The 57671-nt window shown below is 71.4% G+C and carries 53 protein-coding genes (1 of these 53 running past the window's edge); 38 read left to right on the top strand and 15 right to left on the bottom strand.

Features of this window, described 5'->3' with window-relative positions:
* The 3 genes from C6N31_RS35930 to C6N31_RS35920 form a co-directional block, all read left to right on the top strand.
* Positions 1-597: the 3' portion of a response regulator gene (locus C6N31_RS35930; protein ID WP_138356561.1), read on the top strand. The gene continues 87 nt to the left of window position 1, outside the view; 597 of the gene's 684 nt are visible here — the last part of the coding sequence; the start codon falls outside the window, past its left edge; its stop codon occupies positions 595-597.
* Between the two features lie 96 nt (positions 598-693).
* Positions 694-1092, top strand: a complete 399-nt coding sequence (locus tag C6N31_RS35925) for an OB-fold nucleic acid binding domain-containing protein (protein WP_138356513.1) — start codon at positions 694-696, stop codon at positions 1090-1092.
* A gap of 3 nt (positions 1093-1095) precedes the next feature.
* A complete protein-coding gene (locus tag C6N31_RS35920) occupies positions 1096-1818 on the top strand; it encodes a DUF3159 domain-containing protein (protein ID WP_138356514.1) in 723 nt (240 codons plus the stop codon).
* 101 nt (positions 1819-1919) lie between these two features.
* Here the strand turns inward: C6N31_RS35920 and C6N31_RS35915 are convergent, their stop codons facing one another.
* Positions 1920-2588 (bottom strand): potassium channel family protein, encoded by a 669-nt coding sequence (locus tag C6N31_RS35915; protein ID WP_138356515.1) that lies wholly within the window; start codon positions 2586-2588, stop codon positions 1920-1922.
* Positions 2588-3253, bottom strand: coding sequence for a potassium channel family protein (locus C6N31_RS35910; RefSeq protein ID WP_138356516.1), 666 nt, complete (start codon positions 3251-3253; stop codon positions 2588-2590). Before C6N31_RS35910 ends, C6N31_RS35915 begins: the two co-directional genes overlap by 1 nt.
* A gap of 180 nt (positions 3254-3433) precedes the next feature.
* Between C6N31_RS35910 and C6N31_RS35905 the strand changes: the two genes are divergently transcribed.
* Positions 3434-5485 (top strand): APC family permease, encoded by a 2052-nt coding sequence (locus tag C6N31_RS35905; protein ID WP_138356517.1) that lies wholly within the window; start codon positions 3434-3436, stop codon positions 5483-5485.
* A 104-nt stretch (positions 5486-5589) separates the two neighbouring features.
* Positions 5590-6921, top strand: a complete 1332-nt coding sequence (locus C6N31_RS35900) for a class I SAM-dependent RNA methyltransferase (RefSeq protein ID WP_138356518.1) — start codon at positions 5590-5592, stop codon at positions 6919-6921.
* Between the two features lie 40 nt (positions 6922-6961).
* On the opposite strand, the gene C6N31_RS35895 is transcribed toward C6N31_RS35900, so the two are convergent.
* Positions 6962-7513: a DUF1697 domain-containing protein gene (locus C6N31_RS35895; RefSeq protein WP_198359092.1), complete on the bottom strand. Its 552-nt coding sequence runs from the start codon at positions 7511-7513 to the stop codon at positions 6962-6964.
* Between the two features lie 83 nt (positions 7514-7596).
* Entirely contained in the window at positions 7597-7998 is a 402-nt protein-coding gene (locus C6N31_RS35890) for a hypothetical protein (protein ID WP_138356520.1), read from the bottom strand.
* 89 nt (positions 7999-8087) lie between these two features.
* On the opposite strand from C6N31_RS35890, the gene C6N31_RS35885 reads away from it, so the two are divergent.
* From C6N31_RS35885 to C6N31_RS35840, 10 genes are all read left to right on the top strand, one after another.
* The gene (locus C6N31_RS35885; protein ID WP_232486069.1) at positions 8088-9452 is read left to right on the top strand and encodes an AAA family ATPase; all 1365 of its coding nucleotides are present in this window, start codon (positions 8088-8090) and stop codon (positions 9450-9452) included.
* Positions 9453-9462: 10 nt separating this feature from the next.
* Entirely contained in the window at positions 9463-9822 is a 360-nt protein-coding gene (locus tag C6N31_RS35880) for a nucleotide pyrophosphohydrolase (RefSeq protein ID WP_138356521.1), read from the top strand.
* A gap of 119 nt (positions 9823-9941) precedes the next feature.
* Entirely contained in the window at positions 9942-10391 is a 450-nt protein-coding gene (locus C6N31_RS35875; protein ID WP_138356522.1) for a DUF6099 family protein, read from the top strand.
* 153 nt (positions 10392-10544) lie between these two features.
* Positions 10545-11468: an LLM class F420-dependent oxidoreductase gene (locus C6N31_RS35870; protein ID WP_138356523.1), complete on the top strand. Its 924-nt coding sequence runs from the start codon at positions 10545-10547 to the stop codon at positions 11466-11468.
* A gap of 122 nt (positions 11469-11590) precedes the next feature.
* The gene (gene mmuM / locus C6N31_RS35865) at positions 11591-12481 is read left to right on the top strand and encodes a homocysteine S-methyltransferase (RefSeq protein ID WP_138356524.1); all 891 of its coding nucleotides are present in this window, start codon (positions 11591-11593) and stop codon (positions 12479-12481) included.
* A gap of 145 nt (positions 12482-12626) precedes the next feature.
* A complete protein-coding gene (locus C6N31_RS35860) occupies positions 12627-13850 on the top strand; it encodes an arginine deiminase (protein WP_138356525.1) in 1224 nt (407 codons plus the stop codon).
* A gap of 85 nt (positions 13851-13935) precedes the next feature.
* Positions 13936-14934: an ornithine carbamoyltransferase gene (gene argF, locus C6N31_RS35855; RefSeq protein WP_138356526.1), complete on the top strand. Its 999-nt coding sequence runs from the start codon at positions 13936-13938 to the stop codon at positions 14932-14934.
* A gap of 189 nt (positions 14935-15123) precedes the next feature.
* Positions 15124-15951, top strand: coding sequence for an enoyl-CoA hydratase family protein (locus tag C6N31_RS35850; RefSeq protein WP_138356527.1), 828 nt, complete (start codon positions 15124-15126; stop codon positions 15949-15951).
* 2 nt (positions 15952-15953) lie between these two features.
* Entirely contained in the window at positions 15954-18215 is a 2262-nt protein-coding gene (locus C6N31_RS35845; RefSeq protein WP_198359091.1) for a bifunctional salicylyl-CoA 5-hydroxylase/oxidoreductase, read from the top strand.
* A 118-nt stretch (positions 18216-18333) separates the two neighbouring features.
* The gene (locus C6N31_RS35840) at positions 18334-19647 is read left to right on the top strand and encodes a serine hydrolase domain-containing protein (protein ID WP_438817436.1); all 1314 of its coding nucleotides are present in this window, start codon (positions 18334-18336) and stop codon (positions 19645-19647) included.
* A gap of 90 nt (positions 19648-19737) precedes the next feature.
* On the opposite strand, the gene C6N31_RS35835 is transcribed toward C6N31_RS35840, so the two are convergent.
* The 4 genes from C6N31_RS35835 to C6N31_RS35820 form a co-directional block, all read right to left on the bottom strand.
* Positions 19738-20136: a nuclear transport factor 2 family protein gene (locus tag C6N31_RS35835; protein WP_198359090.1), complete on the bottom strand. Its 399-nt coding sequence runs from the start codon at positions 20134-20136 to the stop codon at positions 19738-19740.
* 107 nt (positions 20137-20243) lie between these two features.
* Positions 20244-20624, bottom strand: a complete 381-nt coding sequence (locus tag C6N31_RS35830; protein WP_138356531.1) for a hypothetical protein — start codon at positions 20622-20624, stop codon at positions 20244-20246.
* Between the two features lie 98 nt (positions 20625-20722).
* Positions 20723-21562 (bottom strand): PaaX family transcriptional regulator, encoded by an 840-nt coding sequence (locus C6N31_RS35825; RefSeq protein WP_138356532.1) that lies wholly within the window; start codon positions 21560-21562, stop codon positions 20723-20725.
* Between the two features lie 4 nt (positions 21563-21566).
* On the bottom strand, positions 21567-23186 hold the full coding sequence (locus tag C6N31_RS35820) for an AMP-binding protein (RefSeq protein ID WP_198359089.1): 1620 nt from the start codon (positions 23184-23186) through the stop codon (positions 21567-21569).
* A gap of 98 nt (positions 23187-23284) precedes the next feature.
* On the opposite strand from C6N31_RS35820, the gene C6N31_RS35815 reads away from it, so the two are divergent.
* The 9 genes from C6N31_RS35815 (at position 23285) to C6N31_RS35775 (ending at position 31768) form a co-directional block, all read left to right on the top strand.
* Positions 23285-24400 (top strand): acyl-CoA dehydrogenase family protein, encoded by a 1116-nt coding sequence (locus C6N31_RS35815; protein WP_164294552.1) that lies wholly within the window; start codon positions 23285-23287, stop codon positions 24398-24400.
* Positions 24397-24795, top strand: a complete 399-nt coding sequence (locus tag C6N31_RS35810; protein ID WP_138356535.1) for a RidA family protein — start codon at positions 24397-24399, stop codon at positions 24793-24795. Before C6N31_RS35815 ends, C6N31_RS35810 begins: the two co-directional genes overlap by 4 nt.
* A 73-nt stretch (positions 24796-24868) precedes the next feature.
* Positions 24869-26074, top strand: coding sequence for an NAD(P)/FAD-dependent oxidoreductase (locus tag C6N31_RS35805; protein WP_198359088.1), 1206 nt, complete (start codon positions 24869-24871; stop codon positions 26072-26074).
* A gap of 2 nt (positions 26075-26076) precedes the next feature.
* Entirely contained in the window at positions 26077-26391 is a 315-nt protein-coding gene (locus C6N31_RS35800) for a (2Fe-2S)-binding protein (RefSeq protein WP_138356537.1), read from the top strand.
* Positions 26372-27889 (top strand): NAD(P)/FAD-dependent oxidoreductase, encoded by a 1518-nt coding sequence (locus C6N31_RS35795; RefSeq protein WP_138356538.1) that lies wholly within the window; start codon positions 26372-26374, stop codon positions 27887-27889. Before C6N31_RS35800 ends, C6N31_RS35795 begins: the two co-directional genes overlap by 20 nt.
* Before the next feature lie 139 nt (positions 27890-28028).
* On the top strand, positions 28029-28892 hold the full coding sequence (locus C6N31_RS35790; protein ID WP_138356562.1) for a dihydrodipicolinate synthase family protein: 864 nt from the start codon (positions 28029-28031) through the stop codon (positions 28890-28892).
* 92 nt (positions 28893-28984) lie between these two features.
* Complete coding sequence (locus C6N31_RS35785) at positions 28985-29986, top strand: proline racemase family protein (protein WP_198359087.1); 1002 nt, start codon at positions 28985-28987, stop codon at positions 29984-29986.
* Between the two features lie 88 nt (positions 29987-30074).
* The gene (locus C6N31_RS35780) at positions 30075-31004 is read left to right on the top strand and encodes an ornithine cyclodeaminase family protein (RefSeq protein ID WP_244809474.1); all 930 of its coding nucleotides are present in this window, start codon (positions 30075-30077) and stop codon (positions 31002-31004) included.
* Between the two features lie 41 nt (positions 31005-31045).
* Positions 31046-31768, top strand: a complete 723-nt coding sequence (locus C6N31_RS35775; RefSeq protein WP_138356540.1) for a GntR family transcriptional regulator — start codon at positions 31046-31048, stop codon at positions 31766-31768.
* 48 nt (positions 31769-31816) lie between these two features.
* On the opposite strand, the gene C6N31_RS35770 is transcribed toward C6N31_RS35775, so the two are convergent.
* On the bottom strand, positions 31817-33202 hold the full coding sequence (locus C6N31_RS35770) for an aminopeptidase P family protein (RefSeq protein WP_198359086.1): 1386 nt from the start codon (positions 33200-33202) through the stop codon (positions 31817-31819).
* A gap of 121 nt (positions 33203-33323) precedes the next feature.
* Between C6N31_RS35770 and C6N31_RS35765 the strand changes: the two genes are divergently transcribed.
* The 6 genes from C6N31_RS35765 to C6N31_RS35740 all read left to right on the top strand — a co-directional run bounded on the left by C6N31_RS35765 (position 33324) and on the right by C6N31_RS35740 (position 41722).
* Entirely contained in the window at positions 33324-35069 is a 1746-nt protein-coding gene (locus tag C6N31_RS35765; RefSeq protein ID WP_138356542.1) for an ABC transporter substrate-binding protein, read from the top strand.
* Between the two features lie 13 nt (positions 35070-35082).
* A complete protein-coding gene (locus C6N31_RS35760) occupies positions 35083-36054 on the top strand; it encodes an ABC transporter permease (protein WP_198359085.1) in 972 nt (323 codons plus the stop codon).
* Positions 36051-37037 carry an ABC transporter permease gene (locus C6N31_RS35755; RefSeq protein ID WP_138356544.1) on the top strand — a complete coding sequence of 329 codons (987 nt, stop codon included), beginning with the start codon at positions 36051-36053 and terminating at the stop codon, positions 37035-37037. Before C6N31_RS35760 ends, C6N31_RS35755 begins: the two co-directional genes overlap by 4 nt.
* Positions 37037-38128, top strand: coding sequence for an ABC transporter ATP-binding protein (locus C6N31_RS35750; protein WP_198359084.1), 1092 nt, complete (start codon positions 37037-37039; stop codon positions 38126-38128). The genes C6N31_RS35755 and C6N31_RS35750 overlap by 1 nt, the downstream gene beginning before the upstream one ends.
* Positions 38125-39174: an ABC transporter ATP-binding protein gene (locus C6N31_RS35745; protein ID WP_138356546.1), complete on the top strand. Its 1050-nt coding sequence runs from the start codon at positions 38125-38127 to the stop codon at positions 39172-39174. Before C6N31_RS35750 ends, C6N31_RS35745 begins: the two co-directional genes overlap by 4 nt.
* Before the next feature lie 211 nt (positions 39175-39385).
* Positions 39386-41722, top strand: coding sequence for a collagenase (locus C6N31_RS35740; RefSeq protein ID WP_138356564.1), 2337 nt, complete (start codon positions 39386-39388; stop codon positions 41720-41722).
* Positions 41723-41947: 225 nt separating this feature from the next.
* Here the strand turns inward: C6N31_RS35740 and C6N31_RS35735 are convergent, their stop codons facing one another.
* The gene (locus tag C6N31_RS35735; protein ID WP_232486068.1) at positions 41948-44323 is read right to left on the bottom strand and encodes an immune inhibitor A domain-containing protein; all 2376 of its coding nucleotides are present in this window, start codon (positions 44321-44323) and stop codon (positions 41948-41950) included.
* 180 nt (positions 44324-44503) lie between these two features.
* On the opposite strand from C6N31_RS35735, the gene C6N31_RS35730 reads away from it, so the two are divergent.
* Entirely contained in the window at positions 44504-45337 is an 834-nt protein-coding gene (locus C6N31_RS35730) for an alpha/beta fold hydrolase (RefSeq protein WP_138356548.1), read from the top strand.
* A gap of 136 nt (positions 45338-45473) precedes the next feature.
* Here the strand turns inward: C6N31_RS35730 and C6N31_RS35725 are convergent, their stop codons facing one another.
* Positions 45474-45899, bottom strand: coding sequence for a hypothetical protein (locus C6N31_RS35725; protein ID WP_198359083.1), 426 nt, complete (start codon positions 45897-45899; stop codon positions 45474-45476).
* 124 nt (positions 45900-46023) lie between these two features.
* Here C6N31_RS35725 and C6N31_RS35720 point away from each other — a divergent pair, with 124 nt between their 5' ends.
* Positions 46024-49182, top strand: coding sequence for an AfsR/SARP family transcriptional regulator (locus tag C6N31_RS35720; protein ID WP_307811582.1), 3159 nt, complete (start codon positions 46024-46026; stop codon positions 49180-49182).
* Between the two features lie 100 nt (positions 49183-49282).
* Here C6N31_RS35720 and C6N31_RS35715 read toward each other — a convergent pair whose 3' ends face one another.
* The 3 genes from C6N31_RS35715 to C6N31_RS35705 form a co-directional block, all read right to left on the bottom strand.
* Positions 49283-50098, bottom strand: coding sequence for an ABC transporter permease (locus tag C6N31_RS35715; RefSeq protein ID WP_138356550.1), 816 nt, complete (start codon positions 50096-50098; stop codon positions 49283-49285).
* A 42-nt stretch (positions 50099-50140) separates the two neighbouring features.
* Positions 50141-51100, bottom strand: coding sequence for an ATP-binding cassette domain-containing protein (locus C6N31_RS35710; protein ID WP_138356551.1), 960 nt, complete (start codon positions 51098-51100; stop codon positions 50141-50143).
* A gap of 276 nt (positions 51101-51376) precedes the next feature.
* Positions 51377-52063 carry a type III effector protein gene (locus tag C6N31_RS35705; protein ID WP_198359082.1) on the bottom strand — a complete coding sequence of 229 codons (687 nt, stop codon included), beginning with the start codon at positions 52061-52063 and terminating at the stop codon, positions 51377-51379.
* A gap of 128 nt (positions 52064-52191) precedes the next feature.
* Here C6N31_RS35705 and C6N31_RS35700 point away from each other — a divergent pair, with 128 nt between their 5' ends.
* From C6N31_RS35700 to C6N31_RS35675, 6 genes are all read left to right on the top strand, one after another.
* Entirely contained in the window at positions 52192-52623 is a 432-nt protein-coding gene (locus tag C6N31_RS35700) for an Hsp20/alpha crystallin family protein (protein WP_138356553.1), read from the top strand.
* A gap of 92 nt (positions 52624-52715) precedes the next feature.
* Positions 52716-53111 (top strand): DUF2267 domain-containing protein, encoded by a 396-nt coding sequence (locus C6N31_RS35695; RefSeq protein ID WP_198359081.1) that lies wholly within the window; start codon positions 52716-52718, stop codon positions 53109-53111.
* Positions 53112-53169: 58 nt separating this feature from the next.
* A complete protein-coding gene (locus tag C6N31_RS35690) occupies positions 53170-53607 on the top strand; it encodes a DUF2267 domain-containing protein (RefSeq protein WP_381586037.1) in 438 nt (145 codons plus the stop codon).
* 1200 nt (positions 53608-54807) lie between these two features.
* The gene (locus C6N31_RS35685) at positions 54808-55152 is read left to right on the top strand and encodes a MerR family transcriptional regulator (protein ID WP_138356556.1); all 345 of its coding nucleotides are present in this window, start codon (positions 54808-54810) and stop codon (positions 55150-55152) included.
* A 525-nt stretch (positions 55153-55677) separates the two neighbouring features.
* The gene (locus tag C6N31_RS35680; protein ID WP_138356557.1) at positions 55678-55878 is read left to right on the top strand and encodes a hypothetical protein; all 201 of its coding nucleotides are present in this window, start codon (positions 55678-55680) and stop codon (positions 55876-55878) included.
* A 681-nt stretch (positions 55879-56559) separates the two neighbouring features.
* Complete coding sequence (locus C6N31_RS35675; protein WP_244809478.1) at positions 56560-56988, top strand: ATP-binding protein; 429 nt, start codon at positions 56560-56562, stop codon at positions 56986-56988.
* A 189-nt stretch (positions 56989-57177) separates the two neighbouring features.
* On the opposite strand, the gene C6N31_RS35670 is transcribed toward C6N31_RS35675, so the two are convergent.
* Positions 57178-57495 carry an SCO5918 family protein gene (locus C6N31_RS35670; protein ID WP_138356559.1) on the bottom strand — a complete coding sequence of 106 codons (318 nt, stop codon included), beginning with the start codon at positions 57493-57495 and terminating at the stop codon, positions 57178-57180.
* Between the last annotated feature and the right edge of the window lie 176 nt (positions 57496-57671).

The following is a 57671-nucleotide window of genomic DNA, read 5'->3' as shown; positions in this document are numbered from 1 at the left end:
GCCGCCCACGACGGCGCGAGCGCGCTGCAGCTGGCCGCCGCCCGCCACCCCGATGTGATCGTCCTGGACCTCGGCCTGCCGGACATGGACGGCGTCGAGGTGATCCGGGGGCTGCGCGGCTGGACCCGGGTGCCGATCATCGTCCTGTCGGCCCGCCAGACGTCCGACGAGAAGGTCGAGGCGCTCGACGCCGGAGCGGACGACTACGTCACCAAGCCGTTCGGCATGGACGAGCTGCTGGCCCGGCTGCGGGCCGCCGTCCGCCGGGCGGCGCCCGGCGGGCCCGAGGACGACGCCGCGACGGTCGAGACCGAGACCTTCACCGTCGACCTGGCGGCCAAGAAGGTCAACCGGGGTGGCGCCGACGTCCGGCTCACCCCGACCGAGTGGCATCTGCTGGAGGTCCTGGTCCGCAACACCGGGCGGCTGGTCAGCCAGAAGCAGCTCCTGCAGGAGGTGTGGGGGCCCTCGTACGGCACCGAGACCAACTACCTGCGGGTCTACATGGCGCAGCTGCGCCGCAAGCTGGAGGCGGATCCCGCGCATCCGCGGCATTTCATCACGGAGCCGGGCATGGGCTACCGCTTCGAGCACTGAAAAGCCCCTTCGGGCACTGAACGGACATCCGCGGGGCGGTGATCGGCCGTCCGGCGTACCGGACGCCTTGTCGGCCGGGCCCGGTACGCTGGATACATGAGTGGTGCCACCCGTTCGGACCGACCCACCGGCCGCTTCCGGCGCATGATAGACCGCCTGTCGTCCTCCCAGGAGGAGCTGCACTCCGAGGAGCTGCAGAAGGACGCCCTGTCCGTCGGCTGCACGCGGATCTGCGACTGCGGAGACCGGCAGATAGTGACGGTGACCGGTAGTCTGCGCACGGTCACACTGCGACCACGGGCCGGAGTGCCCGCGCTGGAGGCGGAGCTGTTCGACGGCTCCGCAGCCCTTGACGTGGTGTGGCTGGGACGCCGCAGTATCAGCGGGATAGAGCCGGGGCGCAAGATCATCGCTTCGGGCCGGATCTCGATGAACCACGGCCGTCCCGTCCTGTTCAATCCCAAGTACGAACTGCGTCCGGTCGGACAGGAGTAGTCGGTGGCGTCGATCGACAAGCAGACAGAGGACCCGCGGACCGGGGAGGGTACGGACGGCGATTCCAAGGCGATCACCGAAGCCGCTCTCTTCGAGGCGTTCGGCGGCATCCGGGGCATGGTGGAGACCACCGTGCCCGGCCTGGTCTTCGTCCTGATCTACACGATCAACAGAGATATCCACATCGCGGCCATCGCCGCGCTCAGTCTTTCCGTGCTGCTCGGGATCGCCCGGCTGGCCCGCAAGGACACCCTCAAGCACGCCTTCAGCGGTGTCTTCGGGGTGGCCTTCGGCGCGGTCTTCGCGATGATGTCCGGCGATGCCAAGAACTTCTACCTGCCCGGGATGCTGTACACCCTCGGGCTGGCCGTCGCGTACATCGCCACCGCCATCGCGGGCGTCCCGCTGCTGGGCCTGATCCTCGGCCCGGTCTTCAAGGAGAACCTCTCCTGGCGCAAGCGCAACCCCGGCCGGCTGCGCGCCTACACCAAGGCCAGCTGGGCCTGGGGGCTGATCCTGCTGGCCAAGTCGGCGATCCTCTTCCCGCTGTACTGGTGGGGGGACGCCACTCAGCTCGGCTGGGTCAAGGTCGCGCTGGGCATCCCGCCGATGCTGCTGTCCGTCTACCTGACGTGGATCTTCCTGTCGAAGGCTCCGCCGCCGATCAACGTGATCGCCGAGATGGAAGCCGAGGAAGAGGCGAAGAAGGCCGCCGCCGCGTCCTGACCTCGGCGTATTCCGCTCGATTCCGCTCATCCCCGCTCATCATGACGACGGGCGCCCCGGACCTTCCCGGTCCGGGGCGCCCGTCGTCATGACCGGTCCTGTCAGTCCTCGCGCTGGACGGACAGCAGGTCCTCCAGCTGCTCCTCGCGGTGCGGTGCGGCGACGAACAGCAGCTCGTCACCGGCCTCCAGCGCGTCGTCCTTGGACGGCGTGAGCACCCGGTTGCCCCGGATGATCGTCACCAGCGAGGTGTCCTGCGGCCACTCCACGTCGCCGACGCGGGTGCCGACCAGCGCGGCCTCCGGCGGCAGGGTGAGTTCCACCAGGTTGGCGTCGCCCTGGCTGAAGCGCATCAGCCGCACGAGATCGCCGACGCTCACGGCCTCCTCGACCAGCGCGGACATCAGCCGCGGGGTCGAGACGGCCACGTCGACGCCCCAGGACTCGTTGAAGAGCCATTCGTTCTTGGGGTTGTTGACCCGGGCCACGACCCGCGGCACCCCGTACTCGGTCTTCGCGAGCAGCGAGACGACGAGGTTGACCTTGTCGTCACCGGTGGCGGCGATGACCACGTTGCAGCGCTGCAGCGCCGCCTCGTCCAGCGAGGTGATCTCGCAGGCGTCGGCGAGCAGCCACTCGGCCTGCGGTACCCGCTCCACCGAGATGGAGGTGGGATTCTTGTCGACGAGCAGGACCTCGTGCCCGTTCTCCAGCAGCTCGGCCGCGATCGAGCGGCCGACCGCGCCGGCTCCGGCGATGGCGACTCTCATCAGTGCGCCTCCTCAGGACCCTTGGCGCACGCGGCCTCGACCTCGGCGACTCCGTCCGTGCGCATCATCACGTGCACCAGATCGCCTTCCTGCAGCACCGTCTGGGAGGAAGGCAGCATCGCCTCGCCCAGCCGGGTGAGGAATGCCACACGGACCCCGGTCTCGTCCTGCAGTTTGCTGATCTTGTGACCCACCCAGCCGGGCGAGGTGTGCACCTCGGCGAGCTGCACACCGCCGCTCGGGTCCCGCCACAGCGGCTCGGCGCCCGAAGGCAGCAGCCGGCGCAGCATCTGGTCCGCGGTCCACCGCACGGTGGCCACGGTGGGGATGCCGAGCCGCTGGTAGACCTCGGCACGCCGTGGGTCGTAGATCCGGGCGGCCACGTTCTCGATACCGAACATCTCCCGGGCCACCCGGGCCGCGATGATGTTGGAGTTGTCGCCGCTGCTGACCGCCGCGAAGGCGCCTGCCTCCTCGATTCCGGCCTCGCGAAGCGTGTCCTGGTCGAACCCGACTCCGGTCACCCGGCGCCCGCCGAACCCGGATCCCAGACGGCGGAAAGCCGTCGGGTCCTGGTCCACCACAGCGACCGTATGACCTTGCTGTTCGAAGGATTGCGCAAGAGTGGAACCCACCCTTCCGCAGCCCATAATCACGACGTGCACGCCCGTCCTTCCGGCTGTCAACATTTTTGGCCGATACCCGATAAGCGTCTCAGACCGCGGCCCAAGCTACACACGCTTGCACCCCAGTGGGAGGTTGCGGACGGCCCGAGCGGGACTTTGCCTTCTCTTAGGAGGGTGGCGGTCGCATGCACGTACGGCGCAGCGCTTACCATCCTCTCCGTGCCCAAACTGACTGACCTGCCGAAACGGATCTTGATCGGCCGCGCCCTGCGCAGCGACAAGTTGGGAGAAACCCTCCTCCCTAAGAGGCTGGCGCTTCCGGTGTTCGCCTCCGACCCCCTCTCGTCGGTCGCGTACGCGCCCGGCGAAGTGCTGCTGGTCCTGTCGATCGCGGGCGCGTCCGCCTACCACTTCAGCCCGTGGATCGCGGTCGCGGTCGTCGTGCTGATGTTCACCGTCGTGGCGTCGTACCGGCAGAACGTGCACGCGTACCCGTCCGGCGGCGGTGACTACGAGGTCGCCACCACCAACCTCGGGCCGAAGGCCGGTCTCACCGTCGCGAGCGCGCTGCTCGTCGACTACGTGCTGACCGTCGCCGTGTCCGTCGCCTCGGGCATCGAGAACCTCGGCTCGGCCGTACCGTTCTTCGCCACCCACAAGGTGCTGGGCGCGGTCAGCATGATCTTCCTGCTGATGGTGATGAACCTGCGCGGGGTGCGCGAGTCCGGGTCGATCTTCGCGATCCCGACCTACGCGTTCGTCGCCGGCGTCTTCGCCATGATCGTCTGGGGCTGCATCAAGATCGCCACCGGCGCCACCATGGAGGCGCCCACCGCGCATTACACGATCCATGCCGAGGTCAGCGGCATCAGCGGCTTCGCCCTGGTCTTCCTGCTGCTACGGGCCTTCTCCTCCGGCTGTGCCGCGCTCACCGGGGTCGAGGCCATCAGCAACGGCGTCCCGGCGTTCCAGAAGCCCAAGTCGAAGAACGCCGCCACCACGCTCGCCGCCATGGGCGTGCTCGCCGTCACCATGTTCTGCGGCATCATCGCGCTGGCCATGTACACCAACGTCCGGATGGCCGAGAACCCGGCGACCGACCTGCTGGTCGACGGCAAGCCGGTGGGCCCCGACTACACCCAGGACCCGGTCATCGCGCAGGTCGCGGAAGCCGTCTTCGGGCACAACTCGATCCCGTTCATCTTCCTGGCCGCCGTCACCGCGCTCGTCCTGTTCCTGGCGGCCAACACCGCGTACAACGGCTTCCCGGTCCTCGGCTCGATCCTCGCCCAGGACCGCTACCTGCCGCGCCAACTGCACACCCGTGGCGACCGGCTCGCGTTCTCCAACGGCATCGTGGTGCTGGCCGGCTTCGCCGCCGTCCTGGTCTACATCTACGGCGCCGACTCGACCCGGCTGATCCAGCTGTACATCGTCGGCGTCTTCGTCTCGTTCACGCTCAGCCAGATCGGCATGGTCCGGCACTGGAACCGCCATCTGCGCAGCGAGACCGACACCGCCAAGCGCCGCCACATGCACCGGTCCAGGGCGATCAACACCTTCGGCGCCTTCTTCACCGGCATGGTGCTGATCATCGTCCTGCTGACGAAGTTCACGCACGGCGCCTGGGTCGCGGTCCTCGGCATGGTGCTCTTCTACGGGATGATGACCGCCATCCGGCGCCACTACGACCGGGTGGCCGAGGAGATCGCGGCGGGCGACGAGCGCACCGACGAGGAGGTGCGCCCGTCCCGGGTGCACTCGATCATCCTGGTCTCCAAGGTCCACAAGCCGACGCTGCGCGCCCTGGCCTACGCCAAGCTGATGCGCTCCGACACCCTCGAAGCGCTCAGCATCAACGTCGACCCGGCCGACACCAAGGCCCTGCAGGCCGACTGGACCCGGCGCGGCATCGACGTACCGCTGAAGGTCCTGGACTCGCCCTACCGCGAGATCACCCGGCCGATCATCGAGTACGTGAAGGGCCTGCGGCGGGCCAGCCCGCGCGACGTGGTCAGCGTCTACATCCCCGAGTACGTCGTCGGCCACTGGTACGAGCACCTGCTCCACAACCAGAGCGCCCTGCGGCTCAAGGGCCGGCTGCTGTTCACCCCGGGCGTCATGGTCACCTCGGTGCCGTGGCAGCTGGACTCCTCCGAGCGGGCCAAGGTCCGGGCGCGCAAGCGTGCCGACTGGAACGCCCCCGGCGCGATCCGGCGCGGCCCGGTCAGCCCGCCGAAGCGGGACAAGGAACACACCGGCCAGAAGTAGGCCGTAAGGCGGGGGGTGCGGCGGGACGTAGACTGGTGAGCTGCCGTTCTACGGTCCCGCCCGCACCACCCCGCCGCACCACCTCTCGCAGGAGCCTGTTCATCATGCAGAACCGTACGAAGGAACAGGCCGACGAGCTGGTCGGGGAGCGCTACGAGGTCGAGGTCGGGCCCGTCGCGCACGGCGGTCACTGCATCGCCCGTCACGAAGGACGGGTGCTCTTCGTCCGGCACGCACTGCCGGGTGAGCGCGTCGTCGCCAAGATCACCGAGGGCGGACCGGACTCCAAGTTCCTGCGCGCCGACGCCGTGGAGATCCTCCAGGCGTCCCCCGACCGCGTCCCGGCGCCCTGCCCGTACTCCGGCCCCGGCGCCTGCGGCGGCTGCGACTGGCAGCACGTCGCCCCCGGCGCCCAGCGCCGGCTGAAGGTCGACGTCATCACCGAGCAGCTCAGCCGCCTCGCGGGTCTGAGCCCGCAGGACGCCGGCTGGGACGGCACCGTCGAGCCCGCGCCCGGTGACAAGGGCGTCGAGGGCAAGGTGCCCGCGTGGCGCACCCGCGTGCAGTTCGCCGTCGACGCCGAGGGCTACGCGGGACTGCGCCGCCACCGCTCGCACGAGATCGAGCGGATCGACCAGTGCCTGATCGCGGCGCCCGGTGTCACCGAGCTCGGCATCGAGACCCGTGAGTGGCCGGACACCGCGTCCGTCGAGGCCATCGCGGCAACCGGCTCCAACGACCGCCAGGTCATCGTCACGCCCACCCCCGACGGCCGGCTGCCGATCGTCGAGCTGGACCGGCCGGTCTCGGTCGCCCGCGTCGACGAGCAGGGCGGCGTACACAAGGTGCACGGCCGTGGCTTCGTGCGCGAGCGCGCCGTCGGCCGCACCTGGCGGGTCGGCTCCGGCGGCTTCTGGCAGGTCCACCCGCAGGCCCCCGACCTGCTGGCCGAGGCGGTCCTGGACGGCCTCCAGCCGCGTGACGGCGACACCGCCCTCGACCTGTACTGCGGCGTCGGCCTGTTCGCCGGCGCGATCGCCGAGAAGGTCGGCGAGACCGGCGCGGTGCTCGGCATCGAGTCCGGCAAGCGCGCGGTGGAGGACGCCCGGCACAACCTGGCCGATCTGGAGCGTGTGCGGATCGAGCACGGCAAGGTCGAGACCGTACTGCCGCGCACCAAGATCACCGAGGCCGACCTGATCGTCCTCGACCCCCCGCGGGTCGGCGCCGGCAAGTCCACCGTCAAGCACCTCGCCTCGCTCGGCGCCCGCCGCATCGCCTACGTGGCCTGCGACCCGGCCGCGCTCGCGCGCGACCTGGCGTACTTCGCGGAGGCGGGCTACAAGCCGGTGTCCCTGCGCGCCTTCGACCTCTTCCCGCTCACGCACCACGTGGAGTGCGTCGCGATCCTGGCGCCGGTGGCGAAGTCGGCCTGAGGCTCCGGGCCGCCCGGGTTCCGGCGCGGCCGGTCCCGGGTTACTCGGCCGCCATCGCGGTGAGCTTGAGCACCGTGTTCCAGTTGCGGGCCGTCGCGGTCACCCCCAGTTTCCTGTCGGTGAACAGCAGGGCGAGACGGGACTTCTGGATGCCGGTCGGCAGGTGCAGATAGATCTCGTTCGGGGCCTTGGGGTCGGCGAGGCGGAACTCCTCCGGGGTGTAGGCCGCGGGATCGATGGCGGTCAGCCGCTCCTGTTCCGGCGGGCCGGACAGGAAGGTCACCAGGAACCGGGACGGGTCGACGCCTTCCATGTCGAAGGGATTCTGCTCGACCACCCGCTGGAGATCGGCGCCGTCCCGCACGAGGCAGCGGATGATGAGCCCCAACTCCTCGGTGATGCGTGCCTCCAGGCCGGTGGCCAGCGCGGCCGGGTCGGCCCGGGGGTGGCCGAAGACGGCGTTGCCGCTCTGGAGATGGGTTCTGACGTCCGTACAGTCCAGCCCGGTCAGCAGCTCGCGCAGGGTCTGCATCGGCACCTTGTTCTTGCCGCCCACATTGATCCCGCGGAGCAGCGCCACATAGCTCGTCACGCGGCCCACCGTAGACCAGGGGTCGGACGATGCCTCTGACCTCTGACCTCTGACCTCTGACCTCTGACGTCTGACCTCTAACCTCAGGCTTCGGTGACCGGGGCGCGCCCGAGCAGGCCGGTGGGGTGTGGTTCGGCCGCTTCGACGACCACGGCCGTGAGGCCGGTGTCGGTCCAGGTCTCGTGGTCCTCGCCGGCCGCCCAGCAGGCAGCCTGGCCTGCGGTGATCGGAACCGCTCTGCCTTCCGCGCCACTCACCCAGCCGTCGCCCGCGACCACGGTCAGCGCCTGCGGGATCGTCGCCTGATGCCGGCCGAGGCGGCCGCCGGGGGCCAGGTGCATGAGGGCCACCGCGACCACGGGTGACGCGGGCCCGGATGGCGTTCCGGGGCCGGCGTTCCGGTGGATGCTCACGTGGCGCACGCCGTGGCTGCCGAACGAGGTCAGATCGATGCCCGCTGCGGGGCCGGAATCCTTGATCTCCATACCGTCATCCTGCCGGGCTTCGCCCGTTCGGAGGACGTGGGGGCTGACGTAACGGTTCGGCAGGAGTCGCGCTGGCTACGTTCGCGGATATGAACTTCACGAGTGAGCGTCCCGCTGTCACCGAACTGCGGTTGTCCGCCTTCAAGTCGCACCGGGGCGCGAGCTTCGCGCTGGGTCCGCTCACCCTGCTCGCCGGCGCCAGCGGGACAGGGAAATCGAGCGTCCTGGAGGCGCTGACCGCGCTGGGGCGGCTGGCCGGCGGAGAGACGCTGAGCGAGGTTTTCGACGGATCCGGGAACGGGTCCGGGTCCGGGAACGGGACGGGAAGCGTGCGGGGCGGGGCCGCGGCCTGCGTGCCGCAGGGTGCGCAGCCGGACGCCGAAGGGCGGCGCGGATTCCGGATCGGCTGCACGGTCACCGGACCCGTCGGACCGGTCCGGCTGGATGTGGCCGTGCAGGCCGAGCCCGAACTGCGCATTGTCGGCGAGCGGTTGACCGGCGGCGGGGAGACGCTGCTGACCACCGCGCTGCGCGATCCGGAACGGCGCACCGTCCAGGCGGCGTGGCACACGGCGGGCCTGGTGCCCGTCACCCGCGCGCCACTCCCCGACGATCTGCTGGCGACGGCGCTGCTGCCGCTGCGCGTCGCGGGCCGCACCGAGGGCCAGCGGCTGGTGCTGGCTGCGGTGGAACAACTGGTGCTGGCGTTACGCGGGGTGTTCCCGGTGGAGCCGCGGCCGGAGACGATGCGGGCGCCGGTGGACGCCGGGGACGGGATGCTCCGCCGAGGCTGCGAGAACCTCTCGGCGGTCCTGGCCAGGACCGAAGGCGAGTGCCGTACACGGCACGCGGCGCTGGTGCGGGCGATGCGGGAGGTCTGCAGCCCGCCGGTCGACGGGCTGACCGTCCTGCGGTCCCGGGCGGCCGGCGCCGATTCGGGGGCCGAACTGCGGTCCGTGATCGCGGCGGTGGACCGCGGGCCGCTGGGGCTGGTGCCGGTGGACCGGCTGGGCGACGGGGAACTGCGCTTCCTGGCCATCGCGTTGGTCCTGCTGACCGGGCCGGGAGTGCTGGCGGTCGACACGAGCGCCGAACTCCTCCCGGCCGCCCAGGTGCTGACCGTGCTCAGCGACGGCTTCGATCTGGGGATGGACCGCCGGCAGACCCGTGAGCTGCTCGCTCTGGCGGGCATGGCGGCCGGCCGCGGCCATATCCGGCTGCTGGGCGCGGTGCACGACGCCTCCGTCGCCGAGGGGTTGGGCGGGGTGTCGGTCATCGACTTCGTCCGCCCGCGGCGGCCGGAGCAGGCGGGGGCGGAGGCGGAGGCGGAGGGGGCGGCCGTCGGGGATCCCGGAACCGAGCCGCGCAAGGAGCCCGGAACCGGGACGGGGCCGGAAGCGGGGGAGGGTGCCGGGGAGCGGGTGCCCGCGCGTTCGGCGCCGACCATGCGGTAGACCTGTGCGGATGAGCGAGGATCTGCAGGCGCTGCAGCGCCGTCTGACCGCCTTCGCGGCGGCCAGGCGCTGGCAGCAATATCACGTACCCAAGAACCTGGCCGCGGCGTTGAGCGTCGAGGCGTCCGAACTGCTGGAGATCTTCCAGTGGATGACCCCGGAGGAGGCGGGCCGGGTGATGGAGGACGCCGGGACCGCGCACCGGGTGGAGGACGAGGTGGCGGACGTCCTGGCGTATCTGCTGCAGTTCTGCCAAGTGCTGGAGATCGATGTGCTGAAGGCGCTCTCGGCGAAGATCGACCGCAATGAACTGCGCTTCCCGATGCCGGCGGAGGACGAGGGACCGGGCACGCTTCATCCGACCGGGTGACCGGGATATCCACAACCGGCGAGTAATCCACAGGCGCGGGGACCCCCCTTCCGCTCGCGGCCATCGACCGTCACTCTGGGTAACAGGTCGGTAGCACGCAGCGGCAGGGGGAGTACATCATGGACGCGGTACGGCTCATCCTGGCCACCCGGCACGCCCTCGAACAGGCGTGGCAGGTTCAGGACCTGATCACGGAGGCGTGGCAGGCGCAGGCACTCGCGGAGGCGGTGGGCGGCCATCTGGCCCTGCACGGACCGCCGGAGCTGCGGGCCGCCGGGTTCACTGTGTGCGAGCCGGGTGGCGGCCGGGCCTGCGGACCGGCCGGGCTCTCGGGGCTGCCGGGCGCCCGACCGGAGACCGTCCGGGCGTCGATACTCACCTGCGTGCGGGAACCGGCCCGTGCGCTGACGGAACTGCGGGACCTGCTCTCGGAGCTGGGCGCTGCCCTCGTGGGGCTGGCCTGCTCCGCGGAGGAGGAGGCGGTGTACTGGCAGTGCATCGACGCCATGGACGCCGCCGAGGAATCCAAGGACCGGGTCTGCGCGCTGCTCGGCGCGCTCGGTTCATGAGGCCGCTCGGTTCGTGAAGCCGTTCGGTTCGTGAAGCCCGCGGCTCAGGAGACGGGTCCGGTTGGCCCTGGACACACCCACCGGTGCACAAGATCGACGACGTCTTGACGCGTGGTTGACGTGCGGGGCGGTCCGGCGTGGAGGATGGGAGGCATGGATCTTCGCATTTTCACCGAGCCCCAGCAGGGGGCCACCTACGACACCCTCCTCACGGTTGCCAAGGCCACCGAGGACCTCGGATTCGATGCGTTCTACCGCTCCGACCACTACGTGAGCATGGGTGGCGGAGACGGGCTGCCGGGCCCGACAGACGCCTGGATCACCCTGGCCGGGCTGGCCCGCGAGACCCGCCGTATCCGGCTCGGCACCCTGATGACGGCCGGCACCTTCCGGCTGCCGGGCGTGCTCGCCATCCAGGTCGCGCAGGTGGACCAGATGTCGGGCGGGCGTGTCGAACTCGGACTGGGCGCCGGCTGGTACGAGAAGGAGCACACCGCGTACGGCATCCCGTTCCCGAAGGAGAAGTTCGGCCGGCTGGAGGAGCAGCTGGCGATCGTGACCGGTCTGTGGGCCACGCCGGTCGGGGAGACCTTCGACTTCGACGGGACGTACTACCAGCTCAAGGACTCGCCCGCGCTGCCCAAGCCGGTCCAGACGAAGATCCCGGTGCTGATCGGCGGGCACGGTGCCAAGCGGACCCCGGCGCTCGCCGCCCGTTACGCGGACGAGTTCAACATCCCGTTCGCCTCCGTCGAGGACAGCAGGCGGCAGTTCGGCCGGGTGCGTGAGGCGGCCGAGGCGGAGGGGCGCAAGAAGGACGAGCTGGTGTACTCCAACGCCCTGGTCGCCTGCGTCGGCAGGAACGACGCCGAGGTCGCGCGCCGTGCCGCGGCCATCGGCCGGGAGGTCGACGAGCTGAAGGCCAACGGGCTGGCGGGGTCCCCGGCCGAGGTGATCGACAAGATCGGTCAGTACGCCGCGACCGGCTCCACCCGCTTCTATCTGCAGATCCTCGACCTGGGCGATCTGGACCATCTGGAACTGATCTCCGCCGAGGTCCAGTCCCAACTCACCTGAACCGAACCGAACCGAACCGAACTGAACTCACCTCACCTCACCTGCACTGAACCGACCTGATCTGACCCTTTGAACGAACCTCCGGTGCACCCGATCCGGGGCCGAAGCAAGGAGCGACCGTCATGCCGCCCGACCTGACCCTGGGCACCCCGCTCGTCCTGGACGGCGGGCTGTCCAACCAACTCGCCGCCCAGGGCTGTGATCTGTCCGACCCGCTCTGGTCGGCCCGGCTGCTGGCCGACGCGCCCGAGCAGATCGAGGCGGCGCACGCGGCCTATGTCCGGGCGGGTGCGCGGGTGCTCATCACCTCCAGCTACCAGGCGACCTACGAGGGCTTCGCCCGCCGGGGGACCGGTCGGGAGGAGGCGTCGGCGCTGCTGCGGCGCAGCGTCGAGCTGGCGCGGAGCGCCGCGGGCGGCCGTACCGACGTGCTGGTGGCGGCGTCCGTCGGCCCGTACGGGGCGATGCTGGCGGACGGCAGCGAGTACCGGGGGCGGTACGGGCTGAGCGTGCGGGAGCTGGAGCGCTTCCACCGGCCGCGGATCGAGGCGCTGGCCGAGGCAGGGCCCGATCTGTTCGCCCTGGAGACGGTGCCGGACACGGACGAGGCGGAGGCACTGCTGCGCGCGGTCGAGGGGATCGGGGTGCCGGTCTGGCTCTCGTACAGCATCGACGGCGACCTGACCCGCGCCGGGCAGCCGCTGGAAGCGGCCTTCGCACTGGCCGCCGGGCGGGACGATGTGGTGGCGGTCGGCGTCAACTGCTGCGCCCCGCGGGACGCCGACCACGCCGTGGCACTCGCCGCGGAGGTCTCCGGCAAGCCCGTCGTGGTTTATCCGAACAGCGGCGAGGAGTGGGACGCCCAGGCCCGGAAGTGGCAGGGCGAGGTGACCTTCGAGGCTTCCCGGGTCCGCGACTGGCGGTCCGCGGGAGCCCGGCTGATCGGCGGCTGCTGCCGGGTGGGGCCCGAGCAGATCGCCGCGCTGGCGGAGGTGATGCGCCACGAGGTGTGACACCCTGCCGGGCACGCGCCCGGTGCTCGCCGGACACCGGCAGGGCTACCGCCCTGCCACCGTGGATCCCGCCCCACACGTCCATCCGGTACCGGGGCGTGCGCCGGGCGTGCGAGGCGCCTGTGAGAGGGGAAGGACTGTGTCCATGGGCTTTCACGTGGATTCCGAGGCCGGGCGGCTGCGCCGCGTCATCCTCCATCGACCCGACCTTGAACTGAAGCGGCTCACCCCGTCCAACAAGGACGCGCTGCTCTTCGACGACCTGCTGTGGGTGCGCCGGGCGCGCGCGGAGCACGACGGCTTCGCGGATGTGCTGCGCGACCGCGGGGTCGAGGTCCATCTCTTCGGGGATCTGCTCCGGGAAGCGCTGGCGGTGCCGGAGGCGCGGGCGCTGGTGCTGGACCGGGTCTTCGACGAGAAGCAGTACGGGCCGCTGGCCACCGATCATCTGCGCGCGTCGTTCGACGAGCTGTCCGTGCCCGACCTGGTCGAGGCGCTGGTCGGCGGGATGACCAAACGGGAGTTCCTCGAGCGGTTCGCCGAGCCGATCTCGGTGCTCTTCCACGCCATGCGCCTGGACGACTTCCTGCTGAACCCGCTGCCGAACCACATCTTCACCCGGGACACCTCCGCCTGGGTCTACGACGGGGTCAGCATCAACGCGATGCGCTGGCCGGCCCGGCAGCGCGAGACCGTGCACTTCGAGGCGATCTACCAGCACCATCCGCTGTTCGCCGGCGGTGACTTCCACATCTGGTCCGAGGGGCAGGCGGCATATCCGTCGACCATCGAGGGCGGTGACGTCCTGGTCATCGGCAATGGGGCGGTGCTCATCGGGATGAGCGAGAGAACCACCCCGCAGGCGGTGGAGATGCTCGCGCAGGGGCTGTTCGCGGCGGGTTCCGCCCGCACGATCGTGGCGCTGGACATGCCGAAGAAGCGGGCCTTCATGCATCTGGACACCGTGATGACCATGGTGGACGGCGACACCTTCACCAAGTACGCCGGGCTGGGGATGCTGCGCTCGTACTCGATCGAGCCCGGAGCGGGGGACCGGGACCTGAAGGTGACCGATCATCCGGCCGAGCACATGAACCGCGCGATCGCCGCGGCGCTGGGCCTGGACGACATCCAGGTGCTGACCGCGACGCAGGACGTGCACTCGGCGGAGCGCGAGCAGTGGGACGACGGATGCAACGTGCTCGCCGTCGAGCCGGGGGTGGTGGTGGCCTACGAGCGGAACGTCACGACCAACACCTTCCTGCGCAAGCGCGGTATCGAGGTGATCGAGATCCCGGGGAGCGAGCTGGGCCGGGGGCGCGGCGGCCCGCGCTGTATGAGCTGTCCCATCGAACGCGAGGCGGTCTAGGCACGGAAAAGCAGATCTGTATAAACATGTCATTGATCGTATAGACTTCCAAGGTCCTCCCCTCTGCCGCTACCTAGGAGTCCCCATGGCCATCGACCTCAAGGGTCGTCATTTCCTCAAGGAGCTGGACTTCAGCCCCGAGGAGTTCCGCCACCTGGTGGAGCTGGCGGCCGAGCTGAAGTCGGCCAAGCGGGCGGGGACCGAGGTCCGGCGGCTGGCCGGCAAGAACATCGCGCTGGTCTTCGAGAAGACCTCGACCAGGACCCGCTGTTCGTTCGAGGTCGCGGCCGCCGACCAGGGCGCGAGCACCACCTACCTCGACCCCTCCGGCTCGCAGATCGGGCACAAGGAGTCGGCCAAGGACACCGCGCGGGTGCTCGGGCGGATGTTCGACGGCATCGAGTACCGGGGCGCGGGACAGGCGATCGTCGAGGAACTCGCGCAGTACGCGGGTGTGCCGGTCTGGAACGGTCTCACCGACGAGTGGCACCCGACCCAGATGCTCGCCGATGTGCTCACCATGTCCGAGCACACCGACAAGCCGCTCGGCGAGACCGCCTACGCCTACCTCGGCGACGCCCGCTACAACATGGGCAACTCGCTGCTCATCACGGGCGCGCTGCTCGGTATGGACGTCCGGATCGTCGCGCCCCGGCAGCTGTGGCCGCAGGACTCGGTGGTCGCCGAGGCCCGCCGGCTGGCGGAGACCACCGGCGCGCGCGTCACCCTCACCGAGGACGTCGCTGAGGGCGTGCGCGGCGTGGACTACGTCCACACCGATGTGTGGGTGTCGATGGGGGAGCCCAAGGAGGTCTGGGACGAGCGGATCGAACTGCTCGGCCCGTACGCGGTGACCATGGACGTGCTCCGCGCCACCGGCAACGCCGACGTGAAGTTCCTGCACTGCCTGCCGGCCTTCCACGACCTCGGGACGAAGATCGGCCAGGAGATCTACGAGCGGCACGGCCTGACCTCGCTCGAAGTCACCGACGAGGTCTTCGAGTCCGCGCACTCCGTCGTGTTCGACCAGGCGGAGAACCGGATGCACACCATCAAGGCGATCCTGGTGGCCACGCTGGCCTGACGGCGCGGCCCGGATCCCGGTGGTCCGCCCCGCCGCCCGCGCGGATCCCGGCGGCACCCGCTCGGGGCGCCCGCGCGGATCCAGCGGCACCGCCGCCGATATCTCGCACTCGTGACGGCGGTCACAGATGAGTGATAACTTCGCTCTGCGGGCGTCCGCACCCCCTCCCCCCGCCAAGGAGGACGTGCCTTGAGTCCCTATCCGAGCTCAGCGAGCCCCACCGGCCAGTGGAAACACCTGCGGGTGGAGCGCGCCGGTGGCGTCGTCACCGTCACCCTCGACCGCCCCGACAAGCTGAACGCCCTCACCTTCGGCTCCTATGCCGACCTCCGGGACCTGCTCGCCGAGCTGGCGCACGACGGGAAGACCCGGGTGCTGGTGCTGTCCGGTGCGGGCCGCGGTTTCTGCTCCGGTGGTGACGTGGACGAGATCATCGGCGCCACCCTCGGCATGGGCACAGGCGAGCTGCTCGGCTTCAACCGGATGACGGGCCAGGTCGTGCGGGCGATCCGCGAGGCACCGTTCCCCGTCATCGCCGCCGTGCACGGGATCGCGGCGGGCGCGGGTGCCGTGCTCGCCCTGGCCGCCGACTTCCGGATCGTCGAGCCGACGGCCCGGTTCGCGTTCCTCTTCACCCGGGTCGGGCTCGCCGGGGCCGACATGGGGGCCGCGTACCTCCTGCCCCGCATGGTCGGGCTCGGCCACGCCACCCGGCTGCTGATGCTCGGCGAGACGGTCGGTGCCGAAGAGGCGGAGCGCATCGGGCTGGTCAGCCAGACGGCGGCCGAAGGAGAGGCCGACGCCGTGGCCGCCGCGCTGGCCGAACGGCTGGCCGCCGGCCCCTCGCTCGCCTACCAGCAGACCAAGGCGCTGCTCACCGCCGAGCTCGACATGCCGCTGGCGGCCGCCGTCGAAATGGACGCCGCCGCCCAGGCACTGCTCATGACCAGCGCCGACTACGCCGAATTCCACGCCGCGTTCACCGCGAAGCGCCCGCCCCGCTGGGAAGGGCGCTAGCCATGCGGATCGCGGTCATCGGCGGCGGCCCCGGCGGCCTGTACGCGGCCGCCCTGCTCAAGCGCCTCGACCCCGCGCGCGACATCACCGTCTGGGAACGCGGCGCCCCCGACGACACCTTCGGCTTCGGCGTCGTCCTGTCCGACGAGACGCTCGGCGGCATCGAGCACGCGGACCCGGTCGTCTTCCGCGCCCTGCAGGCGGAGTTCACCCGCTGGGACGACATCGACGTGCACTTCCGCGGCGAGGTGGTCACCTCCGGCGGGCACGGCTTCGCCGCCCTCGACCGGCGCCGGCTGCTGACGATCCTGCACCAGCGGTGCCGTGACCTCGGCGTCGAGCTGCGGCTGCGCGAGACCGGCCCCGCCGCCGTGGAGCTCGCCGCGACCCACGACCTCGTCATCGCCGCCGACGGTGCCAACAGCACCACCCGCGCCTCGCACGCCGATGTCTTCCGGCCGCGGCTCACCGGCCACCGCTGCCGCTACATCTGGCTCGGCAGCGACCTCCCCCTGAACGCCTTCCGATTCGAGATCGCCGAGACCGAGTACGGCGTCATGCAGGGGCACGCGTATCCGTACCGCGAGGGCGCCAGCACGTTCATCGTCGAGATGCGGGAGGACGTCTGGCTGCGCGCGGGGTTCGACCGGCTCGACGAGGCGGAGTCGATCGCCCGCTGCGAGAAGCTCTTCGCCGGCTGCCTGGACGGCCACGCGCTGCACGGCAACCGCTCGCGCTGGGGCGCGTTCACCACCGTCGTCAACGAGCGGTGGTGGCATGAGCGGACCGTACTGATCGGCGACGCCGCCCACACCGCGCACTTCTCCATCGGCTCAGGCACCAAACTCGCCATGGAGGACGCGCTCGCGCTCGCCGCCTGCCTGCAGGAGCAGCCGGACGTGCCGGCCGCGCTGACGGCGTACGAAACCGAGCGCAGACCCGTCGTCGAAAGCACCCAGCGCGCGGCCCGCGCCAGCCTCGAATGGTTCGAGCAGGTCGCGCAGTACACCGGACAGCCGCCGCTGCAGTTCGCCTTCAACCTCCTCACCCGCAGCCGCCGCGTCACCCATGACAATCTGCGGCTGCGCGACCGGGGCTTCACCGACGCCGTGGAACGGGACTTCGGCACCGAACCCGCAACCCCGCCGATGTTCACCCCCTTCCGGCTCGGCGCACTGACCCTGCGCAACCGCGTCGTCGTCTCGCCGATGGACCTGTACTCGGCCGTGGACGGCACCCCTGGCGACTTCCACCTCGTGCACCTCGGCGCGCGGGCACTCGGCGGCGCCGGCCTCGTCATGACCGAGATGGTGTGCGTCAGCCCGAACGGCCGCATCACCCCCGGCTGCGCCGGCCTGTACACCGACGAGCACGAGACGGCCTGGCGGCGCGTCACCGACTTCGCCCACACGCAGTCGTCCGCCGCCATCGGCCTGCAACTCGGCCACAGCGGGCGCAAGGGCTCCACCCGCCTCATGTGGGAGGGCATGGACGAACCGCTCCCGGACGGGAACTGGCCGCTCGTCGCCCCCTCCCCGCTGTCCTACCGGCCGGGCGTCAACCAGGTGCCGGGCGAGCTCGACTCGGCCGGTCTCGCCGCCGTCCGCGAGGAGTTCACGGCGGCCGCCGCGCGCGGCGCCCGCGCCGGCTTCGACCTGCTGGAACTGCACTGCGCGCACGGCTATCTGCTTTCGTCCTTCCTCTCCCCGCTCACCAACCACCGCACCGACGCCTACGGCGGCGACCTCGACGGGCGGCTCCGCTACCCGCTGGAGGTCTTCGACGCGGTCCGGGCCGTCTGGCCGCAGGACCGCCCGATGACCGTCCGTATCTCCGCGACCGACTGGGCGCCGGGCGGCACCACCGAGGACGACGCCGTCGCCATCGCCCGCGCCTTCGCGGCCCACGGAGCCGACGCCATCGACGTCTCCACCGGCCAGGTCGTCGCCGACGAGCGCCCTCAGTACGGCCGCTCGTACCAGACCCCGTTCGCCGACCGCATCCGCAACGAGCTCGGCGTCCCCGTCATCACCGTCGGCGCCATCTCCTCCTGGGACGACGTCAACTCCCTCCTCCTGGCCGGCCGCACCGACCTCTGCGCGCTGGCCCGCCCCCACCTCTACGACCCGAACTGGACCCTGCACGCCGCAGCCGAACAGAACTACCGCGGCCCGGCCGCCCCCTGGCCGCAGCAGTACGCGGCAGGCAGCCGCCGCCCCCCGAGCGGCCGCACGGACGCCCCGAAGCCCCGGCTCACGCTCTAGCCGCATCAGCCGAGGCTCACACGCCAGGTGCATCAGCCGCCCCTCACACTCCAGGTGCGTTGATCAACGAGCGGTGCGGACGGACCACCGCAGGAGGCCGGGCCCCGGGGCCGTACGGGTGGACTTGCCGGGTGGTGACCGTGGGCGCGGGGTCCCGGCCGGTGCGATAAGTCATCTTGGCCTCGCAGGGTCCCCTCACCTCTGGAAGAGGCATCCCGCCACGCGTCGTGCCCCCACCCGCCGACTCGCCACCGCCCTCCTCGCCCTCTCCACCCTGGTCCCGCTCACCCTGACGTCGTCCGCGGCCCAGGCCGCCCCGCCCACGGCCGCGGTCACCGCCGTCGACCCGTCTGCCGACGACTGCCCGCCGCAAGGCCTGGACCCCAAGCTCGTGGCCCGCCTCAACAAGGCGATCGAGGACGTGCGCAAGGAGGCCCGCGTCCCCGGCGTGACCGTCGGTCTGTGGCTGCCCGGCCGTGGCAGCTACATCCGGTCGACGGGGGTGGCCGACAAGGCGACCGGCGCGCCGATGAAGCCCGACCTCAACATGCGGATCGGCAGCGAGACCAAGACCTTCACCGCCACGGCCGTCCTGGAGCTGGTCGACCAGGGGCTGGTCAAACTGGACAAGCCGATCTCCACCTACCTCCACGGCGTGCCCGACGGCGAGCACATCACCGTCCGCCAGATGCTGGAGATGCGCAGCGGCCTGTTCTCGTACAGCGCCGACCCGGACTTCGCCCAGGCGCTGTTCAGCGACCCGACCCGGCAGTTCACCCCGAAGGAACTGCTGGCCTACGCCTTCAGCAACCCGAACGTCTTCCCCCCGGGTACGGAGTTCCAGTACTCCAACACCAACTACATCCTGCTCGGTCTGCTCGTGGAGAAGCTCGGCAGGATGCCGCTCGCCGAGTTCATCCAGAAGCGCGTCACCGGGCCGGCCCACCTGAACCACACGTTCCTCCCGAAGGGCGCCGAGTTCCCGTCGCCGCACGCGCACGGGTACACGAACCAGACGCTGACCGGTGATGTCGAGGACGCGACGAACTGGAACCCGAGCTGGGGGTGGGCGGCCGGCTCGATCATCTCCGACCTGCACGACCTGCACCACTGGGCGAAGGTGGTCGCCACCGGCACGCTGCTCACCCCGGCCACCCAGGCGCAGCGGGAGAAGTTCATCCCGGTACCCGGGTTCGACGGTGCCGCGTACGGCCTGGGCCTCTTCAACACCCATGGCTGGATCGGGCACAACGGCTCGCTGCCGGGCTACGAGAGCGTGACGATGTACCTGCCGAAGCAGGACGCCACCATGGTGATCCTGCTCAACACCGACATCCTGCACGACGGCTTCGAGCCGAGCACGCTCTTCGCGAAGGCGATCACCTCGATCATCACCCCGAAGAACGTCTACGAGCTCCCGGCCGAGGGCTGACCGCGCCGCACTCTCCGCAGTCATGACCGAGCGCGGTACCCGGCCTCCCCGGCCGGGTACCGCGCTCGGCCCGCGAACGTCACCCGGCCGTCACTCGGTCACGGTGTCGCCGTGCCGATGGGCCACCCGCCACTCGCCGTCCTCGCGGCGGTACACCTGGGTGGCACGCAACGTGTAGGTGCGCGGCTGTCCGTCGACGGAGGCGGACGTGTGCTCGAGACCCACCGTGTAGGCCATGTCGCCCAGAACGTCGTACGCCTGCAGCTCGAACACGTACGAAGTGCAGTCGGAGAAGCTCTTCCCGAGGGAGCTGAAGAGCTGGTCGATCTCCTGCTGACCGTTGGCATTGCGCCACGCCCCCAGGACGCTGACGGGCTCGTTGCGTGACCAGAGCGCCCGGCGGGGAGCCGGATCGCCGTTGTGCAGCGCACGTTCCGCCTCGTACAGGTCGGTCTTCACCCACGCCAGGAAATCGTCGCGGTCGCTCATGCCTTCATCATGCACCCGTCGATGAGGGGTGGCACGGTCAGCCATCGGCGCTGCGCACGGCATGGATACGCCGACGGCGCCGACATCACCTGCCCCGGCACCCGCGCTCAGGCCGGTATCCAGTGCGGCCACCACGGAGGGACGTTGTCCGCGGGGCAGAGCCCGGGGTTGGGTACCCCGGCGACCGCTCCGAACCACGCGAAGTCGGCCCAGACGAGCAGCGCGAGCGCCGTGCAGAGCAGCAAGGGCGGCACGGTCAGCCGGACGGCCAGGGGCGCGGAGAGGGTGATGCGCACCGCCAGGGCGAAGGTGCCGAGCGCGGTCGCGACGGCCGCGATCAGGATCGCCGGGGTGTGGACGAACAGCCGCAGGAGGTCGGGACCCGGGCCCGTCCCGGCATGGCACGAGACCGGGGCCAGCAGGACCAGGTAGGCGGCGAGAAAGCCGGCGAGCGCACCGTGGATTCCCGCGAGTGCCCAGGCCGCCATGCGGTGGCGGGAGCCGAAGGGCGTGAACCTGCCGGGTGGTGAAGGTGTCCGCATGGGGCGGGAGACGGTGTGCGGTACCCGACGGTTCCCCGGCCCGCTCAGGCGGGCCCGGGAGCCGCGCGGACGAAGGCGGCACCTGCTGCGTGCAGGCGTTGGTGCAGTTCGGTGAAGACCTGGGAGGCGCGGGCGCCCGGCCAGTCGGGGGGCAGCAGGGCGGTGGGGAGGCCGGGGTCGGCGTAGGGGAGTTGGCGCCAGGAGTCGAGGGCGCGGAGGTAGTCGGGAAAGGCGTCGCGCGGGGGTACGTCGGGACGCCGGGACCAGCGGTCGAGCACCGGCTCGTGGGCGTCGAGGAAGGTGCGGTGGAGCTTCGCGATGGCGTCGAGGTCCCACCAGCGGCGGACGGCGGTGGCGGTCGGTTCGAAGCCGAGGTGCGTGCCGTGGAAGAGGTCCACGTAGGAGTCGAGTTCGAGGCGGCGCAGGGTGTGGCGGGCCTCCTCCTGGACGTGGGCCGGGGCTATCCAGACGCCGGGCGCCGCGCTGCCGAAGCCGAGCCGGGCCAGCCGGGAGCGCAGCAGATGGCGCTTGTGGCGCTCGGTCTCGGGGACGGAGAAGACGGCGAGCACCCAGGAGCCGTCGCCGTCGCTGTTGCCGTCGCCTTCGGCAGAGCCGGGGCCGCCGTAGATGCGGCGGTCGCCGTCGGCGAGGAGCTGGCGGGCGTCGTCGGAGAGCGCGTACGCGGCGGCGCCGCCGACACGGTCCGGGACCAGCAGCTCGCGCCGCTTGAGCCGGGAGACGGCCGAGCGGACCGACTGCGGGTCGACGTCCACCGCGCCCATCAGCCGGATGAGGGCGGCGACCGGTACCCGGCCGTCCAGTTCGGCGCGCCCGTAGGCGCCGAAGAAGGTCACGATCAGCGAACTGGGGGTGTGCTCGGTCACATGATCACTCTAGGTCGCGCAGCCGGAAGCGCTGCAGTTTCCCGGTGGGAGTGCGGGGGAGGGCGTCCAGGAAGACGATGTCGCGCGGGCACTTGTAGGGCACGATCACGCCCTTGGCGAAGTCGCGCAGCGCCCCCACCGTGGCCGTGCCGCGCGGTACGCCGTCGCGCAGGACGACGAAGGCGCGGACGATCTGGCCGCGCTCCTCGTCCGGGACGCCGATGACGGCCGCCTCACTGACGTCGGGGTGCCGCAGCAGCGCCTCCTCGACCTCCGGGCCCGCGATGTTGTAGCCCGCCGAGATGATCATGTCGTCGGCGCGGGCCACATAGCGGAAGTAGCCGTCGGGTTCACGGACATAGGTGTCTCCCGTGAGGTTCCAGCCGCCCTGCACGTACACGGTCTGACGCTCGTCGGCGAGGTAGCGGCAGCCCGTCGGGCCGCGCACCGCGAGCAGCCCCGGCTCGCCGTCGGGGACCGGCTCCCCGGCGGCGTCGACGATCCGCGCCCGGTAGCCGGGCACCGGCAGGCCCGTGGTGCCGGGGCGGATGGCGTCGTCGGCGGCGGAGATGAAGATGTGCAGCAGCTCGGTGGCGCCGATGCCGTTGATGATGCGCAGACCGGTGCGGTCGTGCCACGCCTGCCAGGTGGCCGCGGGCAGATTCTCACCCGCCGAAACGCAGCGCCGCAGCGACGAGACATCGTACGAGGCGGAGCTGCTTGCGTCATTCAGGTGACCGAGCATCGCCCGGTACGCCGTCGGCGCCGTGAACAGCACGCTCACCCGGTGCCGGGCGACGGCCGCCAGCAACTGCTCCGGTCCGGCCTGCTCCAGCAGCACGCTGGACGCCCCGGCCCGCATCGGGAAGATCACCAGCCCGCCGAGGCCGAAGGTGAAGCCGAGCGGCGGGCTGCCCGCGAAGACGTCGTCGGCGCGTGGGCGCAGCACCTGGGCGGAGAACGTGTCGGCGATGGCCAGGACATCGCGGTGGAAGTGCATACAGCCCTTGGGGCGGCCGGTGGTCCCCGAGGTGAAGGCGATGAGCGCGACATCGTCCGACGAGGTGGCGACGTCGGTGAAGTGGTCGGGCTTGTCGGCGGCCCGGCGCAGCAGGTCCTCGGGCGCCTCACCGCCGTACGTGGTGATCCGCAGGTCCGGGATCTCGGCCTTGGCCAGGTCGTCCACCGACCGCAGATCGCACAGCGCGTGCCGGACGGCCGCGATGTCGCAGATCGTCGCGAGCTCCCCTGAACGCTGCGCGGCCAGTACGGTCACGGCCACCGCACCCGCCTTGAGCACCGCGAACCAGCAGGCCACCAGCCACGGGGTGGTCGGGCCGCGCAGCAGGACCCGGTTGCCGGGCCGCACCCCGAGGTCGTCGGCCAGGACGTGCGCGATACGCGCGGCGGTGGCGTTCAGGTCCTCGTAGGACCAGACCTCGCCGCCGGGGGTGCGCACACAGGGGGCGCCGGGGCTGCCGCCGGCCAGCAGCTCGGCCGCGCAGTTGAGCCGGTCGGGGTAGTGCAGCGCGGGCAGCTCGAAGGCGAGTTCCGGCCACTGGTCGCGCGGCGGGAGATGGTCCCGCGCGAAGGTGTCCACGTGGGCGGATGGCAGCAGGTCCATGGCGGTACCGCCTTCGTTGGCACCTGAGAGCGGACGAATTCAGCGTAACGTGTTGCTGACGACAGTCAACGGTACGCGATACCGCTTGGAGGCGCCGGATGCCCGCGTTCGCTCTCGACCCGGAACAGCTGAAGTGGTGCGCCGAGGTCCGTTCCCTCGCGGCGGGCCGGCTGCGGCCGCTGGCCGAGGCGGGCGAACCCGGCCGGGTCAACCGCCCGTTGCTCGCGGAACTGGGCGAACTCGGGCTGCTGGAACGGGTCTTCCCGCCCGGCGGCAAGGTGTCGGCGATGGACCTGTGCCTGCTGCGGGAATCGCTGGCCCGTGAATGCACCGAGGCCGAGACGGCCCTCGCCCTGCAGGGACTGGGCGCGCACCCGGTGCTGCACAACGCCGAGCTGGCCGCCCGCTGGATCCCGGAGGTCACGGCGGGCCGGGCCGTCGCCGCCTTCGCGCTCACCGAACCCGCCGCCGGCTCCGACGCGGCGGCGCTGGAGCTGGCCGCCGAGCCGGACGGCACGGGATGGCGGCTGACCGGCGAGAAGTGCTGGATCTCCAACGCTCCGCAGGCCGACTTCTACACAGTCTTCGCCCGCACCACACCCGGCGCGGGGTCGCGCGGGGTGACGGCGTTCCTCGTCCCCGCCGACCGGCCGGGGCTGTCCGGTGAGCATCTGGACATGCTCTCCCCGCACCCCATCGGGCGGCTCGCCTTCGACGGCGTCCCGGTCGGCCCCGGCGATCTGCTGGGCGAGCCGGGCCGGGGCTTCCGGGTCGCCATGGGCACCCTGAACCTGTTCCGGCCCAGCGTCGGGGCGTTCGCCGTCGGCATGGCGCAGGCCGCGCTCGACGCCGCCACCGAGCACGCGGGCGGACGCACCGCCTTCGGCGGGCCGCTGAAGGATCTGCAGGCGGTGTCCCACGCGCTGGCGGAGACCGCGACCCGCACGGAGGCCGCACGGTTGCTCGTCTACGCCGCGGCGGAGGCGTACGACAGCGGGGCGCCGGATATCGCCAAGCGGTCGGCGATGGCGAAGCTGTACGCGACCGAGACGGCGCAGTTCGCCGTGGACCGCGCGGTCCAGATCCATGGCGCCCGCGCCCTCGAACGCGGCCATCTGCTCGAACACCTCTACCGTGAAGTGCGGGCGCCGCGTATCTACGAAGGTGCCACCGAGGTCCAGCGCACCATCATCGCGAAGGAGCTGTACCGATGAGCCTGCGGCGCATCAACCCGGGCGAGCTGTCGCCGCCCACCGGCTTCAGCCACGCCGTCACCGCGACCGGCCGCACGATGGTCTTCCTGGCCGGCCAGACCGCCCTCGACCAGGCGGGCAAGATCGTCGGCGACACGCTGCCCGCCCAGTTCGAGCTGGCGCTCACCAATCTGCTGGCGGCGCTGGCCGCAGCGGGCGGCGGCCCCGCCGACCTCGCCCGGATCACCGTCCACACCACCGACGTCGCCGCCTACCGGGAGCACGCCGCCGAACTCGGGCGGTTGTGGCGGTCGTTGGCGGGCCGCGACTATCCGGCGATGGCGGTCGTCGGGGTGGTCCGGCTGTGGGACGAGGAAGCGCTGGTGGAACTCGACGGGATCGCCGTCCTGGCGTAGCGCGGGAAGCGTGCGCGGACGTGATCCCGCGGCGTCCCTTGGCACCGCGTAAGCCATGTGACATATTACTGTCGTGCCCACGAGACACTCGCTGGACGTCGTCATCGTCGGGGCCGGGGTGGTCGGCGCGGCCTGCGCCTACTACGCCTCCCGGTCCGGACTGTCCGTCGCCGTGGTCGACCGCGGCTCCGTCGCGGGCGGCACCACGGGCGCCGGTGAAGGCAATCTGCTGGTCTCCGACAAGGAGCCCGGCCCTGAACTCGACCTTGCGCTGCTGTCCACCAGGCTCTGGCGCGAGCTCGCCGACGAACTCCCACCGGAGATCGAGTTCGAGTCCAAGGGCGGCCTCGTCGTAGCGTCCGACGAGGCCCGCCTGGACGCCCTGAGCACGTTCGCGGCCCAGCAGACGGCAGCGGGTGTCACCGCGGCCCGGGTGCCGGCGGACCGGCTGCACGAGTTCGAACCGCATCTGGCGCCCGGCCTCGCCGGCGCCTTCCACTACCCGCAGGACGCCCAGGTCCAGCCCGCCCTGGCCGCCGCCCATCTGCTGCGCGCCGCCCGGCGCGCCGGCGCGCTGCTGTGTCTCGGCGAAGAGGTCACCGCCGTCCTGACCGGCCCTGGCGGCGCGGTCCGCGGGGTGCGCACCGACCGCGGTGAACTGTCGGCACCCGCCGTGGTCAACGCGGCCGGCACCTGGGGCGGCGAACTCGCCGCGTTGGCCGGGGTGGACCTGCCGGTCATGCCCCGGCGCGGCTTCGTCCTCGTCACGGAACCGCTGCCCCGCATCGTCCGGCACAAGGTCTACGCCGCCGACTACTTCGCCGATGTGGCGAGCGGCTCCGCGGCCCTGCAGACGTCACCGGTGGTCGAGGGCACCCCCTCGGGACCGGTGCTCATCGGCGCCAGCCGGGAGCGGGTGGGCTTCGACCGGACGCTGCGGGTCGAGGTGCTGCGCCGGCTCGCGGCCGGGGCCGCCGGGCTCTTCCCGGTGCTGGCCGGGGTCCGGGTGATGCGCGCCTATCACGGCTTCCGGCCCTATCTGCCGGACCATCTGCCCGCGATCGGGCCCGACCCGCGCGCCCCCGGCCTCTTCCACGCCTGTGGCCACGAGGGCGCAGGCATCGGACTCGCGCCCGCGACCGGACTGCTGCTCACCGCCGCGATCCGGGGCCAGCGGCCCGCCCTGGACCTGGCACCGTTCCGCCCCGACCGCTTTTCCCGCCGCGGACCCGATTCCCGGCGGGGAACCGGGCGGACCCGCGGACCCGAGAGGACATGACGATGGCGCGTAACCCCGTCGAGCTGGCCGGGGCCACCCCCGAGCCGTCGTTCGAGATCACGATGGACGGCCGCGTCCTGCCCGCGCTGCCGGGCCAGAGCATCGCCGCCGCCCTGTGGTCGGCCGGCATCCTCGCCTGGCGTACCACCCGGGTGAACGGCCGCCCGCGCGGCGCCTTCTGCGGCATCGGCTCCTGCTTCGACTGCCTCGCCACCGTCAACGGCGCCCCGAACCAGCGGGCCTGCCTGGTCCCGGCCCGTCCGGGCGATCTCGTCACCACGCAGGAGGGCCACGGCCGTGCCGATCTCGCCGTCTGAGCCGCCGGTACCTCCGGAGTACGACCTCGCGATCGTGGGCGCGGGCCCCGCCGGGCTCTCGGCCGCCGTGGCCGCGGCCGATCTCGGGCTGAGCGTCGTCGTGCTCGACGCGGCCGCCGCCCCCGGCGGTCAGTACTACCGCCATCCCGCGCCGGGACTCGGCGCCGCGCGCCCCGAGGCGCTGCACCACGGCTGGGCCGCCTTCGCCGCGCTGGTGCGACGGCTCGGCCGGCACACCGGGACCGGCAAGGTCCGGCACCTGACCCACCACCATGTGTGGACGGTGGAACGCGGCAGTTCGACGGCGTGGACGGTGCATGCCGTGACCGGTCCTGACGGGCCGGAGCAGGGCCGGGCGGCCGTGACGTCACGCGCACTGCTGCTGGCCACCGGCTCCTACGAGCGCCAACTGCCGTTCCCCGGCTGGACGCTGCCCGGGGTGGTCGGTGCGGGTGGCGCCCAGGCGATGCTCAAGTCCGGCCTGGTGCTGCCCGGACGGCGGATCGTCGTCGCGGGCAGCGGCCCGCTGCTGCTGGCGGTCGCCGGCTCGCTGGCCGCCGCGGGCGCGAAGGTGCCCGCCGTCGTCGAGGCGGCCGGGTACACCGCGTACGCCGGAAGCCCCCGGACGCTGGCCGCCAACCCCGGCAAGCTGCTCGAAGGCGCGGTGCACGGCGCCGCCCTGCTGCGCCACGGCCTGCGCCCGCGCACCCGCAGCGCGGTGACCGAGGCTCACGGCACCGACCGGGTGGAGGCCGTCACCGTCTCCCGGCTGGACCGCGACTGGCGTCCCGTGCCGGGCACCGGCCGCCGCATCGCCTGCGACGCGCTCGCGGTGGGCCACGGTCTGGTGCCGCAGCTGGAGCTGGCCACCGGACTCGGCTGCGCCACCCACCGCACCCCCGACGGCACGTACGCGCTCGCTCTCGACGACAGCCAGCGGACCTCGGTGCCCGGCGTCTGGGCGGCCGGCGAGGCCGGAGGAGTGGGCGGCGCCCAACTCGCCCTCGCCGAGGGGGAACTGGCGGCCTTCGCCATCGCGGCCGTGTCGCGTTCCGCGGTACGCCCCGACGCCCGGCGGGCGGTCGCGCTGCGCCGTACCCGAGCCCGGCTGCGGGCCTTCGCGGCGGTCATGGCCGCCGCCCACCGGCCGGGCCCCGGCTGGCCGGACTGGCTGAGCGACGACACCGATGTGTGCCGTTGCGAGGAGGTCTCCGCAGGGGAGGTCCGCGCGGCGGTCACCGATCTCGGCGCCCATGACGCCCGCACCGTCAAGCTGTTCACCCGCGCCGGGATGGGTTGGTGCCAGGGCCGGATGTGCGGCCCGGCGGTCGACTGCCTGGCGCGCGCCGACTCGCACGCAGACGCAGACGCAGATGCGGACGCAGACGCAGATGCGGACGCCGGCCCCGACCGCCGACCGCTGTCGTGTCCCGTTCCGCTGGCCGCCCTGTCCCGACCGGCGGCTCTGTCCGGTCCGGACGGGCCGCCCCGCTCGTGAGCACGGAAGAACCGTAGGACTCTCCTCGGTGAGCCTCTTGTGGTCTCCGTCCACGACACAGTAAAATGTCACATCTCACTAAGGGAGAACCACCGTGACCACGAACACCCCGCCCCGCGACCAGCCCTGGCACGGCATCATGGTCGCCACCGCCCTCCCGTTCCATGCCGACCTGCGCGTGGACCACGACGGTTACGCCGAGCACGTCGCCTGGCTCATCGAGTCCGGCTGCGACGGTGTCGTTCCCAACGGCTCCCTGGGGGAGTACCAGACCCTGACCGACGACGAGCGGGCCCGGGTCGTCCGTACCGCCGTCGAGGCGGCCGGTGACGGGGACCGCGTCATGCCCGGTGTCGCCGCCTACGGCAGCGACGAGGCCCGCCGCTGGGCCGAACAGGCCGGAGAGGCCGGTGCCGGCTCCGTCCTGCTGCTGCCGCCCAACGCCTACCGCGCCGACGAGCGGGCGGTGCGCGCGCACTACGCCGAGGTGGCCAGGGCCGGGCTGCCGGTCGTCGCGTACAACAACCCGTACGACACCAAGGTCGACCTCACTCCGCAGCTGCTCGCCGAGCTCTACAACGAGGGCAGCATCGTCGCGGTCAAGGAGTTCACCGGCGATGTCCGCCGGGCCTACGAGATCGCCGAACTCGCCCCCGGACTGGATCTGTTGGTCGGGGCCGACGACGTCCTGCTCGAACTCGGCATCGCGGGCGCCGTGGGCTGGATCGCGGGCTACCCCAACGCGTTCCCCGAGGCCTGCGCCACCCTGTACCGGGCGGCGCTCTCCGGCGACCTCGACACCGCCGTGCCGCTCTACCGCGCGCTGCACCCGCTGCTGCGCTGGGACTCCAAGCCCGAGTTCGTCCAGGCCATCAAGGTGTCCATGGACCTCGTGGGCCGGCCCGGCGGCCCGGTCCGTCCGCCGCGCTCCCCGCTCCCGGCCGACATCGAGGCCGTGGTCCGCGCCGCGACCGAGAAGGCGATGGCCGAAGGACTCGGCTGACCCACGAGCAGGCCGACGGGCTGGCCGACGGGCTGGCCAACGAGCTGGCCAATGAGCCAGTCAACGAGAACTCCGACGAGAAGGAGGACCCCTTGCGCAGCCGGAACATCTACCACGCCGTCGACTCGCACACCGAAGGCATGCCGACCCGCGTCATCACCGGCGGCGTGGGCGTCATCCCCGGCGCCACGATGGCCGAGCGCCGGCTGTACTTCATGGAGCACCACGACCGGGTGCGCACGCTGCTGATGTACGAGCCGCGCGGGCACTCGTCGATGAGCGGCGCGATCCTGCAGCCGCCGACGCGGCCCGACGCGGACTACGGGGTGCTGTACATCGAGGTCTCCGGCTACCTCCCGATGTGCGGCCACGGCACCATCGGCGTCGCCACCGTCCTCGTCGAGACCGGGATGGTGCCGGTCACCGAACCGGTCACCACCGTCCGGCTGGACACCCCCGCCGGGCTCGTCACCGTCGACGTCCAGGTCGAGGACGGGGAGGCCACCGCCGTCACCCTCCGGAACGTCCCGGCGTTCTCCGCCGGCCTGGACCTCAAGGTCGACGTCCCCGGCCACGGGACGCTCACCTACGACCTCGCCTACGGGGGCAACTTCTACGCGATGCTGCCGCTGGCCGACCTCGGGCTGCCCTTCGACCGGGAGCGCAAGAACGACATCCTCGCCGCCGGGCTCGCCGTCATGGAGGCCATCAACGCGGCGGACCGGCCGGTGCACCCGGAGGACCCGGACATCAACGGGGTCAAGCACGTCCAGCTGATCGCCCCCGGCTCCGACGCGCGGCTGTCCCGGCACGCGATGGCCATCCACCCCGGCTGGTTCGACCGCTCGCCGTGCGGCACCGGCACCTCGGCGCGGATGGCGCAGCTGCACGCGCGTGGTGAACTCCCGCTGCACACCGACTTCGTCAACGAGTCCTTCATCGGAACGTTCTTCACCGGCCGGCTCGTCGAGGAGACCACGGTCGGCGGGCTGCCCGCCGTGGTGCCCACGGTCACCGGCCGCGCCTGGATCACCGGCACCTCCCAGTACTTCCTCGACCCGTCCGACCCCTTCCCCGGCGGGTTCCTGCTGTGATCACCGACGGCGGGTACGGTCGGGAGGAAGGGGCTCACCGGGCCGCGGTGCCGCCCTCCGACGACCTTCCGGGAACGGGACCACCGCTGTGACACTGCCGCACCTCGACGCCACCGCCATCGCCCGGCTCCTCGGGCCCGCCGACGCGGCGGACGCCGTCGAAGCGGTGCTGCGCGGCGGGCTCGACCCGGAGACCGGGCCGCCGCGCACCGGCGTCCCGGTCCCGGCCGGCGAGTTGCTGCTGATGCCCGCCGCCACGAAGGACTTCGCTGGAGTGAAGATCGCCGGGGTGGCGCCGGGCAACCCGGCCCGCGGGCTGCCCCGGATCACCGGCAGCTACCTCCTCCTCGACGGCGCGACCCTCCAGCCGGTCGCGCTGCTCGACGGGCCCGCCCTCACCTCGCTGCGCACCCCGGCGGTGTCCGCCGTCGCGATCCGCCACCTGGCCGTGCCCGACGCCTCGCACCTCGTCCTGTTCGGAGCGGGACCGCAGGCGTACGGGCACCTGGCGGCGGCCCTCGCGGTCCGGCCGCTGACCCGGCTCACCGTGGTCGCCCGCAGGCCCGAGCCCGCGCAGGCGCTGGTGGCCCACGCCCGCCGGCTCGGACTGGACGCCGTGACCGGCGGACCCGACGCGGTGGCCAAGGCCGACCTGGTGATCTGCTGCACCACGGCCCGCACTCCGCTGTTCGACGGCAGCACCGTCGCCGGGCACACGACCGTGGTCGCCGTCGGCTCGCACGAAGCGTCGGCCCGCGAGACCGACACCGCGCTGGTGACCCGGGCCACCGTCGTCGTCGAGGCGCGGTCGGCCGCGCTGCGCGAGGCGGGGGACATCCTGGTCCCGATCGCGGAGGGCGCCTACCGGCCGGAGGATCTCGCGGGCACCCTCGCCGACCTCGTCGCCGGCCGGCTGCGCCCTGAAGCGGGCCGCCCGCGCTTCTTCAAGGGCACGGGTATGGCGTGGCAGGATCTCGCCGTAGCTGCTGAGATCTTCCGGGCCGCGAAAGCAACGTGACATTGTACGCTGGAGCTCCGCGCGATGACGGAGGAACAGCGATGGGTGACCTGAAGCAGCGCAACCTGATCACAGCGCAGGAGCGGCTGCGCGATCAGGTGGGCCACGCCCTGCGTGCCGCGCTCATCGCCGGTGAACTGCGCCCCGGCGTGGTCTACTCGGCGCCCGCCCTCGCCGCGGACTTCGGCATCTCCGCCACCCCGGTGCGTGAGGCGATGCTCGACCTGGCGCGCGAGGGCCTGGTCGAACCGGTGCGCAACAAGGGCTTCCGGGTCACCGAGATGAACGAGCGCGACCTCGACCAGTACACCGAGATCCGCGCCCTCATCGAGGTCCCGACCGTCGGCCGGGTCACCCGCACCGCCACCCCGGAACAGCTGGAGGAACTGCGGCCGGCCGCCGAGGAGATCGTCGCCGCCGCCCGGGCGCACGACCTCATCGGCTATCTGGAGGCCGACCGCCGTTTCCACCTCACCCTCCTCGGCCTGGCCGGGAACGAGCGGCTGGTCGAGGCCGTCGGCGATCTCCGCAAGCGCTCCCGGCTGTACGGGCTGACGCGGCTGGACGAGCGCGGCGAGCTGGTCTCGTCGGCCGAGGAGCACATCGAGCTGCTCGACCTGATGATTTTCGGGGACGCGGAGGCCGCGGAGGAGTGCATGGCCCGGCACCTCGGGCATGTGCGGTCGCTGTGGGCGGTGGGCAAGGAGGAGCCGGCCGCGGCGAAGCCGGAGCCGGTCCTCAAGCGCAAGCTCGGCAAGGCTTAGGCCGGTTGCCCTGCGGGGCGAGGGCGAAAGCCCCGCAGGGCGCCCCCGCTAACCGAGCAGCTCGCCCATCCAGCTCTCGATCCCCGCGACATCGCGCGGCAGTGCCCCCGACATCAGGCGGGCCCCGTCGGACGTGATGACCAGGTCGTCCTCGATCCGGATGCCGATGCCGCGCAGTTCCAGCGGCAGCGTCTCGTCGTCGGGCTGGAGGTACAGGCCCGGTTCGACGGTGAGGACATGGCCCTCCTCCAGTACCGCGTCGAGGTAGGTCTCGGCGCGGGCCTGGGCGCAGTCGTGCACGTCGAGGCCGAGCATGTGGCCGCTGTTGCACAGCGTGTAGCGGCGGTAGAGGCCGCTGTCCTCGGCGAGCGCCTCGTCGGCGGAGATCCGCAGCACGCCCCAGTCGGCGAGCCCTTCGGCGATGACGCGCATGCCCGCGAGGTGGAAGTCCCGGAAGCTGGCGCCGGGTTTGAGGGCCGCGATACCGGCGTCCTGGGCCGCCAGGACCAGTTCGTACAGCTGGCGCTGGACGGGGGAGAAGATGCCGGACAGCGGCAGCGTGCGGGTGACGTCGGCGGTGTAGAGGGTGTCGGCCTCCACGCCCGCGTCGAGCAGCAGCAGTTGCGTGGGGTCCAGCGCGCCGTCGTTGCGTATCCAGTGCAGTACGCAGGCGTGCGCGCCGGACGCGGCGATGGTGTTGTACCCGGTGCCGTTGCCCTCGGCGCGGGCGCGCTGGTTGAACGCCCCCTCGATCCAGCGTTCGCCGCGCGCGTGCCGCAGGGCGCGCGGCAGGGACCGTACGGCGTCCTCGAAGCCGGCGACCGTGTGGTCGACGGCGAGTTGCAGCTGGCCGACCTCCCACGCGTCCTTCACCAGCCGCAACTCCGAGAGCGCACTGGCGAGTTCGGTGTCCGTCGTGGCGTCGCGGCCCGGCGGCAGTGCGCCGAACCCGTCGAGGTGCTCGCACCGGATGCCGGTCATCCGCTCGGCTTCCGCGAGGTCGGGGCGGCGCCCGACCCAGAACTCCCCGTAGCGGCGGTCGCGGTAGAACCCGGCCTCGGTGCGCGGTGAGCGCGGCCGCAGATACAGCACGGCCTCGTGCCCGGAGGGACCGGACGGCTCCAGGACGAGGACGTTGCCGGGCTGGTCCTCGCCGGTCAGGCCGGTGAGCCAGGCGTAGGCACTGTGCGGGCGGAAGCGGTAGTCGTCGTCGTTGGAGCGGGCCTTGAGCTGCCCGGCGGGGACGACGAGCCGCTCGCCGGGGAAGCGGGCGGAGAGCCGGTCGCGGCGGGCAGGGGTGAGGTGCGAGGCGGGAACGCGGGTGCCGTCGGGCAGCGGAGCGGCGGCCCAGCCGGCGCCCATGAAGGCGTCCAGCGCCGGCGAGGTGGGCAGATCATGACTTCCCGTATGCAGTCGGGCGGGGGTTCCGTTCATCGATGAGCTCCTTCGGACACGGGTCGGTAACGGCGACGCACACATCTTGTCAGTGCAATTTCACATTACTATGTTACGGGTCACATCTTAGAGTGCCGTTCTTCTCAGCGGAGTGACTCATATGACCAAGCGCACCCAACTCGCCCTGTCCACCGCCCTCCTGGCGTCCCTCACCCTCGGTCTCGCGGGCTGTTCCGACGATGCGAAGGGCAGTCGGAGCGGCAAGGGGAAGAACCCGGCAGCGGCCAACGAAGGTCAGGTCGTCGGCGGCACCCCGGTGAAGGGCGGCACCCTCACCGTCCTGTCCAACCAGGACTTCTCGCACCTGGACCCGGCCCGCAACTGGACGATGCCGAACATGGACATGGGGATCCGGCTGCTCTACCGGACCCTGACCACCTTCAAGAGCGAGCCCGGCAAGGCCGGCAGCGAGATCGTCCCCGACCTGGCCACTGACCTCGGCACGCCCACCGAGGGCGGCAAGGTGTGGACCTTCACCCTCAAGAAGGGCCTGAAGTACGAGGACGGCACCCCGATCACCGCCAAGGACGTCAAGTACAACGTCGAGCGGTCGTTCTCCCCCGACCTCACCGGCGGACCCGACTACGCCGCCCAGTACCTGGCCGACACCAAGGGCTACCAGGGCCCCCTGACGGGCAAGCACCTCAGCTCCATCGAGACCCCCGACGACCTCACCATCGTCTTCAAGCTCAAGCGCCCGGTCGCCGACTTCGCCTCCACGGCCACGCTGCCCACCTTCTCGCCCGTACCGCAGGCCCAGGAGAAGGGCGCGCAGTACGACGCCCGGCCGTTCTCCTCCGGCCCGTACAAGGTCGAGAGCTACGACCGGGGCAAGAAGCTGGTCCTGGTCCGCAACACGAACTGGGACGCCGCCACCGACACCGTCCGCAAGGCGTACCCGGACCGTTTCGTGTTCGTCCAGGGGCTCAAGGGCGGCCAGGTCGACGACCGCGTCATCGCCTCCGCGGGCGGCGACGCCTCCACGATCGAGTGGTCCAACATGCGGCCGGAGAGCGCGCCGAAGGTGCTGCCCAAGGCCGACGTCAAGGGCCGGCTGATCGCCGAGTCATCCGGCTGCACCGGGATGCTGCAGCTCAACACCAGCAAGGCCCCGTTCAACGACCCCAAGGTCCGTGAGGCCATGCAGTACGCGGTCGACAAGGCGTCGCTGCTCACCGCGTCCGGCGGCCCCGCGCTCAACGACATCGCCACCGCCTATCTGCCGCCGGCCCTCACCGGCGCCAAGCAGGCCGACACCCTGAAGATCGCGCCGGCCGGCGACGTCGCCAAGGCCAAGGACCTGCTGAAGGCGGCCGGCAAGGACGGCGGCTTCGGGGCCACCTTCACCGTCTCCACCGGCGACAAGACCAGGGGCGAGGCGATCCAGCAGGGTCTGTCCCGGGTCGGGGTCGCGGTCACCATCAACACCGTCGACCCGTCCGCCTACTACGAGTCGATCGGCGACATCAAGAGCGCGCCCGACATGGTGATGGCCGGCTGGTGCCCCGACTACCCGTCGGGCTCCACCTTCCTGCCCTTCGTCTTCGACGGCCGCACCATCAGGGACAAGGGCAACCAGGGCAACTACTCGCAGTTCCGCGACGACGCGGTCATGAAGCGGATGGACGAGATCGCCGCGATGTCCGACGCGGCCAAGGCCAACCAGGCCTGGATCGACCTCGACGCGCAGATCATGGCCAAGTCCCCGGCCGTGCCGCTGATGCTGGAGCGCAAGCCGCTGCTGGTCGGCACCAACATCGCGGGCGCCTTCGGCCACCCGGTGTGGTCGGGCCAGCTCGACTACGCGGCCATCGGCCTCAAGGACCCGTCCAAGAGCCAGGGCTGAGGGGCGTACGGCGATGGCCACCCTCACGGTGCCCGACCGGGTACCTCCCCCTGAACCCGCCCCGAAAGCGGCACCCGGAGCCGCGCCCGGGTACGGGCCGTGGCGGCTCGCCTGGCGGCAGTTGAGCCGCCGGCCCGCCGCCCGTTTCGGCCTGGTGGTCGTGGCGCTGCTGGTCGTGATGGCCGCCGGCGCGCCGCTGCTCAGCGCGCTCGGCGGCTGGTCGCCCACCGAGTTCGACCAGACCGCCGTCGATCCCTACCTCGGCGGCCTGCCGCTCGGGGCGCTCGGCGGAATCGGCCCCGACCACTGGCTGGGCGTCGAACCCGTCACCGGCCGCGACCTGTTCGCCCGGGTCGTCAACGGTGCCCAGGTCTCGCTGCTGATCTCGCTCAGCGCCACCGCGGTGGTCGTCCTCGCGGGCACCGCCACCGGGATCGCCGCCGGCTACTTCGGCGGCCGCACCGACGCCGTGCTCAGCCGTCTGATGGATCTGACGATGTCCTTCCCGTCCCTCATCTTCATGATCGCGATGATGTCGGTGGCCCAGGACGTCAACCGGATCTTCCTGATGACCGCCATCATCGGCGTCTTCGGCTGGCCCGGCATCGCCCGCGTCGTCCGCGGCGAGACGCTCTCGGTCAAGCACCGTGAATACGTCGAGGCCGCCCGGGTGGGCGGTTCCGGCGCCTGGCGCATCCTCGGCCGGGAGATCCTGCCCAACGTCTCCGGGCCGATCATCGCGTACACCACCCTGCTCATCCCCGGCATGATCAGCACCGAGGCCGCCCTCAGCTATCTGGGCGTCGGCGTCCGGCCGCCCACGCCCTCCTGGGGCCAGATGATCGCGGACAGCGTCGCGTTCTACGAGACCGACCCGATGTACTTCATCATCCCCAGCCTCTTCCTCTTCCTGGCCGTCCTCGCCTTCACCCTCCTCGGCGACGCGCTGCGCGACATCCTCGATCCCCGGGGAGGCCGCAGGTGATCCTCTACCTCGCCCGCCGGTTCGCCGGAGTCGCCGGCGTGCTCTTCGCGATCTCCGCCATCACCTTCACCATCTTCTACGTCCTGCCCTCCGACCCGGCCGCGGCCGCCTGCGGCAAGAGCTGCAGTCCCGAGCGCCTCGAACTGGTCCGCCACTACATGGGCCTGGACCAGCCGGTCTGGCGGCAGTTCGGCGACTTCCTCACCGGAATCTTCTCCGGCCGCACCCTGGGGGAGGGGCCGCACGCGCTGCACTGCGGATTCCCCTGCTTCGGCTACAGCTACGAGAACTCCGTCCCGGTCTGGGACCTGCTGATGGACCGGCTGCCGGTCTCGGTCTCGCTCGCCGTCGGCGCGTCCGCGCTGTGGCTGCTGCTCGGCCTCGGCGCCGGTGTGACGGCCGCGCTGCGCAAGGACACCCTCGTCGACCGCACCCTGATGGTGGGCGCGGTCGCGGCGGCCTCCATGCCGGTCTACTTCACCTCGGTGATGCTGATCTACGGCGTGATCAGGATCGCCGGCCTGCTGCCGTACCCGACGTACACCGACTTCACCGCCGACCCGCTCGACTGGGCCTCCAACCTGATCCTGCCCTGGCTGGCACTGGCCCTGCTCTACGCCGCCATGTACGCCCGGCAGAGCCGCAGTTCGATGATCGAGGCGATGGCCGAGCCGTACATCCGCACCGCCCGCGCCAAGGGCATGCCGGAGCGCACCGTCATCGTCAAGCACGGGCTGCGCTCCGGGATGACGCCCATCCTCACCCTCTTCGGGATGGACCTCGGCGGCCTGCTGGCCGGCGCCGTCATCACCGAGTCCATCTTCGGACTGCCGGGCGTCGGACGGCTCTTCTACGACGGGCTGGTCCGCTCCGACCAACCCGTGATCCTCGGCGTCACCCTGCTGGCGGCGTTCTTCATCGTCATCGCCAACCTGGTCGTCGACCTCCTCTACGCCCTTGTCGACCCGAGAGTGAGGTACTGATGGCCGCGCCAGGCCCCCTGCTCGAAGTCCGTGACCTCCAGGTCACGTTCCCCACCCCGGCGGGCCCGGTCCGCGCCGTCGACGGCATCGGCTTCACCGTCGAGGCGGGCCGCACGCTGGGCATCGTCGGCGAGTCCGGCTCCGGGAAGTCCGTCACCTCGCTGGCCGTCATGGGCCTGCACCGGGACGCGACCGTCAGCGGATCCATCGCGCTCGACGGCCGGGAGCTCACCGCGCTGCCCGACCGTGAACTGAACCGGCTGCGCGGCCGCCGGATGGCGATGATCTTCCAGGACCCGCTGTCCAGCCTGCACCCCTACTACACGGTCGGCGAGCAGGTGGCCGAGCACTACCGGGTGCACTTCAAGGCCAGCCGCGCGGTCGGCCGGCGGCGGGCCGTCGAGATGCTCGGCGAGGTCGGCATCCCGGAGCCGGCCCGCCGGGCGGCGGACCATCCGCACCAGTTCTCCGGCGGCATGCGGCAGCGCGTCATGATCGCCATGGCGCTGGCCTGCGAACCGGACCTGCTGATCGCGGACGAGCCGACCACCGCGCTCGACGTCACCGTGCAGGCGCAGATCCTCGAACTCATCGCCCGCATCCAGGCCGACCGCGGCCTCGGCGTCGTGATGATCACCCATGACCTGGGCGTCGTCGCCCGCGTCGCCCACGAGGTGCTGGTCATGTACGGCGGCCGGGCCGCGGAACAGGCGCCGGTGGACCAGCTGTTCACCGCGCCCGCGCACGCCTACACCCGCGGGCTGCTCGACTCGCTGCCCCGGCTCGACGACACCGACGACGCGCCGCTGCGCGCCATCCCGGGCAGCCCGCCCTCGCTGCTCGCGCCACCGCCCGGCTGCCCGTACGTGCCGCGCTGCCCGCGGGCGGCGGCCGGGAGCGCGGCGGAACGGGACCGGTGCGCCTCGGAGCGTCCGGCCTTCGGCCTGGCGGCGTCATCGGCCGGCGGGCATCGCGTGGCCTGCCACTACCCGTTGGAAGCGGTTGCCGCCGTTCCGGCCAAAGCTCCAGCTCCGGCCCCAGCTCCAGCTCCAGCTCCGGCCCCGACTCCGGCCCCGGAAGGATCACGATGAGCGCCCTGGAGACGGTCGCCGCCCCCGGCGGCCCGGCGGACGGCGGAGCGCCGCCGCTGCTGTCCGTCCGCGATCTCGTCAAGACGTTCCCCGGCCGCCGCACCCGCGGCGGGCGCGCGGGCGCCCCCGTCCGGGCCGTGGACGGCGTCGGGTTCGACATCAACGCGGGCGAAACGCTGGGCCTGGTGGGGGAGTCGGGCTGCGGGAAGTCCACCACCGGGCGGATGATCGTCCGGCTGCTGGAGCCCACCTCGGGCTCCGTCACCTTCGACGGCCGCGACATCAGCCATCTGTCCGCGCGCGCCCTGCGTCCGGTACGGCGCCATGTGCAGATGGTGTTCCAGGACCCGTTCTCGTCCCTCAACCCCCGGCAGACGGTCGCCCGCATCATCTCCGACCCGATGCTGGCGCAGGGCAGTGGAGCGGCCGACGCCCGCAGACGGGCCGCCGAGCTGATGGAGCTGGTCGGCCTCATCCCCGAGCATCTCGACCGCTACCCCCACGAGTTCTCCGGCGGCCAGGCGCAGCGCATCGGCATCGCCCGGTCGCTCGCCACCCGGCCGCGGCTGATCATCGCCGACGAGCCGGTGTCCGCGCTCGACGTCTCCATCCAGGCCCAGATCGTCAACCTGATGGAGACCCTGCAGCGCGAACTCGGCCTCGCCTACCTCTTCATCGCGCACGACCTGTCGGTCGTCAAGCGGGTCTGCGACCGCGTCGCGGTGATGTACCTCGGCCGGATCGTCGAGATCGGCCACAAGGCCGAGGTCTACGGCGCTCCCGCCCACCCCTATACGCGGGCCCTGCTGTCCGCCGTACCGCTGCCCGACCCGGCGGCGGAGCGGGCCCGTGAACGGATCGTGCTGCTCGGCGATCCCCCCAGCCCGGCGCATCCGCCGGCGGGCTGCACCTTCCACCCGCGCTGCCACAAGGCGCGGGAGATCTGCCGCACCGAAGCACCACTGCTGCAGATCGCCGGCCCGGGACAGCGGCAGGCCGCCTGCCACTTCCCGGAGCCCGCGCCCGCCGGCCGGACGGGGCTGTGAAGACACGCCCCAGGGCCTGGCCGGCCGATCACGAACGGCCCCTACCGATGGTGTCCCACCCACTCCACCCCACTCCGAGGAGTCCTTGGTGTCCCACGCCCGTTCCGCACGTCCCGCGGGAAGCACCCGCACCACCGGCACTGCCCGCACCACCCGCGCCGTGTGTAAGAGCCTGCTCGTCGCCGCCCTGTCGGCGTCCCTGACCCTGCCGATGATGAACGTCGCCCAGGCGGGGCAGGCAGGTCCGGCAGGTCCGCAGGCCGCTCCCGCCGCTCCGGCCGTCCCGGCGACCTTCGCCGGAGCGCCGGGCGCGGGGGCCCGGGCGTCCGACGGCAACCCATTCGACGAGGTCCAGCGGCTCGCCAAGGCCGGCACCGTCGCCCCCCACCAGGCGCCCGCCCCCGGCGGTGGCGCGCACGCCGAGGGCAAGCTGCCCGGCGACCAGTCCGCACCGGCGGGCGGCCCGGCGGTGGCCGCCCGCGCCAAGCCGGCCGCTCCGGCGAAGGCGCTGGGCGGCACCGTGCCCTGCACCCTCGACGCCATCACCAAGCTGAGCCCGAAACGCTTCGCGGACTTCCTCGCCGACAACTACACCGTCTCCGTGGAGAACTGTCTGAGCAAGCTGCTCTGGACCTGGGACCCACGCCTCATACCCGTCATGTCCGACGCTCATGTGCAGGCCGTCTCCCAGCGCATAGCCCTGCTCGCGCCGAAACACCGGGGCACCAACGCCAACAACCTGTACGAGATGTTCACGTATCTGCACGCCGTCGCGTACCACGACTACTCGCACACCGAGATCGACGTCACCGACGCCCCGACGGTCGCCGCCATGCAGAAGGCCATCGCCGCCTTCGGGACCGCTCTGCGCACCTTCGACGCGACGAAGCAGAACGCCCAGACGCTGCGCGAGGCGCTCTACGCCGCCAGCGCGCCCGGCCTGCGCCAGTACCAGCTCCCGCTGATCAAGAAGGTGCTCGCCACCATGGCCCCGGGCGCGGCCACCGCCACCAGCGCCGACTGGGGCGGCGCCGTCCTCGCCGCCCTGTCCGTCAACTACCTGGGCGTCTACCCCGGGAACAACGACACCGCCTTCCGCGCGGCGGCCACCGCGGACGCCGCCTACCGCGGCGCCTTCCGGGTGTTCGGCGGCTACGGCCACCTCAAGGGCACCACCAACGACTGGGTGGCGCGCGACGCGGTCGGCGAGTACGGCCGGTTCGGCCAGATCGACGCCCTCAAGCCGGCGATCGTCAACGACCTCGGCACGCTGCTGGGCACCACCGAGGCGGCCTTCGGCAGGATGAGCCCGCCCTGGGTCAGCGCCGCGTCCTGGCTCAACTACTACGACGACTGCGCGCGGTTCAACGTCTGCAAGGCTCAGATCGAGGCGATGCTCTTCCCCCACACCTACACGTACGACAACGGCGCCATCGAGGTCCACACCGGCCTCGACCAGGCCACCGTCGACCAGCTCTACTACGCCAGCAAGCAGGTCAAGACCCAGTTCCTGCGCGTCCTGGGCACCTCCACTCCGCTGGCCGGGGACACCAACACCACCCTGCACATCCACCTGTACGCGTCGCGCGCCGACTACGAGGTCTTCCAGCCGCTGCTCACCGGCTACGGCACCAAGAACGGCGGCATCTACATCGAGGACGGCGCCACCTTCTACACCTACCAGCGCCGGGTGCCGCAGGACTCCTCGCTCACCCTGGAGGAGCTGTTCCGCCACGAGTACACCCACTACCTCAACGGCCGCTGGGCGGTCCCCGGCACCTTCGGTGACACCCGCTGGTACTCCAACGACCTGACCACCGCCATGGACGAGGGGACCGCCGAGTTCTTCGACGGCGGCACCCGCGACGACGGCATCAAGGTCCGCAAGTCCCTGGTGCAGGGCGTCATCGACGACACCGCGGGCGGCGGCCCGCGGATGAGCGTCGACCAGCTGCTGCACGCCACCTACGACGGCGACGGATTCCGCTTCTACGACTACGCGGGCACGTTCTTCGAGTTCCTGTGGACCGAGCACCCGACGCTGCTGCGCGAGATGTACGGCTACGAGCGGGCCGACGACCCGGCCGGCTTCGACGCCTGGCGCACCAGAACCGGCGCCGACGCCGCGCTCCAGCGGGAGTACGACGCCTTCCTGGACCGGCAGATCGCCCAGGTCGCGACGCTGTACGTGCCCGACACGCAGTACACGGCCAACGGGTCGCTGACGTTCGCCACGGCCGCCGAAGTGCAGGCGGCGTTCGCCGCGGCCACCGCCAACACCCCTGTCTGCAAGGACAACGCGGACTGGGACAACAAGGTCCGCTTCACCTGCACCGGCCGCGTCACGGCCAACCTCTCCGACTCCGGCAACCCCGACCGGGTCTTCAAGGACATGTCGGAGACCGTCGACTACTTCCTCCTCGACCGGGCGGGAGCGGCGGCGAACAACCTGGCCGACATGAACTGCACGTTCGGGTCGGTGGATGTGTGGTCGTCGGGCCTGGCGGGCACGAGCGACTACTCGTGCGAGGGCCCGCTGCGCCGCTGACCGCTGCCGCGGGCGCCCATCGACGCCGCCCCCGGCCCCCGCAGGTGCGGGGGCCGGGGGCCGGTCCCTCCGGGGTGGGGGTCCGAAATCGACTGTTTACGGGCCCGGCGGCTCACAAACAGCTCGGCAGCATTTCGGACCCCTACCCCTGCGGGCCCGTCCCCCTCCGTATCCATCGCCCTCCGTGCCCGGCTCCCGTGGGGAAGCCGGGCACGTCTGTTGGGGTCAGGAAACGTGGCTCACTCGGACGGTGGTGACGCGGCCGTCGTGGGATTCGTTCGTCACGGCGATGCGGGTGCCCGTGTCGGGGACCTTGACGCCTACCTGGGGGAGGTCGGCGTTCCAGTAGACGCCGGTGTGGTCGTTGAAGACGGGGACGCCGGCGCGGGACGGGACGGTGACCGGGACGCCGTCCTTGTGGAAGGTGAGGCGGTCGGTGCGGCCGAGGGAGAACGTCGCGTCGAAGGTCTGGGCACGGGCGTTCAGTACGGTGCCGTCGGTGTAGCGCAAGGCCGCCGGGCGGGCGTCGATGGGGAGGAGCAGCCCGCCGCCGGGGTGGTTTGCGGTGGTGTTGTCGCTGTAGGCGGTGTCCCAGAGCCAGATGAGGGCGCCCTGCTGGTACGGGTAGAACTCGACGGTGTCCTTCTTCGCCGGGTTCTTCGGGTCGTTCGACCAGCCGAAGTTGTAGGGCCCGGTCTTGAGGAAGGCGCCGTAGCCGGTGTAGCGGCGGTTCTCCACGATGTAGGCGCGGGGGTGGTCGGTGGCGCCGGTGCGGCCGGTGACGATCGTGAAGCCCTGCGCGGTCCAGCCGGCGGGGCCGGCCTCCGCGCCGTCCGCGAACAGCTGGGTGCCGCCCGCGCTGACGCTCACCGCGTCGGTGAGGACGCCCTTGCCGTGGGTGTTGCTGTCCGAGGTGACGTGGAAGCGGAGCTGTACCTGCTGTCCGGCGTACGCGTCGAGCGGGACGCTCAGTGCGGTCCAGGCGCCGGAGGTGCCGGTGACCACGGGGATGCCGGTGGGGGTGCGGGGGATCGTGGTGCCGTCCACGGTGCCGGGCAGGGCCGTCCAGTGGCTTCCGCCGTCGGTGGAGGCCTCGACGGTGAAGAAGTCGTAGTCCTTCTCGATGTCGTACCAGAGCCGGGTGTCGAGAACGGCCGGGGCGGTGACGCCGCGCAGGTCGACGGTGCGGGTCAGTGAGCTGTCGAGGAAGTCACCGGTACCGCTCCACCACTGTTTGCCGCCCTCGTACGGGTCGGTGAGTTCTGTGGTGGTGGTCGACGGCGGCAGATGGACGAGCAGCCCCTGCGGATCGGCGGTGTTGTAGCTGGAGACACCGAGCCGGTGGGCGGAGGCGGGGGCGGCCGAAGCGGTCTCCTCGTAGGCGAGCCAGCCGAGTTGGAGCTTGCTCCAGGCGTCGAGGTCGCCCGGGTAGTCGCCGGTCGTGTTCGGGCCCTTGCCGAGGTAGGAGGCCGAGGACATCAGCGACCAGTAGTTGACACTGTTGTCGCCGGTGGCGCCGTACAGGTCCGGCAGCCCGAGGTCGTGGCCGTACTCGTGGGCGAAGAGGCCGACGCCGCTGTTCTCGCCGCCGGTGAGGTAGTCACCCGCCCAGATGCCGGTGTCGCCGACCGGGGTGCCGCCGATCCGGTTGCCCTGCGGGCCCGCCTGCCCCGCCTGGTCGTAGTACGCGAACCAGCGGTGCGCCCAGACGGCTCCGGTGCCCTGGGTGCCGCCGCCCCAGGTCTGGTCCTTGCCGGCGTGCACGACGACGAGGTGGTCGATGTAGCCGTCGGGCTCGTCGAAGTTGCCGTCGTGGTCGAAGTCGTAGCGGTCGTAGTGGTCGTACTGGGCTATCTGGGCCTTGATGGACGCCGGGGTGCGGCCCTTGGCACGCTCGCCGTCGTACCAGGCGGTGGTGGCGTCCCGGATCATGTCCCAGTTGCTGTGGCACTGCTGGCCCTCGGGGCAGTTGTCACTGCCGTAACGGGCCTCGTTCCAGGGCAGCTTGACCCAGTCGGTGACGGTGCCCTCGATGTCGTACCGGCCGGAGGACTGGGTGCGGTAGAAGTTGCGCAGCGAGACGGTGCCGGGGGTGTCGCCGAAGAACTGCTGCTGGTAGTAGGCGCGGTCGAAGTCCTTGCGCCAGACGGTGTGGTTGTCGGCCTTCGCGGGGCGGCCGGTGGTGTTGTGCAGCGGGCCGGGCTCGCCGCCGTAGCGGGGTTGGCCGTTGTTCATGGTGGTGCTGTCCACCTGGTCGCCGAACTCGGCGAGGATGACGAAGATCTTGTCCGTGCGCTCCTGGGCCAGTTCGGCGTACTGCTTGCCGATCTTGACGGTGTGGGGGAGCGTCCCGCCGGGCGCGCGGGCCACCGAACCGGCGGCGACGTGCTCCAGCGCCTGCCGGCGCAGCGCCTGGCGCTGCAGGTCCATCGGGCTGGACGGGGCGTCGGCGTGCCGGACGTCCTCGGAGGCGCTGCCGGCGGGGCCCGGGGCGGCGGCCGGTGGTGCGGTCGAGGCCGCGGCCGGGCCCGTGAGCAGCAGCGCGCCGGCTATCGCGGCGCTGGTGAGCGCCGCGATGCCGGGCAGGGTGATTCTGCGCAACGTACAGGTCCTTTCGGAGGAACTGCGGGAGCGCCTCCCGGAGGGGAGGGCCGGTGAGAGCAGGTAATATTTCACATGTCAAAGGTGATGTGTAGGGGCTGCACCGAGACGCCCGGAACTCGTCCGACAGGGGCGCGATACGGTCGCGGGGATCGGTAGCCGACTCGCGAGGGGAACCACGTGCCCGGGATCGAACTCACCGCCGGAACCATCGACTTCGAGGACACCGGGGGGCCGGGACCGGTCGTCGTCCTGCTGCACGGACTCGGCCAGAGCGGCACCGTCTGGAAGCGGGTCGTCGACGATCTGCGCACCGACCACCGCTGTGTGATCCCGGACCTGCCGACCGGCGGCCACCGCCGTCCGATGCGGCCGGAGGCCGAGCTGTCACTGCGCTCCGTGGCCCTGCTGGTCGGGGAGTTCCTGGAGCGGCTGGAGCTGGACGGGGTGACGCTGGTCGAGAACGACTCCGGCCACGCCCAGGTGCTCGCCGGTGAACGCCCCGAGCGGATCGGCCGGTTGGTCATCACCTCCGGCGAGGCGTTCGAGAACTACCCGCCGGGGGCCGGCGGCAAGATGCTGACGGCCGTGAGCCGTATCCCGGGCGGCGTGTACGCGCTCGCCCACTTCATGAACCTGCGGGCGCTGCGCGGGCTGCCGGTCGCCTTCCGTCCGATGTCCGTGCACGGTGTGCCGCACGAGATGCTCGACGACTGGCTCCGCCCGCTGCTCACCGACCGGGCGATCCGGGCCGATCTGCGGCGCTATCTCCTCAGCGCCCGCAAGGGCGCCATGCTCGAAGCGGCCGAACGTCTCAGGACGTTCGACCGCCCCGCGCTGGTCGTGTGGGCCGAGGACGACCGGATGATGCCCCGCGCCCACGGCCGCCGGCTCGCCGGCCTCCTGCCGCACGGCCGGCTCGTCGAGATCCCGGACTGCCGCACCCTCATCCCGGTGGACCAGCCGGCGGCCCTCGCGGCGGCACTGCGCGAATTCATCGGCTCCGAGGGCTGAGGAGTCCGCGGAAAGGGGCGCGGCGCTCAGGCGCGCAGGTCGCGGCGCTTGGTGTGAACGACGTGGAAGATCGTCAGGGGCACCGCGATCACCGCCTTGCGTCCGCCGGCCGGCTTCCGCACCACTGTGGCCTCGCTCATGACATCTCCCCTTGGGTGGCCCGCTCGAAGATCCCGACCAGTTCCGTGCCGTACGCCGCGAGGTCGGCGCCGGGCTCGCGGGCCAGCACGCCCGCGGCCGCGTCGATGGACGCCCGCAGGCCGACCGCCATCACCCGCGGATCGAAGTCCCGGAACACGCCCTCCGCCTGGCCGTCCCGGAAGTGGCGTTCCAGCAGTTCCAGCGCGGGCCCGTCCTGGACGGTCAGCGGTGCGCCGTCCGGTGTCCGCGCGTTCACCGCGATGTCCACCAGCGCGCGGATGTGCGCCGGGTGGGTGCTCATGAACTCCAGGTTCGCCTCGATGTGGGCGGCAAGGACCGCTGCCCGCCCGGCGACGGCCGCGATCCGCGGCCGGATGAAGGCCACGGCGGTGGTCGTCGCCTCGTCGACCACCGCCCGCACACCGAGCTGCTGTCCGCTGCCGCAGGCCCTTTACCAGGGGTGTTCGAGTAGGTGATGCTGTCCCGGCGCTGGAGGAATGATCGACACGGCGGGAGCCGGTCGGTTCGGAGGGGAAGGCCGCGGTGTGCGCGTAGTGCTGCTTGGTCCGGTTCAGGGGTACGCCGACGACGGGACGCCGGTCGAGGTGGGTGGTGTCCGGCTGCGGATGCTCCTTGCCAGGCTCGCCCTCGAAGAGGGCCGGACGGTCTCCGTCGACTCGCTCGTCGACGGCCTCTGGGGCGAGGAGCCGCCCGCCGAAGCGGCCAACGCGCTGCAGGCGCTGGTGTCCCGGCTCCGCAGGGCGCTGCGCGGGTCCGCGACGGTGGAGTCCGCATCCGGCGGTTACCGGCTCTCGGTGCGCGCTGAGGACGTGGACGTCCACCGCTTCGAGGAACTGGCCGCCCGGGGCAGACGGGCCCTCGCGGCCGGGCGGCCCGGCGAGGCGGCCTCGCTGCTCGGAACGGCGCTCGGGCTGTGGCAGGGCGCGGCGCTCGCCGATGTCCTCGACGCCCCCTTCGCCGGGCCCGTCGCGACCCGGCTCGACGATCTGCGCACCGCGGCTGCCGAGGACCACAGCGATGCCGAACTGCGGCTCGGACGGTACGGAGAGGTGCTCGCCGACCTCGAAGCGACCGGCGCCGAACGGCCGTTGAGCGAGCGGGTCGCCGGGCTGCGGATGCGGGCGCTGTCCGCGGCCGGACGGCAGTCCGACGCCCTCGCGGTGTACGAGGCGATACGCAAGCGGCTCGCCGACGAACTCGGCGTCGATCCGTCGGCCGAACTGCGGGAGATCCATCTGGTCCTGCTGCGCGGCGAGCTGGAGACACCGGCCGAGCGGGCCGAGACCGCCCCGAGCCGCCTCCCGGCCCGGCTGACCAGCTTCGTCGGCCGGGACGGTGAACTAGAGCGGCTCGCCGGTCAGTTGGACCGCAATCGGCTCATCACCATCGTCGGCCCCGGTGGCGCCGGCAAGACCCGGCTCTCCCTCGAAGCGGCCACCCGGGACCGCGCTCACGCCCGCGGCAGGGTCTGGTTCGTGCCGCTCGCCGGTGTGAGCGCACCGGACCAGCTGGCCGACGCGGTACTCGGCGCCCTCAGCTCCACCGACGGCCGCCTCTACGACGCAGGCCAGGGGCAGCGGACCACCCCGGTCGAGCGCATGGCCGGACTCTTCGGCAGCGGCGACGCCCTGCTCCTGCTCGACAACTGCGAGCACCTCGTCGAGGCGGCCGCGGAACTCGCCGCCGAACTCCTCGACAAGCTGCCGGAGCTGCGGATCCTCGCCACCAGCCGCGAGGCCCTCGCCATCACCGGCGAGTCCCTGTGCCACCTCGGCCCCCTCGACATCCCGATGGGATCACCGGAGCCCGCCGAGGCCGCGCAGTCGCCCGCCGTCCGCCTCTTCGTCGACCGGGCCGCCGGAGTCCGGCCGGACTTCACGCTCGACGACTCGACCCTCGACGCCGTCGTCGAGGTCTGCCGGCGGCTCGACGGGATGCCGCTCGCCCTCGAACTGGCCGCGGCGAAGCTCCGCTCGATGAGCGTCGAGCAGATCGCGCGCCGCCTCGACGACCGCTTCCGCCTCCTCGCCTCGGGCAGCCGCACCGCCCTGCCCCGGCAGCGCACCCTGCTCGCGCTCGTCGAGTGGAGCTGGGACCTGCTCGACGAACCCGAGCGGATCCTCGCCCGCAGACTGTCGGTGTTCCCGGGCGGCGCGACCGTCCCCGCGCTCGAAGCGGTCTGCGCGGACCCGTCGCTCCCGGCCGCCGACATCCCGTACGTCCTGGACGCCCTGGTCGAGAAATCGCTGGTCCACACCGTCGACGAACGGCTGGGCGAGCCGCGCTACCGGATGCTGGAGACGGTCCGTGCGTACGCGGCGCGGCAACTCGCGGACGCCGAGTCCGGGGACGCCGTCATCCAGCGGTATGCCGCGTACTTCCTGGCCCTCGCGGAAGAACACGAACCCCGGCTCCGTACCGGCGAACAGCTGCGCGCGATCGAGGTGTTCGACGCCGAACACGACAACCTCGTCCTCGCGCTGCGCTCGGTCGTCGACGCCCGGGACGGGGACCTGGCCGCGCGCTTCGCCGGGGCGATGTTCTGGTACTGGGGGATCAGGGGGATGAGCACCCAGCTCGACACCCATCTGGCGGAGGCCGCCGGGCCGGATTCCGTACCGGCAGGGGACTCCGGACGGGGGGCAGCGGGCGGCGAACGTCCGGCCGTTGAGGGGGAATCGGCGACGGCGCGGGAGTTCCACCCGGCCGTACTGCTCCTGCGGATGTCCCAGGCCTCCTTCCCCGCCCGCGGATCGGGACCGGGCGGAAGCGCGGACCAGGACCCCCTCGACTCGCCCGACCCGTGGGTCCGGGCCGGCGCCCACCTGGCACGGGACTTCGCCCTCACCGAACAGGGCGACCTGGTCACCGGCGCCGAGTCCCGGATGGAGGCCCTGCGCGGCTTCGAGGAGGTGGGCGACCGCTGGGGGCTCGTGATGAGCCTGCTCCCGATCGGCCGCGACCACTCCCTGCGCGGCGAGTACCCGCAGGCCATCGCCACCTTCGAACGGACCGTGGCACTCAGCTCGGAACTCGGCACCGAGGACTACCTCTACCTCAGCAAGGCCAGACTCGCCCGCGAACGCCGGCGCAGCGGCGACCTGGAAGGCGCCTTCCGCGATCTGCACGCCGCGCACCGGCAGGCCCGCGAGCGCGGACAGCTGCGGCTGGAGGCCAACATCCTCGTGGGCCTGGCCAATGTGCACCGCAGGGCCGGTGACCTGGCGCAGTCCGACGCGACCCTCGACCGTCTCGAGGCGCTGAGCGCCCGGCGCCCCTCCCTCAGGGAGACCGCCCGCGACCTGATCGTCAGCACCCGCATCGAGAACCGTCTCGCCGAGGGTGACGCCGTACGGGCCAGGACCCTGCTGCCGGAGGCGGCCGGCGCCCTGTTCGGCCAGGGCGCGGGCGCCGCGCTCGCCTGGGTGGCCGAACTGCTGGGCGGACTGCGGACCTTGGAGGGGGCCCCCGAGGAGGGCGCCAGATCGCTCGGCATGAGCCAGGTGATGCGCGGCGCCTTCGACTGGGGCGAGCCCGAGTGGCGCGAGCTGGTCGACCGCATCGTGGCGACGCTGGGCGAGGAGGGCTTCAGGAACGCGTACGAGGAGGGGGCCGCTCACTCCCGCGAGGACGCACTGCGGTGGCTGGAGGCGGAGACCCTGCGGACGGTGCCGCGCGCCTGACGAGGCGCCCGCGGTCATGCGGACAGCCGGGCGGGGTCCGCTCCACCCCCGTGGGTGCGGACCCCGCCCGGCCGGACTTGTCACCGGAGGACCTGGGGGATCATCCGGCGTTCTTGCGGTAGGCGCGCATGGCCAGCGGGAAGAAGACCACGATCACGCCGGCCATCCAGGCGAGGCTGCCGGCCAGCGAGCCGGCGACCGGGCCGCCGTTGAGCAGACCGCGGACCGCGTCGGCCACCAGCGAGACGGGGTTGACGTCGGACCAGGCCTGGAGCCAGTCGGCCATCTTGTTGTCGGAGACGAAGACGTTGCTGGCGAAGGTGAGCGGCAGGATCAGGATGGTCATCAGGCCCTGCACGGAGGCGGGGTTCTTGATCAGCATGCCGAGGAACACCGAGATCCAGGAGAAGCTGAGCGCGAAGCCGATGAGCAGGGCGACCGCGGCGAGCGAGGCGACCGGGTTGGTCCCGACGCGGTACCCCATGATCAGGGCGAGGACGACCAGGGTGGCCAGGCAGGCGACGTAGCGGACGATGTCCGCGAGGACGGCGCCGATCAGCGGGCTGGAGCGGGCGATCGGCATGCTGCGGAACCGGTCGAAGATCCCGGTACTGGCGTCCGCGCTGAGCGAGGCGCCGATCCCGATGCTGGCCTGGAAGACGGCCATGACCATGACGCCTGGTGTGACGTGCTGCAGATAGCCGTGGGTGTCACCGCCGGACATGGCGTCCCCGAACAGGTAGATGAACATCAGCAGGCTGATGATCGGGGTGAGGATCACATCGACCAGCTGCATCGGCGACTTCATGAACTTGATGACGCCGCGGCCGGCGAGGGCGAGGCTGTGCTGGGCGGTCTGCGCGAGGCCGATACGGCCGGGGAGCTCGGCGGGGGCGCTGAGGGTCTGGGTGCTCATGACAGGGGTCCTCTCGGGAAGGTCTGCAGGGAACGGAAGGGCTCAGACGGCGACGGGCTGCTCGTCCGCGACGGCCGGCTCGTGTCCGGTCAGGGCGAGGAAGACCTCGTCGAGGCTGGGCAGGCGCAGGCCGAGCTCGTCGGCGGTGATGCCGGCGCCGTCCAGGCGGCGGGCGACCGCGGCGACGAGCAGCGGGTCGTCGGCCGGGACGGTCAGCACGCCGGAGTCCTGCGCGGGGGAGTGGCCGGACAGCTCGGCGAGCAACTGCGCCACCTGCGGCACATCGGCGGCCATGGCGGGCCGGACCTGGAGGATCTGGCCGCCGACGCGGCGCTTGAGCTCACCGGGCCGGCCTTCGGCGACCTTGCGGCCCTTGTCGAAGACGGTGATGGAGTCGGCGAGCTGGTCGGCCTCTTCGAGGTACTGGGTGGTCAGCAGCACGGTGGAGCCGTCCGCGACCAACTGCCGTACGACGTTCCAGACCTCCTGCCGGGCGTGCGGGTCCAGGCCGGTGGTGGGCTCGTCCAGGAAGAGCACCTGCGGCCGGCCGACCAGGGAGGCGGCCAGGTCCAGGCGCCGCCGCATCCCGCCGGAGAAGGTGGCGATCGGCTTGCGGGCCGCCTCGGTGAGGGAGAAGTTCTCCAGGAGCTCGGCGGCCCGCGCCTTCGCGTCGCGCCGGGCCAGGCCGAGCAGCCGCCCGATGAGCACCAGGTTCTCGGCGCCGGACAGGGTCTCGTCCACGGAGGCGAACTGACCGGTCAGCCCGATCAGCTGCCGGACCCTGACCGGATCCTTGACGATGTCGTAGCCGCCGATGCTGGCGTGCCCGGCGTCGGGGCGCATCAGCGTGGCCAGGATGCGCACGGTGGTGGTCTTGCCGGCGCCGTTGGGACCCAGGACACCGACGACCTTGCCGGCCGGCACCTCCAGGTCGACGCCGTCCAGGGCGGTGAAGTCGCCGTACTTCTTGACCAGTCCCTCGGCCCGGATCGCGTACCCCATGTTCAACAACTCCTCGTCAGGTCCTCGTCGTTCTCGATGGCCATGACGATGCCGGGCCCGGCTGACAGTCCGCGGACAGCCCGCTGACGACGGTCGACGACGGTTGTCAGGCGCTGTCAGGGCTTACGCGAACAGGCCCGGCGCCCGCTCCTTGAGGAGCGGGCGCCGGGCCTGTCGGGTTCCGTGCTGCGGGGTCCGGTGGAATCGCTACCTTTCCTTCAGCGTTGGTGTCTGCTGATCTGCGCCCACCACCGATGACCGGGACCATGCCTGTGATCACTCCGTTTCAGATCGCTGGAGTTTCGGTGAGGGAGGTGGGGTGGTGGCGGATCGGGAGAGGGTGTCGAGTCGGGCGGCGAGGTCGGGGTGGGTGGTGGTCAGGTGGGGGCGGGTGGCGTTGAGGGGGCGGATGAGGGCCGCGGGGTCGTCCTCGGCGAGGGCGGCGTCGAGCTGGCCGAGGGTTCCGCGGGCCGCGGTGGGGAGGTCGGTGAGAGTGGTGATCTGGGCGGCGATGCGGCGAAGATCGGCGGCGTTGTCGCGGGCCCAGGCGGCGAGGGTGCGGTCGGCGGCGCGGCCTTGTCGGGTGGCCTGGACGCGTTGTTCGCCGGTGGTTCCGGCGGGTCCGGGGCGGCCTCGCAGGTAGCGGCGTTCGGCGGCCTGGCGGCTGGTCACACCCAGGGGGTGGGCGAGGTCGGCCCAGCTGGCTCCCGCATGGCGGGCGGTCTCGATCAGGCCGGTTTCCCATCCGGAGAGATTTTCGCGGATCTGCCGCAGCAGCAGGAGGGAGGCCAGGGCCTGTTCCGGGCCGGCAGCGGGGGCGCGGGCGCCGGGGGAGCCCGGGGTCTCATGCTGGGCGGCGTGCAGTTCACCGTCGATGGCTTCCAGGGCTGCCGCGGCGGCGAGAAAGGAAGCCGGGCTCTGGGTGTCGGTGCGGGGAGAGGCCGGTTGGTCGGCGGCTGCCATGGGCACCTCCTTCTGGACCGTCAGCCTTTGGACGACACCATGTTTGTCATCCATTGGATGACATGCTACAACGGATTCCGTGCAGCGCATTGGCAGCTACTGCCCGAACCTTCTGGAGGTGTTTCGCAATGTTGATGCGCACTGACCCCTTCCGCGAGCTGGACCGGATCGCCCAGCAGCTGACCGGCTCCGGTACCTGGACGCGGCCTTCCGCGATGGCGATGGACGCCTACCGCGAGGGCGACGAGTACGTGGTGGCGTTCGACCTTCCCGGTGTCAGCGCGGAGTCGATCGACATCGACGTCGAGCGGAACATGCTGACCGTCAAGGCCGAGCGCCGGCCCGCGGCGAAAGCCGACGACGTCGCGATGGAGTTGTCGGAACGGCCGCTGGGCGTGTTCTCCCGCCAGCTCGTGCTGGCCGACACCCTGGACACCGAGCGCATCAGGGCCGACTACGACGCCGGGGTACTCACCTTGCGCATCCCGATCGCCGAGCGCGCCAAGCCCCGCAAGATCGCCATCGGCGGTGGCTCCTCCCGCCAGCAGATCTCCGGCTGACCCGGCGCCGGCCGGGACCGACGCGGCGGAGGACGGGCACGTGCCCCTCTCGATCGTCCTCCGCACCGGACGAAGGAAGGGCGGCGGCCGACATGGCCCTGCGATGGGAAGCATTCCTCGACCAGGTGACCGAACGCGGCGAATACGGCAGCCGCCAGGAGGCGGAACGCGCGACCCGCGTGGTGCTCGCCCTGCTCGGCGCCCACCTGGTCGGCCAGGTGCGGGCCCACCTGGCGGCGCGTCTGCCGGAAGGCTTCGCCCTGATCCTGCTCAACCCGCTGCAGAGCGCTGAACCCCTCCCACCGGAGCGGTTCCTGCGGGCGGCGGCGGCCTGGATCGAGGGAGCCACCGAGACGACCGCGGCCTGGGACGTCAGCGCCGTCCTCAGTACCGTCGCCGACGCGACCGACGACGACCTGCTCCACGAGGTCCTGCTCCAACTCCCCGCGGGCTACGACCTCCTGTTCGGCCGCCCCCAACCCATCTGACCACCCACCCGCCGGGTGCCGGCACCACCACCACGGATACAGAAAGGCAGCCACCGCAGTGATCTCCGACCTGCGCGCACCGCTCCAGCACCCAACCGCCATGACCTACGAGCAGATGCTGGAGAAAGTCCGCTACGAGGGCGTCTACCCCACTCGGGAGCGGGCCGAGGAAGCCGTCCGCGTCGTCCTTTCGGGACTCGGCCGCCAGCTGACAGGCGACGAACGCGTCGAACTCGCCGCCCGCCTGCCCTTCGAGGCCGCCTGCATCCTCACCGCCCAAATCCCCGCCCACCGACCCCTGACCGGATGGGCCTTCGTCCAGGACCTCGCCGACCGCACCGGCGCCACCCCCGCCACCACCCGCTGGGACACCGGCTCCGTCCTGGCCGCCGTCACCGCTCTGGCCGACCCCGACCTGATCACCCGCATCCTGAAGCAGCTCCCCAACGGCTACGCCCTGTTGTTCGGCCGCGCCGAACTCACCCAGGCCGCATAAGGAGCCCACCGTCGCGCGCACGGCACCGCCCAGGACCCAGCGATCACACGAATCGGCTGCACGGTCATCGTGGTACTACCGGGCGAGAACGGCACTCACCGTCTTCCCACCCGCCGGCCGGTGGGTCACGGCGGTGGCGTGCGCGAGGCGGTTGACCATGGGCCGGCCGAAACCTCCCGTCCCTCCGATACCCGTCAATCGTGTCGCTGTTCTGTTCGAAAGCGACTACCTCACCGTCGGGTACCCGAAAATCTGTGATGGCTGGAGTAGACATTGGGCGGCGGTGTGGTTATGGTTTCTCTCGTAGCCGAGATCAAGAACGGCCCGGCAGAGATGAACTGCCAGGCAGTAGTACGCAGTTGCAGGTGTAGTTCGCAGGGCGGTGCGGTGGTGGAGTCGCGAAGCCAGAGCAGGTGCAGGACGGCGACGGGACTGACGACCGGACCGGGTGGCCCGCAGTGATCAGGGGCCGCCGTGAGCGGTAACGCAGTGGCAGTACCCGCAAGTGCAGTTCGCAGTACCCAGCAGTGAAGTCAGTGAGCGGTACCTCGGTGAAGGCGTCGGCTGCGGACGCGCGCACCGGGAGGTTCGGCAGTGGGGTTCTAAGCCAGGGCACATGCAGGACGGGCGACGGGGCTGGCTGTCGGAGGGTGGTGCGGTGAAGGCCATCAGCAGATCGCACTACCAGCAGTTCGGTTGTTCCCGTAGGTACGGCACGGCAGTGGAATCCGGCGGCCGCTTCATGTGGGAGGGCCGTAGGGATTGATTGCCGGGCTGGGCGGCCCATGAGGGGCTGCCGCGCAGGTCACAACTTGTGAAACGCAGCGTGTGAAGTGCAGTTCCGTTGTGATCGCAGGACCGCAGTATCTGAAGTACCAGCAGGTCAGTAGCTTTTCATCGTTTCAGGTACGAGCAGGAAGGTTCGGAGCGACACCATCAGGATCGCCCGCACGGCAGGTGTGTGCGGGCACTCGCAAGGCCCCGGATTGGAAGGTGGTCCCCGGTCAAGCATTCAAGATCCCCGCGCCCCGTGTTCCCCCGACGCGCCAGTGCGGATACGGCAGGACCGGCAGGCACAAGCCGGTAGATGTAGATGGTGTTTGATCCGCCCCATGGGGCCCCGGAAGCCAGGTACGGCTCCGGGGCCCCTCCACGCGTTTGTCCAGGAGGCCAGATGACCATCAGACACGAAGAGGCGTAATGACCGAACAACCCCCCGCGAGCCCCGCGAGCCCGTCCGACCGGTTCGACGACGAGGACTACCCCGCCTACACGATGGGTCGCGCCGCCGAGATGATCGGCACCAACGCCGCGTTCCTCCGTGCGATCGGCGAAGCCCGCCTGATCACCCCGCTGCGGTCCGAGGGCGGCCACCGCCGCTACTCCCGCTACCAGCTGCGCATCGCGGCCCGTGCCCGCGAGCTCGTCGACCAGGGCACCGCCATCGAAACCGCCTGCCGCATCGTGGCGCTGGAGGACCAGCTCGAAGAGGCCCTGGCCCTCAACGAACAGCTGCGCAACCGGCCCGGCAATCCCGCCGCCTGAGCCCAAGAACCCGGGCACGTAGCGGGCCCCGAACCTGACACCCTCCGCGGGAAGCTGCCGCTTGCTGCGCATCGCATCACGTCATCGGTGCGCAGGGCGCTGATCAACCACCGGGACGCTGTCCCGCCCATCGTTCAGCAGGTCCCGCACGTCGTTGTGGTGGCCGGCACCGCGGTGGGGTGATAGCGAGGGGAAGGTGGTTACCGCTGGGGGGTGTGGTCGTTGTTCGGGGTGACAGTGCTGCAGGAGGTCATGGGTTTGTGCGGTTGTCGGTGCACGGCAGGTGGTGAGGCCAGTGGCGGGAGGGTTGTGCTCGTAGGTGAGCCGCTGTTGCGTGGGGCGCTCGTCCGCCGGTGGTGGCACGTGCGTGGTGGAAACGGTCGGGGTCTGAGCACCGGCGGTGGCCCGGCCCGGTTGCCGACATGCCGGTACTTCGAACGGTGATCGCGCCCCGGCCGGCCGGGCGTGCTCGTGGCGACCACGGGCCCGGGCCGCTCTCCTCCATGAACCTGGTGGGGCACGAGCGTGGATGACAGCGAGCTGATCCGCCCTGTGCGGGAGTGGCATCGCCTGGTTCCCGGGATGGGCGCGAGGGCTGCTCTCGACGCTCTGGTCACGGCTCTCGCGGACGAGTCGGCCTCAGCGGCGACTGCCGTCGGGCTCAAGGCCCAGCTCGACCTCATCGAGGAACAACGCGATCACGCCCGTGGTGACCGCAGCCCGTGACCACAGGGGCCGGAAGCCGAGAAGGGCCCCGTGGCGGCATGGCTGGTGTGGGCCAGGACCATGCTCTCGCTATTGCTCAGCTTGTCGCCGTCGTCCACCGCCCCGGTCGTAAAGGTCTGGATCGGCGGTGTCCTGTCCGGCATGCACAAGAACTTATCGGGGCGCGGGGAGTGCTCCCACGCTGATCGGTAGCAAGCGGTGGCACCCGGGGGAATATCCCGCCGGAGCCGCCGTCGGGGGAGGTGGGCCGATGGCTACCGTGTTCCCGATGAACCCATTTCCCGGAGGCGGGCGGTAGCTGATGATGCGGGAACTGACGGATGCGGAGTGGACGGGCGTGCGCTCGGCGTACTGCAACGGAACTTCGGCGGTGTGCCCCGCCTGCGCCCGGGGCGGTAGCGCTGAGCTCAAGCCGAAGCAGCGCGTGATGCGCTTCGCGTGCGGTCATGAACTCACGATTCCGGAGGGCGCCACCCCCTGACGGAACGGGGCCCGAAGGCGTGCCAGGTTGCACCGAATGGGTGTCGGAGACCGCGAGTGGGGTGGTAGGTGGGCTGCGGGGCACTCAGCGGGGTAGCCGAGGGGGAGACGTTGGTGCATCGCGCGATGCTCTTCGCTCCTCGAGGGCGGGGATGGATGAGGGCTCATCCGGCCGGAGCTGATTCTCCCGCCGCTGTAACGGTGTTCGAGGGGTTGGTGGGGTTGGGGGTGGTGTACCGGGCCGGGAATTACGGCAGTGAGCCCGGCGGTCTGGGTGCCGCCCGGCTACTGGCCGATGAATTCCTTGACTGTCTGGCCGCGGATCTCGCCACAACCCTGAGCGAGCGATTCCGCTTCGACGTGAGGCTCGTGGTCACGGAGCTGCTGACCAACGCTGAACGCTACGCGCACGGCCCGTCCCTGCTGGAACTGGAGGGAAGCCCTCGCAGCGTGGTGGTGACGGTATGGGACTCCAGTACCGCTCTGCCGGTCGTGTTCCCGCCCGATCCGTCCCGGGCCGGCGGTCACGGTCTGGAGATCGTGAACCGGCTGTGTGTGCAGGTGACGGTGGAGCGGGTACCGGTAGGCAAGCGCATACGGGCCGTCCTGTCGGTTCCTGGCGCCCCGTAACGGTAGCTGGGGGCAGCGCTGTCGCTTCCGGAACCCTTCTGGCAGGCACTCGGCCACTTCGGGGCACCGTTCGGCAGGTTACGGTGCGCCGGGTATCGCGGAGCGGGATGGCGGCCTGCGTGGCGCCAGCCGGCGACGAGAGGGTTGGGGCCGCTCCTGCCGAGGTCGCATGGGGTGAGGTGGGGCCGGTCAGCTGTAAGCGGGTGTGCCCAGCATCGCTACTGCGGCCTGGAGCGGGCTGAGAACAGCGGTGGCAGTTACCGCAGCGGCCTCGGGTGCGGGACGGCAGGTGAAGCCGAGTCGGGTCATGGCCCGGGTGATCTGCTCGGCGGTGAAGTCACGCCGGTCCTGCCGGGTGAGGATCTGGCCCACCTGTTTCACGGGGTAGGTGCGACGGCTGATGATCACGGATTCTCCCGTGACCGCTTCGGGCTTGACGCCCCGCATCCTGTCCTGCACTTCGCTCTTGACCAGATCGAAGGAACAGCCGGCGATGACGCAACGCATAGGACCTCAGCAAGGAGAGGGGGCAGTCGGATACCTCAGAGTCCCACACCCGGACCACCGACGGGAAGATCAACCCGCCGGTGGGAAATCCGGCACGAGGGCCGGTGTCGTGCTACCTTGTTGCCAGTTGCAGTTGTGGTACCCATGAACTTTGTGTGCACTCGACGGGCGTGACC

Origin of the sequence: Streptomyces fildesensis, from assembly GCF_016107395.1 — a bacterium.
Classification (GTDB): domain Bacteria; phylum Actinomycetota; class Actinomycetes; order Streptomycetales; family Streptomycetaceae; genus Actinacidiphila; species Actinacidiphila fildesensis.
This window is presented reverse-complemented; position numbering and strand designations above follow the sequence as displayed.

Excerpts from the sequence above, each read along its gene's own strand:
- C6N31_RS35815 (WP_164294552.1), top strand. The coding sequence starts at position 23,285 with ATGCCCGCGTTCGCTCTCGACCCGGAACAGCTGAAGTGGTGCGCCGAG.
- C6N31_RS35745 (WP_138356546.1), top strand. The coding sequence starts at position 38,125 with ATGAGCGCCCTGGAGACGGTCGCCGCCCCCGGCGGCCCGGCGGACGGC.
- C6N31_RS35700 (WP_138356553.1), top strand. The coding sequence starts at position 52,192 with ATGTTGATGCGCACTGACCCCTTCCGCGAGCTGGACCGGATCGCCCAG.
- argF (WP_138356526.1), top strand. The coding sequence starts at position 13,936 with ATGGCCATCGACCTCAAGGGTCGTCATTTCCTCAAGGAGCTGGACTTC.
- C6N31_RS35760 (WP_198359085.1), top strand. The coding sequence starts at position 35,083 with ATGGCCACCCTCACGGTGCCCGACCGGGTACCTCCCCCTGAACCCGCC.
- C6N31_RS35695 (WP_198359081.1), top strand. The coding sequence starts at position 52,716 with ATGGCCCTGCGATGGGAAGCATTCCTCGACCAGGTGACCGAACGCGGC.
- C6N31_RS35915 (WP_138356515.1), bottom strand. The coding sequence starts at position 2,588 with ATGAGAGTCGCCATCGCCGGAGCCGGCGCGGTCGGCCGCTCGATCGCG.
- C6N31_RS35870 (WP_138356523.1), top strand. The coding sequence starts at position 10,545 with ATGGATCTTCGCATTTTCACCGAGCCCCAGCAGGGGGCCACCTACGAC.
- C6N31_RS35685 (WP_138356556.1), top strand. The coding sequence starts at position 54,808 with ATGACCGAACAACCCCCCGCGAGCCCCGCGAGCCCGTCCGACCGGTTC.
- C6N31_RS35670 (WP_138356559.1), bottom strand. The coding sequence starts at position 57,495 with ATGCGTTGCGTCATCGCCGGCTGTTCCTTCGATCTGGTCAAGAGCGAA.
- C6N31_RS35835 (WP_198359090.1), bottom strand. The coding sequence starts at position 20,136 with ATGAGCGACCGCGACGATTTCCTGGCGTGGGTGAAGACCGACCTGTAC.
- C6N31_RS35740 (WP_138356564.1), top strand. The coding sequence starts at position 39,386 with ATGATGAACGTCGCCCAGGCGGGGCAGGCAGGTCCGGCAGGTCCGCAG.
- C6N31_RS35830 (WP_138356531.1), bottom strand. The coding sequence starts at position 20,624 with ATGGCGGCCTGGGCACTCGCGGGAATCCACGGTGCGCTCGCCGGCTTT.
- C6N31_RS35900 (WP_138356518.1), top strand. The coding sequence starts at position 5,590 with ATGCAGAACCGTACGAAGGAACAGGCCGACGAGCTGGTCGGGGAGCGC.
- C6N31_RS35885 (WP_232486069.1), top strand. The coding sequence starts at position 8,088 with ATGAACTTCACGAGTGAGCGTCCCGCTGTCACCGAACTGCGGTTGTCC.
- C6N31_RS35875 (WP_138356522.1), top strand. The coding sequence starts at position 9,942 with ATGGACGCGGTACGGCTCATCCTGGCCACCCGGCACGCCCTCGAACAG.
- C6N31_RS35750 (WP_198359084.1), top strand. The coding sequence starts at position 37,037 with ATGGCCGCGCCAGGCCCCCTGCTCGAAGTCCGTGACCTCCAGGTCACG.
- C6N31_RS35845 (WP_198359091.1), top strand. The coding sequence starts at position 15,954 with ATGCGGATCGCGGTCATCGGCGGCGGCCCCGGCGGCCTGTACGCGGCC.
- C6N31_RS35775 (WP_138356540.1), top strand. The coding sequence starts at position 31,046 with ATGGGTGACCTGAAGCAGCGCAACCTGATCACAGCGCAGGAGCGGCTG.
- C6N31_RS35925 (WP_138356513.1), top strand. The coding sequence starts at position 694 with ATGAGTGGTGCCACCCGTTCGGACCGACCCACCGGCCGCTTCCGGCGC.
- C6N31_RS35820 (WP_198359089.1), bottom strand. The coding sequence starts at position 23,186 with ATGGACCTGCTGCCATCCGCCCACGTGGACACCTTCGCGCGGGACCAT.
- C6N31_RS35860 (WP_138356525.1), top strand. The coding sequence starts at position 12,627 with ATGGGCTTTCACGTGGATTCCGAGGCCGGGCGGCTGCGCCGCGTCATC.
- C6N31_RS35770 (WP_198359086.1), bottom strand. The coding sequence starts at position 33,202 with ATGAACGGAACCCCCGCCCGACTGCATACGGGAAGTCATGATCTGCCC.
- C6N31_RS35800 (WP_138356537.1), top strand. The coding sequence starts at position 26,077 with ATGGCGCGTAACCCCGTCGAGCTGGCCGGGGCCACCCCCGAGCCGTCG.
- mmuM (WP_138356524.1), top strand. The coding sequence starts at position 11,591 with ATGCCGCCCGACCTGACCCTGGGCACCCCGCTCGTCCTGGACGGCGGG.
- C6N31_RS35710 (WP_138356551.1), bottom strand. The coding sequence starts at position 51,100 with ATGGGGTACGCGATCCGGGCCGAGGGACTGGTCAAGAAGTACGGCGAC.
- C6N31_RS35705 (WP_198359082.1), bottom strand. The coding sequence starts at position 52,063 with ATGGCAGCCGCCGACCAACCGGCCTCTCCCCGCACCGACACCCAGAGC.
- C6N31_RS35810 (WP_138356535.1), top strand. The coding sequence starts at position 24,397 with ATGAGCCTGCGGCGCATCAACCCGGGCGAGCTGTCGCCGCCCACCGGC.
- C6N31_RS35715 (WP_138356550.1), bottom strand. The coding sequence starts at position 50,098 with ATGAGCACCCAGACCCTCAGCGCCCCCGCCGAGCTCCCCGGCCGTATC.
- C6N31_RS35790 (WP_138356562.1), top strand. The coding sequence starts at position 28,029 with ATGGTCGCCACCGCCCTCCCGTTCCATGCCGACCTGCGCGTGGACCAC.
- C6N31_RS35880 (WP_138356521.1), top strand. The coding sequence starts at position 9,463 with ATGAGCGAGGATCTGCAGGCGCTGCAGCGCCGTCTGACCGCCTTCGCG.
- C6N31_RS35765 (WP_138356542.1), top strand. The coding sequence starts at position 33,324 with ATGACCAAGCGCACCCAACTCGCCCTGTCCACCGCCCTCCTGGCGTCC.
- C6N31_RS35890 (WP_138356520.1), bottom strand. The coding sequence starts at position 7,998 with ATGGAGATCAAGGATTCCGGCCCCGCAGCGGGCATCGATCTGACCTCG.